This is a genomic window from Janibacter anophelis NBRC 107843 (genome assembly GCF_001570945.1).
Lineage (GTDB): Bacteria > Actinomycetota > Actinomycetes > Actinomycetales > Dermatophilaceae > Janibacter > Janibacter anophelis.
On sequence record NZ_BCSQ01000023.1, the window covers coordinates 1 to 50,014 of the forward strand.

Annotated in this window: 48 protein-coding genes; 28 read left to right on the plus strand and 20 right to left on the minus strand. The window is 70.7% G+C overall.

Features of this window, described 5'->3' with window-relative positions; translation table 11 throughout:
- Positions 1 to 2,026, plus strand: a 2,026-nt coding sequence (uvrA, locus tag JAN01S_RS07810; protein WP_068316210.1) for an excinuclease ABC subunit UvrA, incomplete at its 5' end; no start/stop codon positions are given.
- Positions 2,027 to 2,080: 54 nt separating this feature from the next.
- Here the strand turns inward: uvrA and JAN01S_RS07815 are convergent.
- The 5 genes from JAN01S_RS07815 to JAN01S_RS07835 all read right to left on the minus strand — a co-directional run bounded on the left by JAN01S_RS07815 (position 2,081) and on the right by JAN01S_RS07835 (position 7,693).
- Positions 2,081 to 2,785 carry an ABC transporter ATP-binding protein gene (locus JAN01S_RS07815; protein WP_244884786.1) on the minus strand — a complete coding sequence of 235 codons (705 nt, stop codon included), beginning with the start codon at positions 2,783 to 2,785 and terminating at the stop codon, positions 2,081 to 2,083.
- 5 nt (positions 2,786 to 2,790) lie between these two features.
- Positions 2,791 to 3,675: an ABC transporter ATP-binding protein gene (locus JAN01S_RS07820; RefSeq protein ID WP_068316223.1), complete on the minus strand. Its 885-nt coding sequence runs from the start codon at positions 3,673 to 3,675 to the stop codon at positions 2,791 to 2,793.
- A complete protein-coding gene (locus JAN01S_RS07825; protein WP_068316225.1) occupies positions 3,672 to 5,339 on the minus strand; it encodes a branched-chain amino acid ABC transporter permease in 1,668 nt (555 codons plus the stop codon). Before JAN01S_RS07825 ends, JAN01S_RS07820 begins: the two co-directional genes overlap by 4 nt.
- Complete coding sequence (locus JAN01S_RS07830) at positions 5,336 to 6,295, minus strand: branched-chain amino acid ABC transporter permease (RefSeq protein WP_068316228.1); 960 nt, start codon at positions 6,293 to 6,295, stop codon at positions 5,336 to 5,338. Before JAN01S_RS07830 ends, JAN01S_RS07825 begins: the two co-directional genes overlap by 4 nt.
- 168 nt (positions 6,296 to 6,463) lie before the next feature.
- Complete coding sequence (locus JAN01S_RS07835; RefSeq protein WP_068316231.1) at positions 6,464 to 7,693, minus strand: branched-chain amino acid ABC transporter substrate-binding protein; 1,230 nt, start codon at positions 7,691 to 7,693, stop codon at positions 6,464 to 6,466.
- Positions 7,694 to 7,899: 206 nt separating this feature from the next.
- On the opposite strand from JAN01S_RS07835, the gene JAN01S_RS07840 reads away from it, so the two are divergent.
- The 10 genes from JAN01S_RS07840 (at position 7,900) to JAN01S_RS07885 (ending at position 17,038) form a co-directional block, all read left to right on the plus strand.
- Complete coding sequence (locus JAN01S_RS07840) at positions 7,900 to 8,274, plus strand: Rieske (2Fe-2S) protein (protein ID WP_068316234.1); 375 nt, start codon at positions 7,900 to 7,902, stop codon at positions 8,272 to 8,274.
- 9 nt (positions 8,275 to 8,283) lie between these two features.
- On the plus strand, positions 8,284 to 10,227 hold the full coding sequence (gene uvrC / locus JAN01S_RS07845) for an excinuclease ABC subunit UvrC (protein ID WP_068316239.1): 1,944 nt from the start codon (positions 8,284 to 8,286) through the stop codon (positions 10,225 to 10,227).
- 65 nt (positions 10,228 to 10,292) lie between these two features.
- Entirely contained in the window at positions 10,293 to 11,138 is an 846-nt protein-coding gene (rapZ, locus tag JAN01S_RS07850; protein WP_114201919.1) for an RNase adapter RapZ, read from the plus strand.
- A 2-nt stretch (positions 11,139 to 11,140) separates the two neighbouring features.
- Entirely contained in the window at positions 11,141 to 12,091 is a 951-nt protein-coding gene (locus tag JAN01S_RS07855) for a gluconeogenesis factor YvcK family protein (RefSeq protein ID WP_068316246.1), read from the plus strand.
- Positions 12,092 to 12,148: 57 nt separating this feature from the next.
- Positions 12,149 to 13,132, plus strand: a complete 984-nt coding sequence (whiA, locus tag JAN01S_RS07860; RefSeq protein WP_068316248.1) for a DNA-binding protein WhiA — start codon at positions 12,149 to 12,151, stop codon at positions 13,130 to 13,132.
- 100 nt (positions 13,133 to 13,232) lie between these two features.
- A complete protein-coding gene (gene gap / locus JAN01S_RS07865; RefSeq protein ID WP_068316251.1) occupies positions 13,233 to 14,240 on the plus strand; it encodes a type I glyceraldehyde-3-phosphate dehydrogenase in 1,008 nt (335 codons plus the stop codon).
- 40 nt (positions 14,241 to 14,280) lie between these two features.
- Positions 14,281 to 15,489 (plus strand): phosphoglycerate kinase, encoded by a 1,209-nt coding sequence (locus JAN01S_RS07870; protein WP_068316253.1) that lies wholly within the window; start codon positions 14,281 to 14,283, stop codon positions 15,487 to 15,489.
- A gap of 1 nt (position 15,490) precedes the next feature.
- A complete protein-coding gene (gene tpiA, locus JAN01S_RS07875) occupies positions 15,491 to 16,285 on the plus strand; it encodes a triose-phosphate isomerase (RefSeq protein WP_068316259.1) in 795 nt (264 codons plus the stop codon).
- A 128-nt stretch (positions 16,286 to 16,413) separates the two neighbouring features.
- Positions 16,414 to 16,659: a preprotein translocase subunit SecG gene (gene secG / locus JAN01S_RS07880; RefSeq protein WP_068316268.1), complete on the plus strand. Its 246-nt coding sequence runs from the start codon at positions 16,414 to 16,416 to the stop codon at positions 16,657 to 16,659.
- Positions 16,660 to 16,687: 28 nt separating this feature from the next.
- Complete coding sequence (locus JAN01S_RS07885; protein WP_068316271.1) at positions 16,688 to 17,038, plus strand: RNA polymerase-binding protein RbpA; 351 nt, start codon at positions 16,688 to 16,690, stop codon at positions 17,036 to 17,038.
- Between the two features lie 84 nt (positions 17,039 to 17,122).
- Here JAN01S_RS07885 and pgl read toward each other — a convergent pair whose 3' ends face one another.
- From pgl to tkt, 6 genes are read right to left on the minus strand one after another with little or no spacing between them, the layout of a single operon-like run.
- Positions 17,123 to 17,866, minus strand: a complete 744-nt coding sequence (gene pgl, locus JAN01S_RS07890) for a 6-phosphogluconolactonase (protein ID WP_068316273.1) — start codon at positions 17,864 to 17,866, stop codon at positions 17,123 to 17,125.
- Positions 17,863 to 18,990, minus strand: coding sequence for a glucose-6-phosphate dehydrogenase assembly protein OpcA (locus JAN01S_RS07895; RefSeq protein WP_068316276.1), 1,128 nt, complete (start codon positions 18,988 to 18,990; stop codon positions 17,863 to 17,865). The genes pgl and JAN01S_RS07895 overlap by 4 nt, the downstream gene beginning before the upstream one ends.
- Positions 18,987 to 20,531, minus strand: a complete 1,545-nt coding sequence (gene zwf / locus JAN01S_RS07900) for a glucose-6-phosphate dehydrogenase (RefSeq protein WP_068316279.1) — start codon at positions 20,529 to 20,531, stop codon at positions 18,987 to 18,989. The genes JAN01S_RS07895 and zwf overlap by 4 nt, the downstream gene beginning before the upstream one ends.
- A complete protein-coding gene (locus JAN01S_RS07905; protein WP_068316286.1) occupies positions 20,528 to 22,144 on the minus strand; it encodes a glucose-6-phosphate isomerase in 1,617 nt (538 codons plus the stop codon). The genes zwf and JAN01S_RS07905 overlap by 4 nt, the downstream gene beginning before the upstream one ends.
- Positions 22,144 to 23,277, minus strand: coding sequence for a transaldolase (gene tal / locus JAN01S_RS07910; protein ID WP_068316289.1), 1,134 nt, complete (start codon positions 23,275 to 23,277; stop codon positions 22,144 to 22,146). The genes JAN01S_RS07905 and tal overlap by 1 nt, the downstream gene beginning before the upstream one ends.
- Positions 23,274 to 25,370: a transketolase gene (gene tkt, locus JAN01S_RS07915; RefSeq protein WP_068316364.1), complete on the minus strand. Its 2,097-nt coding sequence runs from the start codon at positions 25,368 to 25,370 to the stop codon at positions 23,274 to 23,276. Before tkt ends, tal begins: the two co-directional genes overlap by 4 nt.
- A 316-nt stretch (positions 25,371 to 25,686) precedes the next feature.
- On the opposite strand from tkt, the gene JAN01S_RS07920 reads away from it, so the two are divergent.
- Positions 25,687 to 26,640 (plus strand): heme o synthase, encoded by a 954-nt coding sequence (locus JAN01S_RS07920; RefSeq protein ID WP_068316291.1) that lies wholly within the window; start codon positions 25,687 to 25,689, stop codon positions 26,638 to 26,640.
- A 559-nt stretch (positions 26,641 to 27,199) separates the two neighbouring features.
- Here the strand turns inward: JAN01S_RS07920 and JAN01S_RS07925 are convergent.
- Genes JAN01S_RS07925 through JAN01S_RS07935 form a run of 3 tightly spaced genes read right to left on the minus strand, consistent with a single transcriptional unit; the run spans position 27,200 to position 29,623 of the window.
- Positions 27,200 to 28,111 carry a COX15/CtaA family protein gene (locus JAN01S_RS07925; RefSeq protein ID WP_068316293.1) on the minus strand — a complete coding sequence of 304 codons (912 nt, stop codon included), beginning with the start codon at positions 28,109 to 28,111 and terminating at the stop codon, positions 27,200 to 27,202.
- Positions 28,112 to 28,164: 53 nt separating this feature from the next.
- A complete protein-coding gene (locus JAN01S_RS07930) occupies positions 28,165 to 28,923 on the minus strand; it encodes an ABC transporter permease (RefSeq protein WP_068316300.1) in 759 nt (252 codons plus the stop codon).
- On the minus strand, positions 28,913 to 29,623 hold the full coding sequence (locus JAN01S_RS07935; RefSeq protein ID WP_068316301.1) for an ABC transporter ATP-binding protein: 711 nt from the start codon (positions 29,621 to 29,623) through the stop codon (positions 28,913 to 28,915). The genes JAN01S_RS07930 and JAN01S_RS07935 overlap by 11 nt, the downstream gene beginning before the upstream one ends.
- Positions 29,624 to 29,813: 190 nt before the next feature.
- On the opposite strand from JAN01S_RS07935, the gene JAN01S_RS07940 reads away from it, so the two are divergent.
- The 9 genes from JAN01S_RS07940 to JAN01S_RS07980 are packed head-to-tail and all read left to right on the plus strand — an operon-like array spanning position 29,814 to position 36,936.
- Positions 29,814 to 30,542 carry a helix-turn-helix transcriptional regulator gene (locus tag JAN01S_RS07940; RefSeq protein WP_244884785.1) on the plus strand — a complete coding sequence of 243 codons (729 nt, stop codon included), beginning with the start codon at positions 29,814 to 29,816 and terminating at the stop codon, positions 30,540 to 30,542.
- Complete coding sequence (gene sufB / locus JAN01S_RS07945; protein ID WP_068316312.1) at positions 30,539 to 31,960, plus strand: Fe-S cluster assembly protein SufB; 1,422 nt, start codon at positions 30,539 to 30,541, stop codon at positions 31,958 to 31,960. Before JAN01S_RS07940 ends, sufB begins: the two co-directional genes overlap by 4 nt.
- Positions 31,960 to 33,129: a Fe-S cluster assembly protein SufD gene (gene sufD / locus JAN01S_RS07950; RefSeq protein WP_068316317.1), complete on the plus strand. Its 1,170-nt coding sequence runs from the start codon at positions 31,960 to 31,962 to the stop codon at positions 33,127 to 33,129. Before sufB ends, sufD begins: the two co-directional genes overlap by 1 nt.
- Positions 33,126 to 33,461 carry a non-heme iron oxygenase ferredoxin subunit gene (locus tag JAN01S_RS07955; protein WP_068316320.1) on the plus strand — a complete coding sequence of 112 codons (336 nt, stop codon included), beginning with the start codon at positions 33,126 to 33,128 and terminating at the stop codon, positions 33,459 to 33,461. The genes sufD and JAN01S_RS07955 overlap by 4 nt, the downstream gene beginning before the upstream one ends.
- A 29-nt stretch (positions 33,462 to 33,490) precedes the next feature.
- Positions 33,491 to 34,270, plus strand: a complete 780-nt coding sequence (gene sufC / locus JAN01S_RS07960; protein WP_068316322.1) for a Fe-S cluster assembly ATPase SufC — start codon at positions 33,491 to 33,493, stop codon at positions 34,268 to 34,270.
- A 2-nt stretch (positions 34,271 to 34,272) separates the two neighbouring features.
- On the plus strand, positions 34,273 to 35,553 hold the full coding sequence (locus JAN01S_RS07965) for a cysteine desulfurase (RefSeq protein WP_068316325.1): 1,281 nt from the start codon (positions 34,273 to 34,275) through the stop codon (positions 35,551 to 35,553).
- Positions 35,553 to 36,023: a Fe-S cluster assembly sulfur transfer protein SufU gene (gene sufU / locus JAN01S_RS07970; RefSeq protein WP_007927569.1), complete on the plus strand. Its 471-nt coding sequence runs from the start codon at positions 35,553 to 35,555 to the stop codon at positions 36,021 to 36,023. The genes JAN01S_RS07965 and sufU overlap by 1 nt, the downstream gene beginning before the upstream one ends.
- A complete protein-coding gene (locus tag JAN01S_RS07975) occupies positions 36,020 to 36,349 on the plus strand; it encodes a metal-sulfur cluster assembly factor (RefSeq protein WP_007927567.1) in 330 nt (109 codons plus the stop codon). Before sufU ends, JAN01S_RS07975 begins: the two co-directional genes overlap by 4 nt.
- Positions 36,350 to 36,360: 11 nt before the next feature.
- Positions 36,361 to 36,936: an acVLRF1 family peptidyl-tRNA hydrolase gene (locus tag JAN01S_RS07980; RefSeq protein ID WP_068316329.1), complete on the plus strand. Its 576-nt coding sequence runs from the start codon at positions 36,361 to 36,363 to the stop codon at positions 36,934 to 36,936.
- Positions 36,937 to 37,139: 203 nt separating this feature from the next.
- Here the strand turns inward: JAN01S_RS07980 and ypfJ are convergent, their stop codons facing one another.
- Positions 37,140 to 38,063 (minus strand): KPN_02809 family neutral zinc metallopeptidase, encoded by a 924-nt coding sequence (gene ypfJ / locus JAN01S_RS07985; protein WP_068316342.1) that lies wholly within the window; start codon positions 38,061 to 38,063, stop codon positions 37,140 to 37,142.
- Between the two features lie 115 nt (positions 38,064 to 38,178).
- Between ypfJ and JAN01S_RS07990 the strand changes: the two genes are divergently transcribed.
- The 5 genes from JAN01S_RS07990 (at position 38,179) to JAN01S_RS08010 (ending at position 44,879) form a co-directional block, all read left to right on the plus strand.
- Positions 38,179 to 39,777, plus strand: coding sequence for an ABC-F family ATP-binding cassette domain-containing protein (locus tag JAN01S_RS07990; protein WP_068316346.1), 1,599 nt, complete (start codon positions 38,179 to 38,181; stop codon positions 39,775 to 39,777).
- Between the two features lie 97 nt (positions 39,778 to 39,874).
- The gene (locus JAN01S_RS07995) at positions 39,875 to 41,524 is read left to right on the plus strand and encodes a nitrite/sulfite reductase (protein ID WP_174522282.1); all 1,650 of its coding nucleotides are present in this window, start codon (positions 39,875 to 39,877) and stop codon (positions 41,522 to 41,524) included.
- Positions 41,521 to 42,261, plus strand: a complete 741-nt coding sequence (locus tag JAN01S_RS08000) for a phosphoadenylyl-sulfate reductase (protein WP_157075659.1) — start codon at positions 41,521 to 41,523, stop codon at positions 42,259 to 42,261. Before JAN01S_RS07995 ends, JAN01S_RS08000 begins: the two co-directional genes overlap by 4 nt.
- A complete protein-coding gene (locus JAN01S_RS08005) occupies positions 42,258 to 42,905 on the plus strand; it encodes a sirohydrochlorin chelatase (protein WP_068316351.1) in 648 nt (215 codons plus the stop codon). The genes JAN01S_RS08000 and JAN01S_RS08005 overlap by 4 nt, the downstream gene beginning before the upstream one ends.
- A gap of 81 nt (positions 42,906 to 42,986) precedes the next feature.
- Complete coding sequence (locus tag JAN01S_RS08010) at positions 42,987 to 44,879, plus strand: ABC transporter ATP-binding protein (RefSeq protein WP_068316370.1); 1,893 nt, start codon at positions 42,987 to 42,989, stop codon at positions 44,877 to 44,879.
- A gap of 15 nt (positions 44,880 to 44,894) precedes the next feature.
- Here JAN01S_RS08010 and JAN01S_RS08015 read toward each other — a convergent pair whose 3' ends face one another.
- The 3 genes from JAN01S_RS08015 to JAN01S_RS08025 are packed head-to-tail and all read right to left on the minus strand — an operon-like array spanning position 44,895 to position 46,170.
- Complete coding sequence (locus JAN01S_RS08015; RefSeq protein ID WP_068316354.1) at positions 44,895 to 45,665, minus strand: SURF1 family cytochrome oxidase biogenesis protein; 771 nt, start codon at positions 45,663 to 45,665, stop codon at positions 44,895 to 44,897.
- Positions 45,665 to 45,895 carry a hypothetical protein gene (locus tag JAN01S_RS08020; protein WP_068316355.1) on the minus strand — a complete coding sequence of 77 codons (231 nt, stop codon included), beginning with the start codon at positions 45,893 to 45,895 and terminating at the stop codon, positions 45,665 to 45,667. Before JAN01S_RS08020 ends, JAN01S_RS08015 begins: the two co-directional genes overlap by 1 nt.
- A complete protein-coding gene (locus JAN01S_RS08025; RefSeq protein ID WP_068316356.1) occupies positions 45,892 to 46,170 on the minus strand; it encodes a DUF3099 domain-containing protein in 279 nt (92 codons plus the stop codon). The genes JAN01S_RS08020 and JAN01S_RS08025 overlap by 4 nt, the downstream gene beginning before the upstream one ends.
- A gap of 145 nt (positions 46,171 to 46,315) precedes the next feature.
- On the opposite strand from JAN01S_RS08025, the gene fabG reads away from it, so the two are divergent.
- Together fabG and fabI are read left to right on the plus strand one after the other, a co-directional pair.
- A complete protein-coding gene (gene fabG / locus JAN01S_RS08030; RefSeq protein ID WP_068316357.1) occupies positions 46,316 to 47,026 on the plus strand; it encodes a 3-oxoacyl-ACP reductase FabG in 711 nt (236 codons plus the stop codon).
- A 38-nt stretch (positions 47,027 to 47,064) separates the two neighbouring features.
- On the plus strand, positions 47,065 to 47,820 hold the full coding sequence (gene fabI, locus JAN01S_RS08035) for an enoyl-ACP reductase FabI (RefSeq protein WP_068316358.1): 756 nt from the start codon (positions 47,065 to 47,067) through the stop codon (positions 47,818 to 47,820).
- A gap of 292 nt (positions 47,821 to 48,112) precedes the next feature.
- On the opposite strand, the gene serB is transcribed toward fabI, so the two are convergent.
- Together serB and JAN01S_RS08045 are read right to left on the minus strand one after the other, a co-directional pair.
- Positions 48,113 to 48,844, minus strand: a complete 732-nt coding sequence (serB, locus tag JAN01S_RS08040) for a phosphoserine phosphatase SerB (protein ID WP_068316361.1) — start codon at positions 48,842 to 48,844, stop codon at positions 48,113 to 48,115.
- 10 nt (positions 48,845 to 48,854) lie between these two features.
- On the minus strand, positions 48,855 to 50,014 hold a 1,160-nt coding region (locus JAN01S_RS08045; protein WP_068316374.1), incomplete at its 5' end, for a glucose-1-phosphate adenylyltransferase.

The window sequence follows — 50,014 nt, forward strand, 5'->3', positions numbered from 1 at the left end:
CTTCAACATGGACACGCCGTGGCGGGCGCTGCCGAGCCGTGCCCGGCAGGCACTCCTCGAGGGCCGCAACCACAAGGTCCACGTCAAGTACCGCAACCGTTTCGGCCGCGAGCGCTCGTACAGCACGGGCTTCGAGGGGGTCATCCCCTTCATCAAGCGTCGCCACACCGAGACCGAGTCGGACTGGAGCCGCGAGAAGTACGAGGGGTACATGCGGGAGATCCCGTGCCCGACGTGCGCGGGGACGCGACTGAAGCCCGAGTCCCTCGCGGTGCTCGTCGGGGGCCACAGCATCGCCGACGTCTCCGCGCTCTCCATCAGGGAGGCGGCCGGGTTCCTCGACACGGTCGACTTCAGCGAGCGGGAGCGGCAGATCGCCGAGCAGGTCATCAAGGAGATCAACGCGCGGCTGGGCTTCCTGCTCGACGTCGGTCTGGAGTATCTGTCCCTCTCCCGGGCGGCGGGGACGCTCTCCGGTGGTGAGGCGCAGCGCATCCGGCTCGCGACGCAGATCGGCTCCGGTCTGGTGGGCGTGCTCTACGTCCTCGACGAGCCGAGCATCGGCCTGCACCAGCGTGACAACCACCGGCTGATCGAGACCCTGACCCGGCTGCGCGACCTGGGCAACACCCTCATCGTCGTCGAGCACGACGAGGACACGATCGCGGCCTCCGACTGGGTCGTCGACATCGGTCCCGGGGCGGGGGAGCACGGCGGCCACGTCGTGCACTCCGGTCCGCTCGCCGAACTGCTCGAGAGCGAGCGGTCGGTCACCGGGCGCTACCTGTCCGGGGAGCTGGAGATCCCGGTGCCGCAGGTGCGCCGCCCGCAGGAGCCGGGGCGCGAGCTGACCGTCAAGGGGGCTCGCGAGCACAACCTCTCCGGTGTCGATGTCACCTTCCCGTTGGGCAACTTCGTCGCGGTGACCGGGGTGTCGGGTTCGGGCAAGTCCACGCTCGTCAACGACATCCTCTACAACGTCCTCGCCAACAAGCTCAACGGCGCCCGGCGGGTCCCCGGTCGGCACAAGACGGTCACCGGCCTCGAGCACCTCGACAAGGTCGTGCACGTCGACCAGAGCCCGATCGGGCGCACGCCACGGTCCAACCCCGCGACGTACACCGGTGTCTTCGACCACGTGCGCAAGCTCTTCGCCCAGACGAGCGAGGCCAAGGTGCGCGGCTACCAGCCGGGCCGGTTCTCCTTCAACGTCAAGGGCGGGCGGTGCGATGCCTGCTCGGGTGACGGCACGCTGAAGATCGAGATGAACTTCCTGCCGGACGTCTACGTCCCGTGCGAGGTCTGCCACGGAGCCCGGTACAACCGCGAGACGCTCGAGGTCCACTTCAAGGGCAAGAACATCGCCGAGGTCCTCGACATGCCGATCGAGGAGGCGGAGGACTTCTTCGCCGCGGTGCCGGCCATCGCGCGCCACATGAAGACCCTCAACGCCGTGGGTCTGGGCTACGTCCGTCTGGGCCAGCCGGCGACGACGCTCTCCGGCGGAGAGGCGCAGCGGGTCAAGCTCGCGGCCGAGCTGCAGAAGCGCTCCAACGGCCGCACGATCTACGTCCTCGACGAGCCGACGACCGGTCTGCACTTCGAGGACATCCGCAAGCTCCTCCTCGTGCTGCAGGGCCTGGTCGACAAGGGCAACACCGTGCTCGTCATCGAGCACAACCTCGACGTCATCAAGTGCGCCGACTGGATCGTCGACATGGGGCCCGAAGGGGGGGCCGGCGGCGGCCAGGTCGTGGCCAGCGGCACCCCCGAGCAGGTCGCTGCCGTGCCGCGCTCGTTCACCGGCCAGTTCCTCGCGCCGGTCCTGCAGGCCTCGGGCGTCCGCCCGACCATCGGAGCCCGAGCCACCCTGGACGCGCCGGCCCAGCCGAAGCAACCTGCGGCCAAGAAGACCGCGGCGAAGAAGTCTGCGGCCAAGAAGACGGCCGCCCGGAAGGCGCCGGCGAAGAAGGCCGTCTCCAGCCGCGCCACCGCCGCCGCACGCCGCGCGAAGAAGGCCGGCTGACGCCGAGGACCGCGCATCTCCCCGGGGAAATGCGCGGTCCTCGACCTCGAGAGCTCAGTCCTCGCCCAGGTACGCCTTGCGGACCTCGTCGCTGTGCAGGAGCTCGTGCCCGGTGCCCTCGGTGACGATCTTGCCGACCTCGAGCACGTAGCCCTTGGTCGCCAGACGAAGGGCGGCGCGCGCGTTCTGCTCGACGAGCAGGATCGTCGTGCCCTGGGACTGCAGGGTCTTCACCGTGGCCATGATCCGCTTCATCATGATCGGCGACAGTCCCATCGAGGGCTCGTCGAGCATGAGCAGCCTGGGCCGGGAGAGCATCGCCCTGCCCATGGCGAGCATCTGCTGCTCGCCACCGGAAAAGGTGCCGGCCGGTTGGTTGCTGCGCTCCCCGAGGATCGGGAAGAGCTCGTAGGCGGCCTGGATGTCCTTGGAGATCTCCTTGTCCCGGCGGCCGAAGGCGCCCAGACGCAGGTTCTCCTCCACGGTCATCTGCGGGAAGATCCGGCGACCCTCGGGGGAGTGGGCCAACCCCAGACCGACGATCTCGTGCGCGGCCGTGCTGTCGATCCGCTTGCTTTGGAAGAGGATCTCGCCACCGCTGGGTCGCAGCAGTCCGGAGATCGTGCGCAGGGTCGTCGTCTTGCCCGCACCGTTGGTGCCGATGAGGGTGACGACCTCCCCTTCGTCGACCGTGAAGGAGATGCCCTTGACCGCGACGATCTTGCCGTACGAGACCTCCAGGTCCTTGACCTCGAGCATCGCGCTCATCGGTTGTCCTCCCCGTCCTCTACAGCGCTGAAGGCCGTGTCGACCTCGAGCGGCGCCACCTCTTCGTCCTCGTCGTCCGCGCCGCCGATGTAGGCCTCGATGACCCGCGGGTCGGACTGGACCTCGCCCGGGGTGCCCTGGACGAGCACCTCACCCCGCACGAGGCACAGGACGCGGTCACACAGGTTGAAGATGAACCGCATGTCGTGCTCGATGACGACGACAGCGAGGCCGGAGTCGCGGATCTTGAAGATCAGCTCCATGGCCTGCTCGGTCTCCTTCGGGTTCATGCCTGCCGTTGGCTCGTCGAGCAGGAGCACCTTGGGGTCGGTCGCGAGCGCCCGGGCGACCTCCAGACGGCGCTGGTCGCCGTAGGGCATGTTGCGCGCGAGCAGGTGGGCGCTGGCGCCCAGACCGACGTACTTGAGCAGCTCCTGCGCCCGTTCGGTGGTCTCCCGCTCCTCCCGGCGGAACTTCGGGCCCCGGATGATCGAGGTGAAGGCACCGGAGGAGGTGCGGCAGAAGCGGCCCACCATGACGTTCTCCAGCGCCGTCATGTTGCCGAACAGACGGATGTTCTGGAAGGTGCGTGCCATGCCCGCCTTGACGACGGCGCGCGGCTTCGGGGGGATCTGGGTCCCGAAGAGCGACACCTCGCCTTCCGTCGGCTTGTACATGCCGGTCAGGCAGTTGAAGAAGGTCGTCTTGCCGGCACCGTTGGGGCCGATGAGTCCGACGATCTCGCCTTCACGGACCTCCATGGACACGTCGTTCACGGCGACGAGACCACCGAAGCGCATGGTGACGTTGCGGGCGTCGAGGATGACTCCGGATCCCCCCTTCGCCTCGGCATCGGACGGCGTGACGGTTGCGGTGCTCACTTGGCTGCCTCCAGCTCGTCGATGACCACTGTCTCGGCCAGGTCCTCGTCGTCGTCGTGGAACTCCAGCTGGCGTCGCTTGCTGGCGATGAGTCCCTCAGGACGGAACCGCATCATGATGACCAGGACGAGGCCGAACATCAGCAGGCGGTAGTCATCGAGGAAGCGCAGCTTCTCCGGGAGGAACTTCAGGATCGCGGCGCCTACCAGGACACCACCGACCGTACCCATGCCGCCGAGGACGACGGCCGCGAGCAGGAAGGCCGACTCGAGGAAGATGTAGCTGTCCGGCGAGACCGCCTGGTCCATGTGGGCCTTGACCGTGCCGGCCATACCGGCCAGCGAGGCGCCGCCGGCGAAGGCCAGCAGCTTGAGGCCGAAGACGTTGACGCCCATGGCCTCGGCGGCCCGCTCGTCCTCGCGGATGGCCACCCAGCCGCGACCGATGCGCGAGTTGTTCAGGTGGGTGAAGACGACGATGACGAAGACGATGAGCGCGATGAGGACGAAGTAGTAGTTGCCCGCGCGCGGGATCTCGACGCCGAGGATCGTGTGCGTCTGCCCGAAGTCGAACCCGAAGAAGTTCAGGTCCGGGATGGCATTGATGCCGTTGGACCCGCGCGTGATCATCGGCCCCGACTCGCCGTCGAGGTTGAACATCGCCAGTCGGAAGATCTCGCCGAAGGCGAGCGTCACGATGGCCAGGTAGTCACCGGAGACCCGCAGCGTGGGGGAGCCGATGATCAGGCCGAGGATGCTCGAGACGAGTCCACCGATGAGCATGACGACGAGGAAGGGGGGCTTCCACCCGATCGTCGCGAAGGCCGAGTAGGACATCGAGGCGCCGACGTAGGCTCCCGCGCCGAGGAAGGCGATGTAGCCGAGGTCGAGCAGGCCGGCGAGGCCGACGACGATGTTCAGGCCGAGGGCGGTGGCCGCGAAGATCAGCACGTTGCCCGCGATCGTCAGGTTGGCCTCGGAGCCACCCTGGGTGAAGGGGAAGGCCAGCACCACGACGAAGGTCGCCAGGGTGAAGACCCGTCGGTGGCGCATCGTCACCCCACCGAGCCAGGCGGCCATGTTGGAGCGCGTCAGCGTCAGGGTGATGCCGACGAGCGTGCCGACGAGCAGGACGAGCACCCACGGCTCGGGCCGCTTGAGCGCGTACTGCGCGACGTAGAGGCCCACGCCGAGCACCAACGCGATGATGATGATCTCCAGCCACGCGGGCAGGACCACGGTGACCGGGTCGAGGACCTTGGTCTCGGGGCGCATGTAGCCGGCGACGGTGACCAGGACGGACCCGACGAGGGCGATCCAGACCCCTTCGTTGGCATTGATCAGGCCACCGGTCTGGGTCGCGATCGCGATGAGCGAGGCGATGCAGAAGACGACGGCGGTGATGCCGATCGTCCGCAGTCCGCGGGCGGCGTCGATGTACTCCTCCCACCGGCGCAGCGGGCCGACGAGGATGAGCGCGAGCACGAGTGCGAGCACGCCCATGACCATGGCGTAGACCTGCAGCGTGACCGGCCAGAAGCGGATCGAGATGTCACCGAAGATCGGCTCGAAGCACCAGGACAGCAGGCCGGAGACGATGAGCAGGACGGAGCCGGCGGCCGCCAGCGGCCCTGCGAGACGGGGGTTCTGGGACAGCTTGTTCACGCGCGGTCCACCACCTTTGCGCCGAGGATGCCCTGGGGTCGGAAGACGAGCACCAGGATGAGGATCGAGAAGGCCCAGATGTCCTTCCACGGTGAACCGCCGGGGAAGTACTGGATGGCGATCGCTTCGAGGATGCCGAGCACGACGCCGCCGACGACGGCGCCCTGGATGTTGCCGATGCCTCCGAGGACTGCGGCCGTGAAGGCCTTGAGGCCGTAGATGAAGCCCATCTTGAAGTTGATGTTCGTCGTCTGCAGGCCGTACGCGACGCCGGCGACGGCGGCGAGCGCGGCGCCGATCACGAAGGCCGTGACGATGATCCGGTCGACGTTGATGCCCATGAGGCGTGCGGTGTCGGGGTCCTGCGAGACGGCCTGCATCGCCCGACCGCTGCGGGTGCGGTTGATGTAGTACCAGAGTCCGACAGCGCTGATGACCAGGCAGACGATCGTGAAGATCGCGGGGCGCTGGAGGATCACGCCGCCGAGGTCGAAGGACTCACCGGAGATGCCGTCGACCCGCGGGAAGACGACCTTCTGCTTCGCCGACGGGAAGCCGAAGGGGTTGACGTCGGAGAGCCCGAGTGTCGGGTCGTTGTAGCCGACCCGGACGAGCTCCTGGAGGAAGACCGAGATGCCGATGGCGGTGATGAGCGGGGCCAGTCGGGGTGCGGTGCGCAGCGGGCGGTACGCGACGCGCTCCATGACCACCGCGACGACGACCGCCGCGGCGATGGCGCCGATGAGGATGATCGGCAGCGTCCACAGGGCCGTCTGACCGGGGAAGAGGATCAGCGACGTGGAGAGCGCACCGAAGGCGCCGATCATGTAGATCTCGCCGTGCGCGAAGTTGATGAGTTGGATGATGCCGTAGACGACGGTGTAGCCCACGGCGATGAGGGCGTACAGCGACCCGATGGTCACGCCGTTCACGATCTGTTGGAGAAAGAGTTCCACGTGTCCTCCTGGGTGTGTCCGCAGATCGTGCGGACACCACGTGCGTTCGAGGAGTCGAAGGGGGAGAGAGCGGGCGGGCGCGCCGCTCACGGGTGGGGCGAGGCGCCGTGGCACCCCGCCCCACCTGACCGTTCACGGTCGGGACCTACCAGCTGTGGTCCCGACCGGTCACTTGAACTCCTCGGTGTTGACGTCCGCCCACTCGTCACCCTTGACCTCGTAGACGGTGAGGACGCGCGTGGTGTTGTCGCCGTACTCGTCGAAGGAGACCTTGCCGGTGACGCCGTCGAAGGAGACGTCCTTCATGGCGTCGATCGTCGCCTGGCGGGCGTCCTCGACGGTGTCGGCGTCCTTGAGCGAGACCTTCATCGCCTCGATGAGGGCCTGGCCGGCGTCGTAGGCGTACGCACCGTAGGCCTCGGCCGGGTCGCTGTAGCCGGCGGCCTCGTACTCCTCGAGGAACGTCTTGCCGGCGTCCAGGCTCTCCGTCGGCGCGCCGACGGAGGTGGCCAGGTCACCCGCGGAGCCCTTGCCGGCGAGCTTGATGAACTCGGGGGAGAAGATGCCGTCGCCACCCATGAGGGGGACATCCAGCCCACCGGCCTTCATCTGCTGGCTGAGCGGAGCAGCCTGCGGGTACTCGCCGCCGTAGTAGACCGCCTCGGGGCTCTTGGCCTTGAGCGAGGAGACGACCGCGGAGAACTTGTCCTCGTCCGGGTTGATGGTCTCGGCGGCGACGATCTTGCCGCCGAGCTTCTTGTACTCCTTGGAGAAGGCATCGACGAGGCCCTGCCCGTAGGTCTTCTTGTCGTGGACCGTGGCGAGCTCCTTGATGCCGGCCTTCTCGTAGAGGTAGCGCGCGGCGAAGGGGCCCTGGATGCTGTCCGTGGTGCAGACCCGGAAGTAGCTGGCGTAGGTACGCTCCGGGGCCTCCTCGGGCTTGGCACCACGCGTCAGCGTGGGGTTGGTGTTGGCGGGCGAGACCATGGTGATCTTCGCCTTGTCGAGGATCGGCTGCACCGGTCCCGCGACGGAGCTGTTGAGGGTGCCGACGACGCCGATGACGTCCTTGTCGGAGGCCAGCTTCGAGGCGGCGTTCTTGCCGACCTCGGGCTTGCCCTCGTCGTCCTCGGGGACGACCTCGATGGTCCAGTCACCGAGGTCACCGGACTCGTTGGCCTGCTTCGCCGCGAGCTCGACGGAGTGCTGGATGCCGAGGCCGAGCGCCGACAGGTCACCGGAGAGCGGCGAGATGACGCCGATCTTCACGACCTTCTTGTCGCCGTCGCCCCCGCCACCGGAGCCTCCGTCGTCGCCGCCGCGGGTTCCGCATGCGGTCAGGGCCATCGATGCGACGAGGAGCGTCGCACCGGTCGAGATGACGGAACGCCTGTTCACGTGTCCTCCTGTGTGGGGAAGTGGCCGTGGGGCCGCGGCCGCGACGTCGGTGTCGCTGACTGGGAGGAATCTAGATCGGTGGAGCCGGAATGCGCTCTCACATGCCGAGACTGAGACCGCCTCGTTACCAATTGGAGAGAAACGGCAGAGTCTCGCCGAGTGGGACGATGTCCTCGACGGCTCAACCACCGACGGCGGAGGCTCACATGACGACGACACGACGGAACGCGATCTGCCTGGTGGCCTGCGCGGGCGGAGCGGCCACGATCGCCGGGTGCTCGTCCGAGGAGGAGCCGGCCGCGGAGTTCCGGATCCCCACGAGCGAGGTGCCCGAGGGCGGCGGACTCGTCCGGGACGGCGTCGTCATCACCCAGCCGACGAAGGGGGACTTCCACGCCTTCGACGCGCGCTGCCCCCACCAGGGGTGCACCGTGGACGAGGTGACGGCCGAGGCGATCAGCTGCCCGTGCCACGGCAGCCGGTTCGCTCCCGGTGACGGCTCGGTCGTGCAGGGGCCGGCGACCACCGGGCTGACCGCTCGCACCGCGACCGTCGACGGGGCTGACGTGGTCGTCTCGTAGGCTCGAGGGGTGGCAGACCCGGCGACCTACCGACCCGCCCCGGGGTCGATCCCGACCGACCCGGGGGTCTACCGGTTCCGGGACGAGCACGGGCGGGTCATCTACGTCGGCAAGGCCAAGTCGCTGCGCTCGCGCCTGTCCTCGTACTTCCAGGACATCGCGGCGTTGCACCCGCGCACGGCCCGGATGGTGCGCACCGGCGCGAGCGTCGAGTGGACCGTCGTCGCCACCGAGGTCGAGGCGCTGCAGCTCGAGTACGCGTGGATCAAGGAGTTCGACCCGCGCTTCAACGTCAAGTACCGCGATGACAAGTCCTACCCCTATCTCGCGGTGACGATGGGCGAGGAGATCCCCCGGGCCCAGGTGCTGCGGGGCGCCAAGCGCAAGGGCACCCGCTACTTCGGTCCCTACACGCACGCGTGGGCCATCCGCGAGACGCTCGACCTCCTCCTGCGCGTCTTCCCCGTGCGCACCTGCAGCAAGGGCGTCTACCGCCGCGCCGAGCAGTCCGGCCGGCCCTGTCTCCTCGGCTACATCGACAAGTGCTCCGCCCCATGCGTCGGCCGGGTCAGCCCGCAGGAACACCGGGCGATCGCCCAGGAGCTGTGCGACTTCCTCGCCGGCGACACGGCGCGCTTCGTGCGGCGGCTCGAGCGACGGATGAAGGAGGCGGCCGCCGACCTCGACTTCGAGCAGGCGGCGCGTTTGCGCGACGACGTCGCCGCCCTGACCAAGGCCCTCGAGAAGTCCGCCGTCGTCCTGCCGGACGGGACCGACGCCGACGTCTTCGCCCTGGCCGACGACGAGCTCGAGGTCGCGATCCAGGTCTTCCACGTCCGTGGCGGTCGCATCCGCGGCCAGCGGGGCTGGGTCGCGGAAAAGGACGCGGAGGACCTGCCCGAGCTCGTCCAGCACCTGCTCCAGCAGGTCTACGGCGGCGAAGGGGGCGAGGCCGTCCCCCGGGAGGTCCTCGTGCCGGTCCTGCCCCCGGACCCGACCGGGGTGGCCGCCTGGCTCACCGAGCGAAGGGGGAGTGGTGTCTCCCTTCGTGTCCCGCAGCGGGGAGACAAGCGCGCCCTGATGGAGACCGTCGCCCGCAATGCCGAGCAGTCCCTGGCGCGTCACAAGGTGGCGCGGGCCGGTGACCTCACCGCCCGCAGCCAGGCCCTGCAGGAACTGCAGGAGGCGCTCGCCCTCGACGATGCGCCCCTGCGCATCGAGGGCTACGACATCAGCCACGTGCAGGGCAGCGACGTCGTCGGGTCCATGGTCGTCCTCGAGGACGGGCTCGTGCGCAAGTCGGAGTACCGCCGCTTCATCGTGCGCGGCGACGTCGACGGGCGGACCGACGACACGGCCGCGATGCACGAGGTGCTCACCCGGCGCTTCCAGCGGCACCTCAAGGACCGCGACCGCGAGGCCACCGACCCGGAGACGGGCGAGGCGCGCCGGTTCGCCTATCCGCCCAACCTCGTCGTCGTCGACGGGGGAGCCCCGCAGGTCGCCGCCGCGCAGCAGGTGCTCGACGAGCTCGGGGTCGACGACGTGGCCGTCGTCGGTCTCGCCAAGCGTCTCGAGGAGGTCTGGGTCCCCGGCGACGACCACCCGGTGATCCTGCCCCGCACGAGTGAGGCGCTCTACCTCCTGCAGCGCCTGCGCGACGAGGCGCACCGGTTCGCCAACACCTTCCACCGCGAGCGGCGCAGTCGGTCGATGACCCGCAGCGCCCTCGACGGGATCCCGGGGCTGGGGGAGGCGCGCAGGTCCGCCCTGCTCGCCCGCTTCGGCTCGGTCAAACGCATCCGGGCCGCCTCCGCAGAGGAGCTGGCGACGACGACGGGCATCGGACCTGCCCTCGCGGAGCGGATTGCGGCAGAGTTGGCCGCAGAGACCACCGTGCCGGCCGTGAACCTCACCACCGGTGAGGTCCTCGACGAAGGAGACCCGACGTGAGTGAAGTCGACCCCGTCCGAGCACCGGACGGCGATGCCGCGCCCGAGATCGTCGTCGTGACCGGCATGAGTGGCGCCGGGCGTTCGACGGTCGGCAAGGTCATGGAGGACCAGGGCTGGTACGTCATCGACAACCTCCCGGTCAGCCTGCTGCCCGACCTGCTGCAGATCTCCGCCGAGCGCGAGGGCCGTCTCGTGGGCGACACAGCGGGCGAGCGGATCGGCCTGGTCCTCAACGTGCGCGCGCAGGGCTTCGACACGCTCACCGAGTCGATCCGGCTGCTCAAGGACCAGGGGTGGCGCACCCATCTGGTCTTCCTCGACGCCACCAACGAGTCGCTCGTGCGTCGCTTCGAGAGCGTGCGTCGGCCCCACCCGCTGCAGGGGGACGGCCGACTCCTCGACGCCATCGTCCGCGAGCGGGAGGCCCTGGCCGAGGTGCGCGCGACGGCGGAGAGCATCGTCGACACCTCAGGCCTCAACGTCCACCAGCTCAGCCGCAAGGTCAGCCCCCTCTTCCGAGGTGAGGCCTCCGAGCGACTGCGGCTGGCCGTCCTGTCCTTCGGCTTCAAGTACGGCGTGCCGCTCGACGCTGACTTCGTCTTCGACATGCGCTTCCTGCCCAATCCGTACTGGGTGCCGGAGCTGCGTCCGTACACCGGCCGGGAGACGCAGGTGGCCGAGTACGTCCTCTCGCAACCGGGTGCGCTCGAGTTCATCGACGGCGTCGACTCCCTGCTCGACCCGGTGATCGCCGGCTACCTGCGCGAGCACCGCAGCTACGTCACCCTCGCGGTGGGCTGCACCGGCGGTAAGCACCGCTCGGTCGCCATCGCCGAGGCGTTGGCCTCTCGTCTGGCCAGCGATGAGGTCGCGACCTTCGTCGTCCACCGCGACCTCGGGCAGGAGTAGGCGTGCTCGACCATCTCCGGTCGGCCCGGGTCGTGGCCCTGGGTGGCGGCCACGGACTCGCGGCGAGCCTGTCCGCCCTTCGTCTCGTGTGCGACCAGGTGACCGCCATCGTCACGGTCGCGGACAACGGCGGCTCGTCCGGGCGCCTGCGCGGTGACTACGACGTCCTGCCACCCGGCGACCTGCGGATGGCCCTCACGGCGCTGTGCGACGACAGCGAGTGGGGGCAGACGTGGAGCGACGTCCTGCAGCACCGGTTCACCGGCGACGGCGACCTGTCCGGCCACGCCCTGGGCAACCTGCTCATCGTCGCCCTGTGGCAGCTGCACGAGGACCCGGTGACCGGGCTCGACCTCGTGGGGAGCCTGCTGAGCGCCCGCGGTCGGGTGCTGCCCATGGCGGCCGTCCCGCTCGACCTCGTCGCCGAGGTGAGCGGCCTGGACTCGCAGGACCCCACCGCCACGTCGCTCGTGCGCGGGCAGGTCGCGGTCGCCCGCACCCAGGGGCTCGTCGAGTCGATCTCGCTCGTGCCGGACAACCCGCCCGCCCGGCCCGAGTCGATCGCTGCCGTCGAGGCGGCCGACCACATCGTCCTCGGCCCCGGGTCCTGGTACACCTCCGTGCTCACCCACCTGCTGGTCCCGGAGCTGCGCGACGCGCTCACCCGCGCGACCGCGCGCAAGGTGCTCACCCTCAACCTCGAGATGCACACCGCCGAGACGCGTGGGTTCTCCGCGGCCCGTCACATCGAGACGCTGCACGCGCTGGCGCCCGACCTGCGCTTCGACTTCGTCCTGGCCGACCCGTCGACGATCGAGGACCGCGAGCGGCTCGAGAGGGCGTGCGGCAGACTGGGCGCCGAGCTCGCGGTGGCGCCGCTCGCGCGGCTGGACCGCGCGGGCGAGCACGACGCACTGCGACTGGCCGCGGCCTATCGTGACATCCTCTCGTGATCCGAACAGCGCACCAGCGATGACCGGTACAGCAGACGACGTGGAAGGAACCCACAGATGGCGATGACCGACAAGGTCAAGGACGAGCTCAGCCGGGTCGAGGTGACCAAGACCTGCTGCCGCAAGGCGGAGGTCGCGAGCCTGCTGCGCTTCGCCAACGGTCTGCACCTGGTCAACCGCCGGATCGTCATCGAGGTCGAGCTCGACACCGCCCAGATCGCGCGTCGTCTGCGCAAGAACATCAAGGAGCTCTACGGGTACGACTGCGACCCGATCGAGCAGCTCGCGGCGGGCGGCCTGCGCAAGGGCAGCCGCTACATGGTCCGGGTGAGCAAGGACGGTCAGGCGCTGGCGCGGCAGACGGGCATCATCGACGCCGACGGCCGGCCCGTGCGCGGGCTGCCGCCACGGGTCGTCGGTGGCTCTCCGTGCGACGCCGAGGCCGCCTGGCGCGGTGCCTTCCTCGCCCACGGGTCGCTCACCGAGCCGGGGCGCAGCTCCTCCCTCGAGATCACCTGCCCAGGGCAGGAGGCCGCGCTCGCCCTCGTGGGCGCCGCGCGCCGTCTGCAGATCCCGTCCAAGGCGCGCGAGGTCCGGGGCATCGACCGGGTCGTCATCCGCGACGGTGACGCGATCAGCGCCATGCTCACCCGACTGGGTGCCCACGAGGCCGTGCTCGCGTGGGAGGAGCGCCGGATGCGCCGGGAGGTGCGGGCGACCGCCAACCGCTTGGCCAACTTCGACGACGCCAACCTCCGCCGCTCGGCGAGGGCGGCCGTCGCCGCGGGCGCGCGCGTGCAGCGCGCCATGGAGATCCTCGGGGACGACATCCCCGACCACCTGCGCGAGGCGGGGCAACTGCGGCTGGAGCACAAGGAGGCCTCGCTCGAGGAGCTCGGCCAGCGCGCCGACCCGCCGATGACCAAGGACGCGGTCGCCGGTCGGATCCGCCGCCTGCTCGCGATGGCCGACAAGCGCGCGGAGGACGAGGGCATCCCCGGGACGGAGTCCAGCCTGACCTCGGACATGCTCGACGGCTGAGTCCACCGGGCTCCCACGGGCGTGACGCAGGCCATAGGGTGAGAGCGACCAGGAGCCGCGCTCCGCGGCGTCCGTGAACTCTCCCGAGGAGGCAGCCACTATGACTGTTCGTGTGGGCATCAACGGGTTCGGCCGGATCGGCCGCAACTTCTTCCGTGCCGTCCAGGCATCCGGCGCCGATGTCGAGGTGGTGGCCTTCAACGACCTGGGGGACGACGCCACCCAGGCGCATCTCCTGAGGTACGACTCCATCCTCGGACGCTACGGCGGCGAGGTCGAGGTGGCCGAGGGCGGCATCCGGGTCGACGGTCGGCTCATCACGTCGCTCGCCGAGCGTGACCCGGCCCAGCTGCCGTGGGGCGACCTGGGGGTGGACGTCGTCGTGGAGTCGACCGGGCTGTTCACCGACGCGCACAAGGCGCGCGCCCACGTCGAGGCCGGCGCCCGCAAGGTCGTCATCTCGGCGCCGGCCAAGCACGAGGACATCACGATCGTCATGGGGGTCAACGACCACCTGTACGACGGCGAGCAGCACACGATCATCTCCAATGCCTCGTGCACGACCAACTGCCTGGCGCCGATGGCCAAGGTGCTCAACGACTCGCTGGGCATCACCCGCGGCCTGATGACGACGATCCACGCCTACACCGCGGACCAGAACCTGCAGGACGGGCCGCACAAGGACCTGCGCCGGGCCCGGGCCGCCGCGCTCAACATCGTGCCGACGTCGACCGGTGCCGCCAGGGCGGTCGCGCTCGTGCTGCCCGAGCTCGAGGGCAAGCTGGACGGGTACGCCCTGCGTGTCCCGGTGCCGACCGGGTCGGCCACGGACCTGACCTTCGAGGCGGGGCGTGAGACGAGCGTCGAGGAGGTCAACGAGATCATGCGGGCGGCGGCGACCGAGGGCCCGCTGGCCGGTCGGCTCACCTACACGGAGGACCCGATCGTCTCGTCCGACATCGTCACCGATCCCTCGAGCTGTATCTTCGACTCCGGCCTGACCAAGGTCATCGGCGACCAGGTCAAGGTCGTCGGCTGGTACGACAACGAGTGGGGCTACTCCAACCGCCTCATCGACCTCGTGGTCCACGTCGGCGCCTCGCTGTGAACCACCGCCCGCTCCACCCTCCGAAAGGTGACCCCACCCCGTGAAGACCCTCGCTGAGCTCGGCGACCTGCGCGGCAAGCGCGTCCTCGTCCGATCCGACCTCAACGTCCCGCTCGACGGGCAGACCATCACCGACGACGGCCGCATCCGCGCGTCGCTGCCGACCATCCAGCAGCTGAGCGAGGCCGGCGCCCGGGTCGTCGTGTGCGCCCACCTGGGACGGCCGAAGGGGGCGCCGGACCCGCAGTACTCGCTCGCCCCGGTCGCGGCGCGGCTGGGTGAGCTGCTCGGCGCCGAGGTCGCCTTCGCGAGCGACACGGTGGGGGAGTCGGCCCGGTTGACGGTCGAGGGCCTGCAGGACGGTGGCGTCGCGCTGCTGGAGAACCTGCGCTTCAACCCGGGTGAGACGAGCAAGGACGAGGGCGAGCGCGGTGCCTTCGCCGACGAGCTCGCCGGCCTGGCGGACGCCTACGTCTCCGACGGCTTCGGTGTCGTGCACCGCGCCCAGGCCTCCGTCTACGACATCGCGACGCGCCTGCCGGCCGCCATGGGCGGGCTGGTCCAGGCCGAGGTCGACGTCCTGCAGCGCCTGACGAGCGACCCCGAGCGTCCCTACGCGGTCGTCCTCGGCGGCGCCAAGGTCAGCGACAAGCTCGGTGTCATCGACAACCTCCTCGGCACCGCGGACCGGCTGCTCATCGGCGGCGGCATGGTCTTCACCTTCCTCAAGGCCCAGGGCCACGAGGTGGGCAAGAGCCTGCTCGAGGAGGACCAGCTCGACACCGTGACCGAGTACCTCGAGCGGGCGCAGCGCGACGGCGTGGAGATCGTCCTGCCGACCGACGTCGTGGCCGCCACCGCGTTCTCCGCCGACGCCGACCACGAGGTCGTCGCGGCCGACGCCATCCCGGCCGACCGGATGGGCCTGGACATCGGCCCCGAGTCCTCCCGCCTCTTCGCCGACAAGCTCGCCGACTGCCGCACCGTCTTCTGGAACGGCCCCATGGGCGCCTTCGAGATGGCGCCGTACGCGGCCGGCACCGAGGCCGTCGGCCGGGCGCTCGTCGAGGCGACGAAGGGGGGAGCCCTCACCGTCGTCGGCGGCGGCGACTCCGCGGCCGCCGTGCGCCAGCTCGGCTTCGCCGACAGCGACTTCGGCCACATCAGCACCGGCGGTGGCGCCAGCCTCGAGTACCTCGAGGGCAAGGAGCTGCCCGGTCTGTCCGTCTTCGACGAGCAGGAGGGCTGACATGGCCACCGCCCGGACCCCGCTCATGGCGGGCAACTGGAAGATGAACCTCGACCACCTCCAGGGCACCCACCTGGTGCAGAAGCTCGACTGGACCCTGCGTGATGCCAAGCACGACGTGGCGAGCGTCGAGGTCGCGGTGCTGCCCCCCTTCACCGATCTGCGCTCCGTGCAGACCCTCGTCGAGGGCGACCGGCTCGCGCTGCGCTACGGGGCCCAGGACCTCAGTCCGCACGACTCCGGCGCGTACACCGGTGACATCTCGGGGGCCTTTCTGGCCCGCCTCGGATGCACCTACGTCGTCGTCGGCCACAGCGAGCGGCGCGAGGGCCACGGCGAGGGTGACGAGCTCGTCGCCGCCAAGGCTGTCGCGGCCTACCGCCACGGGCTCGTCCCGATCGTGTGCGTCGGTGAGGGCCTGGAGGTGCGGCAGGCCGGCGAGCACGTCGCGCACGTGGTGGCGCAGGTCGAGGGCAGCCTGGCGGGCATCAGCCCCGAGCAGGCGCAGACCCTCGTCGTCGCCTACGAGCCCGTCTGGGCCATCGGCACCGGCGAGGTGGCCACCCCGGAGGACGCCCAGGAGGTGTGCGCCGCCGTGCGGGCCAAGCTCGCGGAGCTGTACTCGCCGGAGACGGCCGACCGGGTGCGCATCCTCTACGGCGGCTCGGTCAAGTCCGGCAACGTCGCCTCGATCATGGCCGGGGCGGACGTCGACGGCGCCCTCGTCGGGGGAGCCTCGCTCGACCCCGAGGAGTTCGCCTCGATCTGCCGCTACCAGCAGCACCTCACGGCCTGACCGACGACGGCGCCCGGGTCGGGCGTGGCCGAGGGCCACGTGCACGGATGTGCGAGGTATCCTGACCCGGGTGCCGCCTCGGTGGTGGTGCCGCACCTCGATGCCCCGACCGACAAGGACCTGATCGCGTGAATGCCGTCCGCATCGGACTCCAGGTGATCCTCGTGGTCACCGGCCTGATCCTCACCCTCCTCATCCTCATGCACAAGGGCAAGGGTGGTGGCATGTCCGACATGTTCGGTGGTGGCATGTCGGCGTCGCTGGGCAGTTCCTCCGTCGCCGAGCGCAACCTCTCGAGGTTCACGGTCGTCGTGGGGCTGATCTGGTTCACGGCCATCGTCGGCATCGGCCTCATCGACCGCTTCGACGCCTGAGGCGTCACAGAGACACCAGGAGCTCGGCATGGCAGGTGGCAACGCGATCCGCGGCAGCCGGATCGGCGCCGGTCCCATGGGTGAGGCGGAGCGCGGCGACGCGGCTCCCCGCACCTTCGTCACCTACTGGTGCGCCAACGGCCACGAGGTGACGCCCTCCTTCTCCGTCGACGACGGCGTGGAGATCCCGGCCGAGTGGGAGTGCAAACGCTGCGGCCTGCCCGCCGGTCAGGACAAGGACAACCCGCCGGCCCCGCCGACCGCGGAGGTCTACAAGACCCACCTCGCCTACGTCAAGGAGCGTCGCTCCGACACCGAGGGCGAGGCGATCCTCGAGGAGCGTCTGGGCGAGCTGCGCGACCGCGGCCTCATCCAGTGACCTGACCTCCTCCCCGTTGCATTTCCCCGGGGAAATGCGACCTCTTGACGTCGAGAAGGCGCATTGCCGTCGGGCAATGCGGGCTCAGGAGGACGTAGGGAGGGCCGCGGCGGCCGCCCCGTCGACGAGCCAGCCGACCCGACCGTCCCCGCGCAGCTGCGCGGCGGTGCTCTCCGCCGCCGGGGCGCCGGCGACCCCCTTCGCCACGGCCTGCGCCTTGTCCGCGCCCGCCACGACGAACCAGACCTCGCGGGCATTGCCCAGACAGGTGAGGGTCAGCGACACGCGCGTCGGCGGAGGCTTGGGGGAGTCGTGCACGGCCACGGCGAGGACGTCGTCGACGAGCTGCGCCGGATGGCCGGGGAAGAGCGAGGCGACGTGTCCGTCGGGCCCCACACCGAGGACCACGACGTCCCATCGCCCCGATCCGTGCTCGCGCAGGGCCGTCTCGTAGAGCGAGGCCGACTCCTCGGGGGATGCCGATGCGTCCGGTCCGGCCACGCGGTGGACGTGCTCGCGGGCCAGTCCGAGCGTGCTGAGCCCGGCCTCGTCGTTCTGGGTGTCATTGCGGTCGGGGTCACCGGTGGGCAGGTACCGCTCGTCGCCCCACCAGACGTGCACCCGCGACCAGTCGACGACGCCGCGCTGCGGGTGCTCGGCCAGGGCCGCGACGAGCGCAGAGCCCATGGATCCACCGGTCAACGCGACGTGGGCGGTACCCCGCAGGGCGAGCGCCTCCTGGACGGAGGCCAGCACCCGCCCGGCGGCCATCGCCGCCACGCTCGCGGCGTCCGGGTGCACGAGGACGAAGGGGGTGGCCCCCGTCATGACTCGGAGTCCTCGGTGTCGAGCCGGTCCCGCACGGCCGTCTTGACGTCCGTCTCGCGGGAGCTGGCCTCCTCGGGTGCCGCCTCGACCATGGCGCTGCGCAGGGCCTTCTTCGACTGCTCGGCGAGGCGCTCGCCCTCACGGCGCGCCTCGCTCGGCGAGGGCACCAGCCCGTCCTCGACCGCGTCGCTCATCGTCATCCGTCGCCGGGTGACCTCGGGCAGGCCGCGGGTCAGCGCGTCCTCGTACACCTCGTCGGGGTCGAGGCGGCGCAGCTCGTCGGCGAGGCACTCGGCATCCGAGCGTGGTGCGAGCGCGATGGCGCGGCGCGGTTGCCCGGCCTGGTCGAGGGTCGCGGTGTCGTCCTCGAGCGGACGCACGAGGTCGATCGGTCCGGACCTGCGCTCCAGCCGGACGCTGACCAGGCCCGAGCCGGTGCGCGAGCGCACGAGCGAGACCGGGCAGCGCAGCCGGTGACGCAGCCAGCCGGCCAGCAGGTCGGCGGACGGTGAGTCCTCGGCGCCGACGACGGTCGCCGACGTGACGGGCTCGAAGGGGGCCCGGTCCAATGTGGTCGCGAGCAGCCCTCGCCACAGCGTGATCCGGCTCCACGCGAGGTCGGTGTCCCCGGGGGCGTAGGTGCGAGCGAGGCGACGCAGGGTCGCCGAGATGTTCTCCGCGGCGGCGCAGTCGGTGATCCGCCGCTGGGCCATCAGGCCGACGGGGTCCTGCGAGGGGTCCTTGGGGGCCTCCGTGGGCCACCAGGCGACGACGGGGGAGTCGGGCAGCACGAGCGGGGTGACGACGCTGCGCGCGTGCCGGGTCAGCTCGCCGTAGAGGCGCAGCACGACGACCTCCGAGGCGCCGGCGTCGCCGCCCACCCGGATCTGGGCGTCGAGGCGCGCCTTGCCGCGGGCATTGGCGAGGATGACGCAGATGATCCGCGCCGGGTGCTGGTGGCTCGCCGAGTTGGCCACGGCCAGCGCGTCCTCGGCATCGTCCTCGGGGACGACCACGACGAGGGTGAGGACCCGGCTGAGGGCCATGGCCCCGACGTCCTCGCGGATCTCGATGAGTCGCTGGCTGACGAGCGAGGTGCTGGCGCTGGGCAGGTCGACGATCACGGCATCCTCCAGGTGCGTCCATCACGCTGCATCATCGCGTCGGCTGCCGCCGGGCCCCAGGTGCCGGCGGGGTACTGCTCGACCGCCCCCTTCTGCTTGCTCCAGAAGCGCTCGATGGGGTCGAGGATCCGCCAGGACAGCTCGACCTCCTCGTGGCGCGGGAACAACGGCGGGTCGCCGAGCAGGACGTCGAGGATGAGCCGCTCGTACGCCTCCGGGCTGGACTCGGTGAAGGCGCGCCCGTAGCCGAAGTCCATCGTCACGTCGCGCACCTCCATCTGGTTGCCCGGGACCTTCGCGCCGAAGCGCATGGTCACCCCTTCGTCCGGCTGGACGCGGATGACGACCGCGTTCTGCCCGAGCTCCTCGGTCTCTGTGTCGGTGAAGGGCAGGTGCGGGGCGCGCTTGAAGACGACCGCGATCTCGGTCACCCGTCGCCCGAGCCGCTTGCCCGTACGCAGGTAGAAGGGGACGCCGGCCCAACGACGCGTGTCGATGTCCAGGCGCATCGCGGCGTACGTCTCCGTCGTCGAGCCGTCGGCGACCCCGTCCTCGTCGAGGTACCCGATGACCTTGTCGCCGCCCTGCCATCCGGCCGCGTACTGCCCGCGCACCGTGCTGCGACCCAGGTCCGCGGGCAGGCGCACCGATTCGAGGACCTTCTCCTTCTCCGTGCGCAGCGCCGCGGCGGCGAAGCTCGTCGGCTCCTCCATGGCGGTGAGGGCGAGCAGCTGTAGCAGGTGGTTCTGGATGACGTCGCGGGCAGCCCCGATGCCGTCGTAGTACCCGGCCCGGCCTCCGATGCCGATGTCCTCGGCCATGGTGATCTGCACGTGGTCGACGTAGTGGCTGTTCCACACCGGCTCGAACATCTGGTTGGCGAAGCGCAGTGCGAGCAGGTTCTGCACCGTCTCCTTGCCGAGGTAGTGGTCGATGCGGAAGATCGCGTCCGGCGGGAAGACCTCCTCGACGATCGCGTTGAGCTCCTGGGCGCTCTCGAGGTCGTGGCCGAAGGGCTTCTCGATGACGACCCGGCGCCACGAGTCGTCATCGCTCGTGGCCAGGCCCGAGCGCTGCAGCTGCTGGCAGACCGTGGAGAAGAAGCCGGGCGGGATCGACAGGTAGAACGCGTGGTTGCCGCCGGTGCCCCGCTGCTCGTCCAGCTCGCGCACCGTCTGCGCGAGCAGGTCGAAGGCGGCGTCGTCGTCGAAGGTGCCGGGGACGAACCGGAAGCCCTCGGACAGGCTGCGCCACACCTCCTCGCGGAAGGGGGTGCGCGCGTGCTCGCGGACCGCGTCGTAGACGACCTTGCCGAAGTCCTGGTCGGCCCAGTCCCGTCGGGCGAAGCCCACGAGCGAGAAGCCCGGTGGCAGCAGCCCCCGGTTGGCCAGGTCGTAGACCGCCGGCATGAGCTTCTTGCGGGCGAGGTCACCCGTCACGCCGAAGAGCACGAGGCTGCACGGGCCGGCAATACGCGGCAGCCGTTTGTCCCGCGGGTCGCGCAGCGGGTTGGAGTCGGCGGTGACGCGCGCCGGGCTCATGCGTGGCCACCTCGCAGCGCCTCGGTGACCCGGGCCAGACCGGCCTCGTGGTCGGTGAGGTGCAGCACGAGCACCGGTCGACCGTGGTCGGCGAGCACCTGCGCGTCGCCGCCGGCCTGGGCCGCGATGAACTCGCCGAGGGTGAAGTCCCGCCCCGGGACCGCGAGGTCCTGCTGCGGCTCCTCGGTCACCTGAACGTAGACACCGGTGGCCGGTCCACCCTTGTGGTACTGGCCGGTCGAGTGCAGGAAGCGCGGACCCCAGCCGAAGGTCACCGGCCGGTGCACGCGCTCCGCGAGGGCGTCGGCGACCTCGGCGAAGGGGGCATCGCCCTCCCGGTCGAGGTAGGCCATGACCGCGACGTAGCCGTGCTCGGGGTCGAGCTGCCCGAGGAGAGCGGCCACGGCGTCGGCGACGGTGGTCGCCCCACCGATCCAGTCACCACCGAGGTGGCTGATCGTCACCGGGCCGTCGGTGACACCGGCGTCCGACTGCGTGCCCGCGTCACCGGACATCAGGTCACGGGCGGCCTGCTTGGCACTCTCGACGTCGGGCTGGTCGAAGGGGTTGATCCCGAGGAGCCGACCGGCCACGGCCGTCGCGGTCTCCCAGAGCAGGAACTGCGCCCCGAGGGAGCCGCCGACATCGACCGTGGACGGTGCCGCCGGCTCGGACTCGTCCCCGTCGGTGGGGACGAGACGGGCGATCGTCGCGTCCCGGGGCACGTCGCTGCCACCGGGGGAGTCGAGGACGACGGGCAGCAGGCCGGTGCCCCCCTTGCCGGTGGACTCGGCGATGAGCTGCTCGGCCCAGTCGCCGAGGCCCTTGGCCTCGGTGCCGTGGTCGACGAGGTAGAGCTTGTCGCGCAGGGGCTCGGTGCCCGCCATGGCCGCCCCCAGGCGCAGGGCGGGGTTGGCGTCGTCGTCCTCGGCGAGCAGGTCGGCGACCGACTCGGCGTCGTCGAGCAGGGCCTCGATGTCCGCGCCGGCCAGGCCCGAGGGGACCAGGCCGAAGGCGGTCAGGGCCGAGTAGCGTCCACCCACCTGCGGGTCGGCTGTGACGACCCGCTGGCCCTTGGCCCGGGCATCCTCCTCGAGCGGGCTGCCCGGGTCGGTGACGACGACGATGCGCGTCGCCGGGTCGATGCCCGCGTCCGTGAACGCCTGCTCGAAGACGCGTCGCTGGCTGTCGGTCTCGACCGTGGAGCCGGACTTGCTGGAGACGACCACGACGGTGCGCTCGAGGTCGGCGGTGGCACCGCGCACGACGTCGGGGTGGCTCGAGTCGAGGACGACGAGCGGCACACCCTCGGTCGCGCAGATGACCTCGGGGGCGAGTGACGATCCGCCCATGCCGCAGAGCACGACGCGGTCGACGCCCTGCTCGCGCAGCTGGTCACGCAGCGCCGAGACCTCGCCGACGAGGTGGCGGGAGGTGCGTGCGAGACCCACCCACGACAGCCTCTTCGCGGCCTCCTCCTCGGCAGCCGTCCCCCAGAGGGTGGGGTCCTGGGCGAAGATCCGACTGGCCACCCGGTCGGTGACCAGGGCAGGGACGTGGGCGGCGACGGCATCGGCGGCCGCGCCCGCGGCAGCGACGGACAGGCTCATCATCAGGAGACCTTGGACAGCTCGGCGCTGACGCCCTCGAGCAGCTCGCCCCACGCCTTCTCGAACTTGTCGACGCCCTCGCGCTCGAGCTTGGCGGTCACGTCGGTGTAGCTGATCCCGAGGCGGTCGAGGTCGTCGAGCACCTGCTGCGCCTCGTCGTAGCCGCCGGTGATCGTGTCGCCGGTGATCTCGCCGTGGTCGATCGTCGCGTCGAGCGTCTTCTCCGGCATGGTGTTGACGGTGTTGTCCGCGACGAGCTCGGTGACGTACAGCGTGTCGGGGTAGGCCGGGTCCTTGACGCCCGTGGAGGCCCACAGCGGACGCTGGCGGCGCCCCCCTTCGCCCTCGAGACGCTGCCACCTCGGCGTGGCGAAGACCTCCTCGTAGGCCTGGTAGGCGAGTCGGGCATTGGCCAGGCCGGCCTTGCCGCGCAGGGCGGCGGCCTCGTCGGTGCCGATCTCGTCGAGCCGGCCGTCGATCTCGGTGTCGACGCGGGAGACGAAGAAGGAGGCCACCGAGTGGATCTTCGAGATGTCCTTGCCGGCCGCCAGCGCCTGCTCGATGCCCTCGACGAAGGCATTCATCACCGCGCGGTAGCGCTCGAGGCTGAAGATCAGCGTGACGTTGACGCTGATGCCCTCGGCGAGGGTGCGGGTGATCGCGGGCAGGCCGGCCTCGGTCGCGGGGATCTTGATGTAGACCTGCGGCCGGTCGACCGCCTCGGCCAGCTCCTTGGCCACGACCGCGGTGCGCTCGGCGTCGTGGGCCAGGCGCGGGTCGACCTCGATCGAGACCCGGCCGTCGACCCCGTCGGTCGCCTCGTACACGGGCGCGAAGAGGTCGCACGCCTCCCGCACGTCGTCGGTCGTCAGGGTGAAGACGACCTCGTCGACGTCCTTGCCCTCACCGGCGAGCTGGGTCAGCTGCTCGGTGTAGGCGTCGCCGTCGGCCAGGGCGGCCTGGAAGATCGAGGGGTTGGTCGTCACGCCGACGATGCCGGTCGTGTCGATGAGCTCCTGCAGGTTGCCCGAGCGCAGGCGCTCACGGCTGAGGTCGTCGAGCCAGACCGAGACGCCGGCCTCGCGCAGCGCGGCGATCGGGGGAGGGGCGGTGGGCAGTTGGGCCATGTCGATCATCCCTTCGCGTTCTTGATGGACGCCTTGGCCGCCTTGACGACGGCAGCGGGCGTGATGCCGAACTTGTCGTACAGGGTCCCCGCGTCCGCGGAGGCGCCGAAGTGGTCGATCCCGACGCTCTCGCCGGCGTCGCCGACGATCTCCCGCCAGCCGAAGGGGGTCGCGGCCTCGACGGACACGCGCGCCTTGACGGCAGCCGGCAGGACTTTTTCCTTGTAGGCCTTGCTCTGCTCGTCGAACCACTCGCGGCACGGCATGGAGACGACGCGGGTGCCGATCTTCGCCTTCTCCAGCGTGGTGCGCGCCTCGAGGGCGACGGCCACCTCGGTGCCCGTCGCGACGAGGATGACGTCGGGGACCTCCGTGCTCGACTCGGCGAGGACGTAGGCGCCCTTGGCCGCCCCCTTCGCCGCCGCGTGCTCGCTCCGGTCGATGACCGGGGTGCCCTGGCGGGAGAGGGCGAGCGCCGCGGTCGACGCGTTCTTGAGGACCTGGCCCCAGCACACGCTGACCTCGTTGGCGTCGGCCGGGCGGACGACGTCCAGACCCGGCATCGCGCGCAGCGCGGCGAGGTGCTCGATCGGCTGGTGGGTCGGTCCGTCCTCGCCGAGCCCGATCGAGTCGTGCGTCCACACGTACGTGACCGGCAGCTGCTGCAGCGCGGCGAGGCGCACGGCCGGGCGCATGTAGTCGGAGAACACGAGGAAGGTGCCGCCGTAGACCCGGGTGAGGCCCTCGAGGGCGATGCCGTTCATCGCCATGCCCATGCCGTTCTCACGGATGCCGAAGTGGAGCGTGCGGCCGTACTGGTCGCCCTTCCACGTGTCCGTCTGCTTGCTCTTGGGCACGAAGGAGGGCTGGCCGTCCATCGTCGTGTTGTTGGAGCCGGCGAGGTCGGCCGAGCCGCCCCACAGCTCTGGCATGACGTCCGCGAGGGCGGACAGGACCTTGCCCGAGGCGGCACGCGTCGCCATCCCCTTGGCGTCGGCGGGGAAGGTCGGCAGGGCCTTGTCGAGGCCGGCCGGCACGTTGCCCGCGACGATCCGGTCGAGCAGCTCGGCACGCTCGGGGTTGGCCTTGCGCCAGGCGGCGAAGCTCGTGTCCCACTCCTTGCGGGCGGTTTTGCCGCGCTTCTTGACCGCGCGGGTGTGCTCGAGCACGGCCTTCTCGACGGCGAAGGACTTCTTCGGGTCGAAGCCGAGCAGCTCCTTGGTCGCGGCGACCTCGTCCTCGCCGAGCGCGGAGCCGTGGGAGGCCCCGGTGTCCTGCTTGGTGGGGGCGGGCCACGCGATGATCGTGTGCAGCACGATGAGGGTCGGTGCCGAGGTGTTCTTCTTCGCCTGCTGGGTCGCGGCGTACAGGGCGTCGATGTCCTCGACGTAGGCGTTGCCGTCACCGGTCTTGCGCCAGTCGACGTCGATGACCTCCCAGCCGTATGCCCGGTACCGCGCACCCACGTCCTCGCTGAAGGCGATGTCGGTGTCGTCCTCGATGGAGATCTGGTTGGCGTCGTAGATGACGTTGAGGTGGCCGAGCTCCTGGTGGCCGGCCAACGAGCCCGCCTCCGCGGAAACGCCCTCCTGCATGTCGCCGTCGGAGGCGAGGCACCAGATCGTGTGGTCGAAGGGGGAGGTGCCCGCCTTGGCCTCGGGGTCGAAGAGGCCGCGCTGGCGGCGCTGGGCCATCGCCATGCCCGTGGCGGAGGCCAGTCCCGACCCGAGGGGGCCGGTGGTGATCTCGACGCCGGGGGTGTGGTGGACCTCGGGGTGCCCGGGGGTGAGGGAGCCCCACGTGCGCAGCGCCTTGAGGTCGCTCAGCTCCATGCCGTAGCCGGAGAGGAAGAGCTGCACGTACTGGGTGAGCGAGGAGTGACCGACGGACAGGACGAAGCGGTCCCGACCCAGCCACGTGGGGTCGGACGGGTCGTGCGTCATGACCTGCTGGTAGAGCAGGTAGGCGACGGGGGAGAGGCTCATCGCGGTGCCCGGGTGGCCGCTGCCGCACTCCTGTACGGCGTCGGCGGCCAGCAGCCGGCCGGTGTCGACGGCGCGGACGTCGAGGTCCTTCCACCCGGCCTTCTTCGCGACCGGCATCGGCAGGTCCTTCGAGCGGGACGACGTCCCGGCGCTGCCCCCGGGGTTCGCGGAGGCCACGGTGCGGGTGGTGCCCTTCGGGGCAGCGGAACCGGCTGCCTTCTTCGCGGGAGCCTTGGGGGAGGTGTCGGTGTCCGTGCTCACGGAGGACCTTTCTGCTGCGGAGGCGTACGTGCTCACGACCACACTAGTGCGCGAGCCGATGTGTGCGACGCCGCGTGGGGCGGGGCCCGAGCGGCGGTGCGACACGGGTAGAGTGGGGCCACGGTCCGCGTCCTGCGCGGACCCGACCCCACCCCTTCGGCAAAGGCAGTCCGTGACCACTCTCGAGTCGACGCGCGAGCTGTCGCCGGCGACCCGCCCGTGGCGTCGCACCGTGCGTGCGTACGTCGCGCTGACGAAGCCTCGGATCATCGAGCTGCTCCTCGTGACGACGGTCCCGGTGATGTTCCTCGCCCAGCGCGGCGTCCCCTCCCTCACGCTCATCGTGCTCACCCTCGTCGGTGGCAGCCTGAGCGCCGGGGCAGCCAACACGTTCAACATGGTCTACGACCGTGACATCGACGCCCAGATGGGCCGCACGCAGAACCGGCCGCTCGTCACCGGCGAGGCCACCCCGCGCGGTGCCCTGATCTTCGCGTTCGTCCTCACGGCGCTGTCGACGGCCTGGCTGTGGCTCCTGGTCAACCCGCTGTCGGCCATGCTCTCGCTCGCCGCGGTCCTGCTGTACGCCGTCGGCTACACGATGATCCTCAAGCGTCGTACGCCGCAGAACATCGTCTGGGGCGGCATCGCCGGCTGCATGCCCACGCTCATCGGCTGGTCCGCCGTGACCAACTCCGTCGGCTGGCCCGCGATCATCCTCTTCCTCGTGATCTTCTTCTGGACGCCGCCGCACTACTGGCCGCTGTCGATGAGCTTCACCGACGACTACGCCCGCGCCGGCGTCCCGATGCTCCCCGTCGTCGAGCAGATGACAACCGTCGCGCGCCAGATCGTCGCCTACTCCTGGGTCATGGTCGCCTGCTCGCTCGCCCTCGTCCCCGTCGCCGACATGGGCTGGGTCTACGTCGTGGCCGCCCTCGTCTCCGGGGGGCTCTTCGTCGCCGAGGCGCACCGGCTGCTCACGATGGCAAAGCGCGGCGAGACCAAGCAGTCCGTGCTCAAGCCGATGCGCCTGTTCCACTTCTCGATCACCTACGTGACCCTGCTCTTCCTCGGCGTCGCGATCGACCCGCTCCTGCACTTCCCGCTGCCCGGGCTCGCGTAGGTCTTCGGTCCTGCACGACCCGCGTCGTCGGGTTGGTCGCGGGCCCCGCGTTGTCGGGTCGGTCTCGTACCCATCGCTGCCGAAGGGGGCAGGCCGGCGCTGGGGAACATGCGCCGCCATTGATCGTCCAGCGTGACCTTGGTCGCGCAGCGGCGCATGTTCCTTGAGTCGCGCCGACCCACCCCCTTCGTCCGCCGGTGGTCCGTGGTCGGCCCCACGAGCGAGCCGGGAAATCCCCGGCGGGCCGGCTTGGCCGGTGTCGGCCGGGACACGACCCGGCCCAGACGTGCCAACCCGGCCCAGACAAGGTTTCCCGGCCCGGGGGACGAGGCTCGGGTGGTTGCGCTCCACGTGCTCGGCGGACGGACCCGACCCACGACCGAGGTGACCGACAGGAGGGCGCGCGGGAAGGCGGCTGAGCGAATCAAGCCGAAGTCCGATGGAACCGACGTGAGGGGTCCACGAGACGAAGGGACTTCGGCCCAGCGAAGCCGTCTTGCCACGCGCCGCCCGGACCGGCCCAGCGAAGTTGAGTGCGGACGTCTCAGCCAGCCGAGACTCAGTCAGCGGGAGCGGCCCCGGGCGCCCGAGAGAGCACCATGGCCCGCACGATCACCACGACGAGCAGGCTGGCACCGAGCATGTGCGCGAGGACGAGGACCTCGGGGAGCTTGGTGAGGTACTGCACGTAGCCGATGAGGCCCTGCGCGAGGGTCACCATGAGCACGAGCCACCAGGCGCGGGCGGGGCCGGAGGCGCGTTCGGTGAGGCGGGCGCCGAGCCAGACGGCGACGACGATCCCGACGAAGAGCATCACGGCGTCGGCGTGCAGCCAGGAGATGGTGCGGGGGTCGAAGCCGGTGCGTGCTGGGGTCTCGGCATCGCCAGAGTGCGGGCCGGAGCCGGTGACGACGGTGCCGAGCGCGAGGACGACGACTGCGACCGCGGCGAGCAGCCACTGCAGGCGCGCGACCAGCGGGTGCAGGAGCGAGTGTGTCCGCCCGGGTGGCTGGTACCAGCGCCAGTACAGCCACGCGGAGACGGCGATGAGGGCCATCGAGCACATGAAGTGGAAGGCGACGATCCACGGGTTGAGCCCGGTGAGGACGGTGATGCCCCCGACGATGGCCTGGGCCGCGATGCCGACCATGACGACCCACGTGCCGAGGATCAGCTCCCGACGTTCCCTGGCCTTGCGGTACAGGGCGATGAGCAGCGCCAGGGCCACGAACCCGAGCAGGCCGGTGAGCGTGCGGTTGCCGAACTCGATGAGCTTGTGGATGCCCTCCTCCTGCTCGTGCGTCGGCACGTACGAGCCGGGGACGCACTCGGGCCACGTCGGGCAGCCCAGGCCCGAGCCGGTGAGGCGGACGAGCCCGCCGGTGACGACGATGCCGACCTCGACGACGAGGTTGAGCAGGAGCAGGCGGGGCAGCCAGGTGCGGACTGTCGAGGAGGGGGGCGTTGGCACCCCACTACGGTATGTCGTAGCCGCGCTCGTCCTGACCACGGGGGCGAAGGGGGTCAGTCCCGCCAGCGGAACGTGCGCACCACCGCGAGGCTGAGCAGCGCGCCCCACACGATGAGGACCGCCCACTGCAGCAGCGGCACGGCCGCCCCGGTCATCCCGTCACGGAAGGCGTCGCCGAGCGCGCCGGAGGGCAGCCACCGCACGACCGGGCCCAGCCCGGCGACGGTGTCGCCCGGCAGGAGCAGCCCACCGAGGCCGGCGAGGAGCACCCACACGAGGTTGGCCACGGCGAGGACCGCCTCGGCCCGCATCAGGCCGGCCAGGAGCAGGGCGAGCGCGACGAAGACCCAGACGCCCAGCACGGCGGTCACGGGAGCCGTGAGCAGACCCAGCGGATCGGGTCGCCAGCCGAGGGCGAGCCCCAGCGCGCCGAGCACGAGGAGCTGGACGGCGGCGACCCCGGCGACGGCCACGGCCTTGCCGGCGAGCAGGCCGTCGGTGCCGACGGGCGTCGTTGCGAGGAAGCGCAGGACGCCGTACCGGCGGTCGAAGCCGGTCTGGATGGCCTGCCCGGTGAAGGCGGTGGAGACGACGGCGAGGGCGAGGACGCCCGGGACGACGAGGGCCACCCGCGGCTCGGGGAGCGCAGGGTAGGACGAGGCGATGAGGGCGACCATCGCGAGCGCGGGGAGGACGAGGGAGACGAGCAGCTGCTCGCCGTTGCGCGCGAGGATCGCCGCCTCGAAGCGGGCCTGGGCGAGCACCCGCCGGCCCTGCGGCTGGGTGGGGGAGAGGGCGGTGTCAGCGGCCACGGGGTCCTCCGGTCAGCGCGAAGTAGGCGTCCTCGAGCCGCCCCTCCCCGGCGATCGCCCCCGGGGTGCCGTCGGCGACCACCCGCCCCCGGTCGAGGATGACGACCCGGTCGGCGAGGCGCTCGGCCTCGTCGAAGCCGTGGGTGGTGACGACCAGCGCCACCCCCGCGTCGCGCCGCTCACGGATCAGCTCCCACACGGCCAGACGCGCGTGCGGGTCCAGACCGGCGGTCGGCTCGTCGAGGAAGGCGACCTCCGGGTCGCCGAGGAGGGCGGCCGCGAGCGCCACGCGCTGGCGTTGGCCGCCACTCAGGCGGCGCACCGGCGTCCGGGCGAAGGGGGCGATGTCCAGTCGGTCGATGAGCTCACGTGAGCGTTCGGTGCGGTAGAGCCGTTGCAGGTGGGTGAGCAGTCGTGCCGCCGAGACGCTCTGGGGCAGGCCGCCGTCCTGGAGCATGACGCCGACGCGGGCCCGGTGGTCGGCGCCGGCCTGCCAGGGGTCGGTCCCGAGGACGCGGCAGGTTCCGGAGTCGGGTCGTTGCAGCCCCTCGAGGCACTCGATGGTCGTCGTCTTGCCGGCGCCGTTGGGCCCGAGGACGCAGGTGATCTCACCGCTGGAGGCAGCCCACGAGGCCCCGTCGACGGCGCGGGTCTCGCCGAAGACGCGGCACAGGTCCTCCACGACGACGGCACGGGTCACGAGAGGCGAGTCTAGGCGGGAGTCTCCGGCCCCGCTGACGCGGTCCCGGAGCCTCCTCATGCTCGATCAGATGCGCTGGCGGGGTCCGCTGACGCGGTCCCGGGCCGCGCCCCTCCCGTGCGCCAGCGCCCGGAGATCGGGTTAGGACGACCTTTGTTGTGCAATTGGCTCAATTACGTAACATGGATGTGTGGTTATTTCCCCGCGAGCCGCCAAGGCGCCGTCGGTCCCCGACGACGCCATGCGTGACGCGCGCACGCGGGACCGCGTCCTGGCCCTCATCAGCGAGCAGGGGCCGATCACCGCGGCCGATCTCGCCGCGGAGCTCGGGCTGACCGCCACCGGCGTGCGCCGCCACCTCGACCAACTCGCCGAGACCGGCGCGGTGACCAGCCGCGCCCCGCACGCCGGCAAGCGTGGCCGCGGACGTCCGGCCCGGGAGTGGGTCGTCGGTGATTCCGGTCACGAGCGCCTGACCGCCGACTACGACGAGCTCGCGGCCGAGGCCATGCGATTCGTGCGCCAGACCGGCGGCGAGGACGCCGTGCGCGCCTTCGCCGACCAGCGCATCCGCGCGCTCGAGGAGCGCTGCGCCCCCCAGATCGAGGCAGCGGGCGACGACCCCCGGGCGCGGACCGAGGCCCTCGTCGACGCCCTTCGCACCGAGGGCTACGCTGCCAGCGCCCGCACGGTCGGCGACGACGTCGTCGTCGGCCTCCAGCTGTGCCAGGGCCACTGCCCGGTGCAGCACGTCGCCGCGGAGTTCCCCGAGCTGTGCGAGGCCGAGACCGATGCCTTCAGCCGGCTCCTCGGCGTCCATGTCCAACGCCTGGCCACCCTGGCCCAGGGCGATCACGTCTGCACCACCTTCGTCCCCACCCCGGGGGCGCGACCCGACACAGAGAGGTCCACCCGATGAGCACCAACATCGAAGAGCTCAACCCAGGGCTCAAGGACATCGGCCGCTACGAGTACGGCTGGTCGGACGCCGACTCGGCCGGTGCCAGCGCCAAGCGCGGCCTCAACGAGGACGTCGTCACCGACATCTCCGACCGCAAGGGTGAGCCCCAGTGGATGCGTGACCTGCGCCTGAAGTCGCTGCGGCTGTTCGACAAGAAGCCCATGCCGAGCTGGGGCAGCGACCTCACCGGCATCGACTTCCAGAACATCAAGTACTTCGTGAAGTCCACGGAGAAGCAGGCGACCTCCTGGGAGGACCTGCCCGAGGACATCAAGAACACCTACGACAAGCTCGGCATCCCCGAGGCGGAGAAGCAGCGCCTCGTCGCCGGCGTCGCCGCCCAGTACGAGTCCGAGGTCGTCTACCACCAGATCCGCGAGGACCTGGAGGAGAAGGGCGTCATCTTCGTCGACACCGACACCGGCCTGCGCGAGCACGAGGACCTCTTCCGCGAGTACTTCGGCACCGTCATCCCGGCCGGTGACAACAAGTTCGCCGCGCTCAACACCGCCGTGTGGTCGGGTGGCTCCTTCATCTACGTCCCGCCGGGTGTGCACGTCGACATCCCGCTGCAGGCCTACTTCCGGATCAACACCGAGAACATGGGCCAGTTCGAGCGGACGCTGATCATCGCCGACGAGGGCTCGTACGTGCACTACGTCGAGGGCTGCACCGCGCCGATCTACAAGACCGACTCGCTGCACAGCGCCGTCGTCGAGATCGTCGTGAAGAAGAACGCCCGCGTGCGCTACACGACGATCCAGAACTGGTCGAACAACGTCTACAACCTCGTCACCAAGCGCACCACGGTCGCCGAGGGCGGCACGATGGAGTGGGTCGACGGCAACATCGGCTCCAAGGTGACGATGAAGTACCCCGCGTGCTTCCTCCTCGGTGAGCACGCGAAGGGCGAGACCCTCTCGATCGCCTTCGCCGGCGAGGGCCAGCACCAGGACGCCGGGGCCAAGATGGTCCACGCGGCCCCCAACACCTCGAGCTCGATCGTCTCGAAGTCGGTCGCGCGCGGTGGCGGTCGCACCTCCTACCGGGGCCTCGTCCAGGTCCTCGAGGGCGCGACCAACAGCAAGTCCTCCGTCGTCTGCGACGCGCTGCTCGTCGACACGATCAGCCGCTCCGACACCTACCCTTACGTCGACGTCCGCGAGGACGACGTGCAGATGGGCCACGAGGCGACCGTCTCCAAGGTGTCGGCGGACCAGCTCTTCTACCTCATGTCCCGCGGCATGAGCGAGGAGGAGGCCATGGCGATGATCGTGCGTGGCTTCGTCGAGCCCATCGCGCGCGAGCTGCCGATGGAGTACGCCCTCGAGCTCAACCGCCTCATCGAACTCCAGATGGAAGGAGCCGTCGGCTGATGAGCCTTCTGGCTGACTCGGGCCCCAAGGCCCACACCCACTCCGCGGAGACGCTGGTCCCGGACCAGTCCCGTGCCGAGCGCACCCGCTCCTGGCAGGTCGCCGACTTCCCCGTCCCCACCGGGCGCGAGGAGGACTGGCGCTTCACGCCCGTCGGTGAGCTGGGCGACCTCTTCTCCGACGCAGCGGGCAGCGCGCAGCTCGACGTCACGCACGACCTGCCGACCGGGGTGACCCGCTCGGTCGTGTCCGCCGACGAGGCCCGCGCCGCCGGTGCGCCGCTGCCGGCCGACCGGTCCGCGGCCGTCGCCGCGAGCGGCGAAGAGGTCGTCGTCCTCGACGTCCCCGCCGAGGCCGAGATCGCCGAGCCGGTGCGCATCCGCCTGCACGGGGCGACCCGCGAGACGGTGCGCGCCCACCACCTCGTCCGCGTCGGCGCCTTCGCCAAGGCGACGCTCGTCGTCGAGCACACCGGCACGACGGACTACACCGAGCTGCTGTCGGTCGTCGCCGGCGACAGCTCGCAGCTGACGATCGTCTCCCTGCAGGACTGGGAGGACGACGCGCACCACCTGGGCCAGCACGACGTCGTCGTCGGCCGCGACGCCAGCGTGCGCCACATCGCCATCACCATCGGCGGCGGCATCGTGCGGATCAACACCAATGCCTCCTACGCGGGCCCGGGCGGGTCCTTCGAGGCCTTCGGTGTCTACTTCGCCGACGCGGGGCAGCACCTGGAGCACCGGCTCTTCGTCGACCACGAGGCGCCGCACTGCACGAGCAATGTCGAGTACAAGGGCGCCCTGCAGGGCGAGACCGCGCACACCGTCTGGGTGGGCGACGTCCTCATCCGCGCCGCGGCCGAGGGCACCGAGACCTACGAGCTCAACCGCAACCTCGTGCTGACCGACGGTGCGCGCGCCGACTCGGTCCCCAACCTCGAGATCGAGACCGGCGAGATCGTCGGTGCCGGCCACGCGTCGACGACCGGCCGCTTCGACGACCTGCAGCTGTTCTACCTGCAGTCGCGCGGCGTCCCCGAGGACGAGGCCCGTCGCCTCGTCGTGCGCGGCTTCTTCAACAGCATCGTCCAGCGCATCGGTGACCCTGAGATCAGCGAGCGCATCATGGCCGCGATCGACGTCGAGCTCGAAGGGGGCGCGGCATGAGCGCCGTCGCCCAGCCCGACTTCGTCCGGGTGTGCAGCCTCGACGAGCTGACCGTGGGGGAGGCTGCCAAGGCCGACCTGTCCGGTCGGATCATCGCGATCGTGCGCACCGAGGACGGTGGCGTCCACGCGATCGACGACGAGTGCACCCACGGCAAGGTCTCCCTCTCGGAGGGCGAGGTCGACGGCTGCACCATCGAGTGCTGGCTGCACGGCTCGCGCTTCGACCTCGTCTCCGGCCGCCCCACCGGCCTGCCGGCGACCGTCCCGGTCGCGGTCCACACGGTCCAGGTGACCGACGACGGCGACGTGCTCGTCGCCCTGGCCGACTGACCCCCCACACGTCAAGGAAGAAGACAGACATGGCAACGCTCGCAATCAAGGACCTGCACGTCAGCGTCGAGACCGAGGACGGCCCCAAGGAGATCCTCAAGGGCGTCACCCTCACCATCAACTCCGGTGAGACGCACGCGATCATGGGCCCCAACGGGTCCGGCAAGTCCACCCTGGCCTACTCCATCGCCGGGCACCCGAAGTACACCGTCACCTCCGGCGAGGTCACCCTCGACGGGGAGGACGTGCTGTCGATGTCCGTCGACGAGCGCGCCCGCGCGGGCCTGTTCCTCGCGATGCAGTACCCCGTCGAGGTCCCCGGCGTCACGGTGAGCAACTTCCTGCGCACCGCCAAGACCGCCATCGACGGCGAGGCCCCCAAGCTGCGCACCTGGGTCAAGGAGGTCCGCGGCACCATGGAGGAGCTGCGCATGGACGCCTCCTTCGCCGAGCGCAACGTCAACGAGGGCTTCTCCGGCGGTGAGAAGAAGCGCCACGAGATCCTCCAGATGGAGCTGCTCAAGCCGAAGTTCGCCGTCCTCGACGAGACCGACTCCGGTCTCGACGTCGACGCCCTTCGCGTCGTCTCCGAGGGCGTCAACCGCGCCAAGGAGTCCACCGGCGCCGGCGTCCTGCTCATCACGCACTACACGCGGATCCTGCGCTACATCAAGCCGCAGTTCGTCCACGTCTTCGTCGACGGCCGGATCGCCGAGGAGGGTGGCCCCGAGCTGGCCGACCGCCTCGAGTCCGAGGGCTACGACCGGTTCATCGCGACGGGGGAGCCCGCCACGACCGCAGGGGCCTGACCATGACGCCGCAGCTGATCCCCGAGGGTGAGCTGACCGCGATCCGCGATCAGTTCCCGATCCTCGAGCGCACCGTGCGCGGGGGCAAGCCGCTCGTCTACCTCGACTCCGGCGCCACCTCGCACAAGCCGCTGGCCGTGCTCGACGCCGAGCGGGACTTCCTCGTCACGGCCAACTCGGCACCCCACCGCGGCGCGCACGCGCTGTCCGAGGAGGCCACTGAGGCCTATGAGGGTGCGCGGGCCGACATCGCGGCGCTGATCGGTGCCGAGGAGCGCGAGGTCGTCTTCACCAAGAACGCCACCGAGGCGCTCAACCTCGCGGCCTACGCCTTCTCCAACGCCGAGCCGGGGTCCCCCCTTCGTCTCGGCGAGGGCGACGAGGTGCTGATCACCGAGGCCGAGCACCACGCCAACCTCGTGCCGTGGCAGGAGCTGTGCCGTCGCACCGGCGCCACGCTCCGCTGGATCGGCGTGACCGAGGGGGGCCGCCTCGACCTCGACCAGCTCGACGAGCTCGTCACCGACCGGACCAAGGTCATGGCCTTCACTCACGCCTCCAACGTGCTCGGTGCCGTGAGCGACGTGCCGCGTCTCGTCGCGGCGGCGCAGTCCGTCGGCGCGATCACCGTGCTCGACGCCTGCCAGTCGGTGCCGCACCTGCCGGTCGACGTACGCGAGCTCGGTGTCGACCTGCTCGCCTTCTCCGGCCACAAGATGTACGGCCCGAGCGGCATCGGTGTCCTGTGGGGCCGCTACGACCTGCTCGAGCAGATGCCCGCCTTCCTCACCGGCGGGTCGATGATCGAGGTCGTGCGGATGGAGGGCAGCACCTACGCGCCCCCACCCACCCGCTTCGAGGCCGGCGTGCCGATGACCAGCCAGGCGATCGGTCTCGGTGCCGCCGTGCGCTGGATCCGTGACATCGGTCTGGAGCGCATCGCCGCGCACGAGCAGGCCCTCACCGCGCAGCTGCTCGACGCGATCGCGCAGCGGCCGTGGGTGCGGCTCGTCGGCCCGGCCGACACCGTCCACCGCGGCGCGGCCGTCTCCTTCGTCGTCGACGGGGTCCATGCCCACGACGTGGGTCAGGTCCTCGACGACCAGGGCGTCGCCGTGCGCGTCGGCCACCACTGCGCGTGGCCGCTGCACCGCGCCTTCGGCGTCGCTGCCACCACGCGCGCCTCGCTCGCCGTCTACAACACGCCGGCCGAGATCGAGTCGCTCGTCACCGCGCTCGACCGCGTGCCGGAGATCTTCGGCGTGGATCGGGGTGCTGCCTGATGGACCTCTACCAGGAGCTGATCCTCGACCACTCCAAGCGCAAGGTCGGCCACGGCCTGCGTGAGGGCGAGGCCGCCGAGGTGCACCACGTCAACCCGACCTGTGGCGACGAGGTGACGCTGCGCGTGCACCTCGACGGCACCGGCCCCGAGGCGCACATCACCGACATCTCCTACGAGGCGATGGGCTGCTCGATCTCCATGGCGAGCGTGTCCATCCTCGCCGAGGAGGTCACCGGCGAGACCATCCACGAGGCGATGGACGTCCACGAGGCGATGCGCCAGATGCTCACCAGCCGGGGCCAGGACCCCGGCGACGAGGAGGTCATCGGCGACGGTGTCGCCCTCGCCGGTGTCGCGCAGTACCCGGCGCGCGTCAAGTGCGCCCTGCTGGGCTGGATGGCCCTCACCGACGCGCTGGCCCGGGCCGGCGTCGACGTCTCGACCACTTCCCAAGGAGAGAGCGCATGACCGCACAGGCCCCCACCCCGAGCAACGTCGCGGACGTCGAGGAGGCGCTGCGTGACGTCGTCGACCCCGAGCTGGGGATCAACGTCGTCGACCTCGGCCTCGTCTACGGCATCACCGTCGACCCGCAGAACCACGCCGTCATCGACATGACCCTCACCTCGGCCGCGTGCCCGCTGACCGACGTCATCGAGGACCAGGTCGACCAGGCCCTCAGCGACCTCGTCACCGACTCGCGGATCAACTGGGTCTGGATGCCGCCGTGGGGTCCGGACAAGATCACCGACGACGGGCGCGAGCAGCTGCGCGCCCTCGGCTTCAACATCTGAGCCACTCTCGGATGACCCGCACCGTCGAGGTCGACCCGGCTCGCCTCGACCGGTGGGTCGCCGGCTTCGCAGCCCGGCACGACGGCGTCACGCGCGCCGACGTGCCGGGCTCGTTCGTGCTCACCGGTGGCGACGGTACGACCGCGACGGGGGAGCCCTTCGACCACGCGCGCGTCGGTCTCGTCCTCGTGCGCCGCGGCGGTCATGCCGTGGGCCGTGACGAAGGGGGCGACCTCGTCGCCCACACCTGTGGCACGGCGTACGTGCAGGGCAAGACGAAGAAGGGCGGGTGGAGCCAGCAGCGCTACGCCCGGCGCCGTGGCAACCAGGCCGACGGGGTCGTCGGCAAGGTGGTCGAGCTCGCCGTGCGCCATCTGCCCGTCGGCAGCGTGGACGCGCTCGTCCTCGGCGGCGACCGCAGGATGGCCGAGCAGGTCCTCGACGACGACCGCCTCGCGCACCTGCGCGCCCTGCCTCGCCGGGCGCTGTGGGACCTGCCGGACCCGAGGCTGACGGTTCTGCAGGACGCCGCGCGGCGTGCCCGCGCGGTGCGGATCGCGCTGGAGGGTCCGCCCGCCGGCTGGTGAGGCCTGTTGGGGCGAGCGACCGACGATGAGGGGCGGCGCGCTGCCGAAGTCCTTCGTTGGTGGGGTGGTGGCGTTGTCGTTCTCGACTTCGGCTTGATGCTGCGCCGACCTCATCGTCCGCCGCTCGCCGCCACCCGCGCCCCCTCGTCGTCGGGAGCGGCCCTTCGAGAGGGTTGCTGCGCGACCTCCTCAGGCGGCGGCGGTCAGATGTTGTTGGGGTCGCTGACCTCGAAGGTGTCGCACTGGTTGACCGACGTCGCCTGCATGCCGCGCAGCAGCCAGGCCTGACGGGCCTTGGCCGAGCCGTGGGTCCAGGCCTCGGGCTGGACGCCGCCGCCGGACTTCTTCTGGATCTCGTCGTCACCGACCGACTTGGCGGCGCCCATGGCGTTCTTGACGTCGGCCTCGCTGATGCCGGTGATGAGGGCCTCTCCGTTGGCGTCCTTGGTCTCGGTCGCGTGCTGGATCCACATGCCGGCGAAGCAATCGGCCATGAGCTCCACGCGCACCGCGCCGGAGTCGGCTCCCTGCGGATCCTTCTGCGCCTCGTCGAGGACGCCGTAGACGTTCTGGATGTGGTGGCCGTACTCGTGGGCGAGGACGTAGAGCTCGGCGAGGACGCCGTCCTCGGCGCCGAGCTGGCTCTCCATGATGTCGAAGAAGTCGGTGTCGATGAAGATCCGCTCGTCGACGGGGCAGTAGAAGGGGCCGACCTGGTTGCTCGCCGTGCCGCACTGGGACTGGGTCTGGCCCTGGTACACGACGACCCGGTTGGGTCCCCGGAAGTCCTGACCGGCGTCCTGCAGGGCCTTGGCCAGGTCCGGCTGGTCGTTCCAGAAGTCGTACAGGCTGTTCTCGCCCAGGACCATCAGGCACTCACGGTCCTGCTTCGCGTCGGCGCCCGTCGTGCACTTCTCCGCCAGACGCGAGTCGCTCTGGCCCTGACCGGTCTCCTGGGGCTGTCCTCCGGTCAGGTCGCCCGGGTCGCCACCGAAGAACATGTAGATCAGCAGGACGATCACGCCGACGATGCCACCGCCACCGGCGATGACCGGGCCACGGCCACCACCTCCGCCGCCACCACCCATGCGCGAGGTGTCGAGTGACGCGTTGTCGTTGATGCTCATCGGCGCTCCTCCACGAGGATGGTCCGGCTGCGGACCGGGACGGATGCGGTCACCCGCGGTACTGCGACTTACACTAACCGGCGACAGACCCTCAGTACGTGCAGGAGAAGCCCCCGTGATCACAGCCAGCGGCATCGAGCTGCGCGCGGGATCGCGGATCCTGCTCGAGGACGCCTCCTTCCGCGTGGCCGCGGGGGACCGGGTCGGCCTCGTCGGGCGCAATGGCGCCGGCAAGACGACCCTGACCAAGGTGCTCGCGGGGGAGGGGCAGGCCGCGGCCGGCTCGGTCACCTCGAGCGGCGGCATCGGCTACCTCCCGCAGGACCCGCGCACGGGTGACCTCACCGTCACGGCACGCCAACGGATCCTCTCCGCACGTGGTCTCGACCGCATCGTCACCGACCGCCGCACCGCCGAGCAGCGGATGGCCAGCGCCGACGCCGACACGCAGGAGCGGGCGATGGCCCGATTCGCCCGGCTCCAGGAGGAGTTCGAGGCGGCCGGCGGGTACGCCGCCGAGTCCGAGGCCGCGAGCATCGCCTCCGCCCTGGGCATCGACGAGGCGCGTCTGGACCAGAGCCTCGAGACGCTCTCCGGTGGACAACGACGAAGGGTGGAGCTCGCCCGGATCCTCTTCTCCGGCAACGAGACCCTCCTGCTCGACGAGCCGACCAACCACCTCGACGCGGACTCGATCGGTTGGCTGCGCGACCACCTGAAGAGCTACAAGGGCGGGCTGATCATCATCAGTCACGACGTCGAGCTGCTCGAGGTCGTGGTCAACCGCGTCTTCCACCTCGACGCCAACCGCCAGGAGATCGACCAGTACAACATGGGCTGGAAGAACTACCTCCAGCAGCGGGAGACCGATGAGCGGCGCCGCAAGCGCGAGCTGCAGAACGCGACGAAGAAGGCCGGCGCGCTGCTCGACCAGGCCGAGAAGATGCGCGCCAAGGCGACGAAGGCCACGGCGGCACAGCAGATGATCAAGCGCGCCGAGCGGATGCTCGCCGGCGTCGAGGGGGAGCGGACCCAGGACCGCGTGGCCAAGCTGCGCTTCCCGGACCCGGCTCCCTGCGGGCGGACCCCCCTTCGTGCCTCTGGTCTGTCCCGCTCCTACGGGAGCCTGGAGATCTTCACCGACGTCGACCTGGCGATCGACCGGGGGAGCAAGGTGGTCGTTCTCGGTCTCAACGGCGCCGGCAAGACGACGCTGCTGCGGATGCTTGCCGGGGTCGATGCGCCCGACACCGGGCAGGTCGAGCCCGGGCACGGCCTCAAACTGGGCTACTACGCCCAGGAGCACGAGAACCTCGACGTCGACCGCTCTGTCCTGGCGAACATGAAGTCGGCTGCGCCCGACCTCGGTGAGACCGACGTGCGCAAGGTCCTGGGTTCCTTCCTCTTCACCGGTGACGACGTCGACAAGCCGGCCGGGGTCCTCTCCGGCGGGGAGAAGACGCGGCTGTCGCTCGCCCTGCTCGTCGTCTCCAGCGCCAACGTCCTGCTGCTCGACGAGCCGACCAACAACCTCGACCCGGCCAGCCGCGAGGAGATCCTCGGGGCGCTGTCGACCTTCAAGGGAGCTGTCGTCCTCGTCACCCACGACGAGGGCGCCGTCGACGCGCTGCAGCCCGAACGGATCCTGCTGCTGCCCGACGGTGTCGAGGACTTCTACAGCGCGGACTACCGCGACCTGGTCACGCTCGCCTGAGTCCGGCTCCACTAAGGGCTGCCTCGCTCCAGCAGGTGAGATGCATAACGTGCGGTTATGCATTCCATAAGTGCAGCCGTACCATGGTCGGGTGACTGTGACGACCCGCCCCACCCGCAGCAAGTCCAACGGCGCCTGGGCCGACGGCGACCGCACCCCGCTGAACCACAACGAGGAGTTCAAGCAGGAGGACGACGCCCTCAACGTGCGTGCGCGGATCGAGGAGGTCTACGCGCGGGACGGGTTCGGGTCGATCGCCAAGGACGACCTGACCGGTCGATTCCGCTGGTGGGGCCTGTACACCCAGCGCAAGCAGGGGCTGGACGGCACCCACACGGGTGAGGACGACCTCGACGACGAGTACTTCATGATGCGCGTGCGCAGCGACGGCGGACGCCTGAGCACCGAGCAGCTGCGGGTCATCGCCGGCATCAGCACGGAGTTCGCCCGCGACACCGCAGACATCTCCGACCGGCAGAACATCCAGCTGCACTGGGTGCGCATCGAGGACGTCCCGGAGATATGGCGTCGTCTGGAGTCGGTCGGTCTCTCGACGACCGAGGCCTGCGGTGACTGCCCGCGCACCATGCTGGGTTCGCCGGTCGCCGGTATCGACAAGGCGGAGATCGTCGACGGGTCCTCGGCCCTCGACATCATCAAGCGCGAGTACATCGGCAGCCCGGAGTTCTCCAACCTCCCGCGCAAGTACAAGACGGCGATCTCCGGCTCGCCCGTGCTCGACATCGCCCACGAGATCAACGACATCTCCTTCGTCGGTGTCGTGCACCCCGAGCTCGGCCCCGGCTTCGACCTGTGGGTCGGCGGTGGTCTCTCCGTCAAGCCGATCTTCGCCCAGCGCCTGGGCGTGTGGGTCTCGCTCGAGGACGTCCCGGCCGTGTGGCACGGGGTCACCTCGATCTTCCGCGACCACGGCTACCGACGGCTGCGCAACAAGGCGCGGCTGAAGTTCCTCATGGCCGACTGGGGCCCGGAGAAGTTCCGCGAGGTCCTCGAGCGGGACTACCTGGGCCGCGCCCTGCCCGACGGCCCCGAGGCGGTGGCTCCTGCCGGCAGCCGACGGGACCACGTCGGCATCCACGAGCAGGTCGACGGGCGCGTCTGGGTCGGCGCGGCGCCGATCGCCGGCCGCATGACGGGGACCAAGCTCACCCGCCTGGCCGAGCTGGCCGAGTCCGTCGGCAGCGAGCGGGTGCGGTTCACCCCGCACCAGAAGGTGCTCGTCCTCGACGTGGAGCCGACGCGTGCCGAGGCCCTCGCCGAGGACCTCAAGGAGCTCGACCTCGAGGTCTTCCCGAGCGAGTGGCGGCGCAATGTCCTGGCCTGCACCGGCCTGGAGTTCTGCAAGCTCGCCCTGACCGACACCAAGAACCGCGCCCGCTGGACCGTCGAGGAGCTCGAGAAGCGGCTCGAGATCGACGTCCCCTTCAGCATCCACTTCAACGGCTGCCCCAACAGCTGCGCCCGCAGCCAGGTCGCCGACGTGGGCCTGAAGGGCATGCTGGAGAAGAAGGAGGACGGCAGTCACGAGGAGGTCTTCCAGGTGCACCTGGGTGGCGCCCTCGGTGAGGACACGGCCCTCGCCCGCAAGACGCGCGCTCTCAAGGTTCGCGGCGACGACCTGCCCGACTACATCGAGCGACTGGCGCGCACCTACCTCGCCCAGCGCGAGGGCGACGAGTCCTTCCGCCTCTGGGTGCGGCGTGCCGAGGAGGACGACATCCGATGACGAGCACCACCGCCACCGACCGGCTGCAGGAGCTCGCCCGCCAGGGGGAGGAGCGCTTCGCCGCCCTCGAGACCGAGCTCGGCGCGACCCATGAGGGGCGCGTGGAGCTCGCCCGTGCCGCGCTGCGCTGGGCGCACGAGACCTTCGGTGAGGGCCTGACCGTCGCCAGCTCGATGGGTGACGAGGTCCTCGTGCACCTCGTCGGCACGACGCTGCAGGACGCGGACGTGTTCTTCCTCGACACGGGCTACCACTTCGCCGAGACGCTCGGCACCCGGGACGCCTACGACGCGATGCTGCCCATCAGCATCCGCACCATCTACCCCAAGCTGACCGTCGCCGAGCAGGACGCCGAGCACGGACCGCAGCTGCACGACCGCGACCCCAATCTGTGCTGCGCCATGCGCAAGGTCGAGCCGCTCAACCGGGCGCTCGAGGAGCACGAGGCCTGGGTGACCGGCATGCGCCGCGAGGACGCGCCCACCCGCACCGACATCACGATCGTCGGCTGGGACGACAAGCGCGGCATGGTCAAGCTCAACCCGATCGCCGGGTGGACCCAGGACGACGTCGACCGCTACGCCGCGGACGAGTCGGTCTTCCTGAACCCCCTTCGCCAGAGCGGGTACGCGTCCATCGGGTGCGCCCCGTGCACCCGGCCCGTCGCCGAGGGCGAGGACGCCCGTGCCGGACGCTGGTCGGGCACGGACAAGGTGGAGTGCGGACTGCACACGTGACGACCGTCCTGCTGGCCCACGGGTCCCCGGACCCGCGGCACGCACGGACCCTCGAGCGGCTGCGTGAGCGCGTGTCCGGACCCCTCCGGGAGGCCGGACGGGGCGAGACCCGGCTCGTCTACATCGAGCACGACGCACCCCAGCCGCACGAGATCGGGCCGACCCTGACCGACGAGGTCACGGTCGTGCCGATGCTCATCACCCCTGCCTTCCACGCCCGGGTCGACGTGCCGGCAGCCGCCCGCGCGCTCGGGTCCGCGGGCGCGCCCGTCGGCGTCACCGCGGCCCTCGGAGGCGACCCCCTGCTCCTCGAGGCGGTCGACGAACGCGCGCGCGCCGCCGGGCACGGCCCCGAGGAACCCGTCCTGCTCGTCGCGGGTGGCTCGAGCTCTGGCCAGGCCGGGCAGAGCATCCGCACGCTGCTCGACGCCCACCCGCGACCGGGCTGGCTGACGATGACGCTCGCGGCCCCCCGAGCCGGTGCCACGAGTGGGCGCGTCGTCGTGCCGGCGACGCTGGCGGAAGGAGTCCTGCACGACAAGGTGCAGGCGCTCGCGCAGGCCGCGGGATCCCCCTTCGTCCCCGGGGGGCTGGCGGACACCGACGCGCTGGCCCGTCTCGTCGTGCGCCGCGCCCTCGGCTGACGCCACATATTCGGGTGCGGGGGAATCCCGCGTGGTGCACGGTGGTTGTCGTCCCGGGACGATGAGGAGAGCGCCACGATGATGACCAACAGCACCTGGGGACTCATGCAGTCGATGAGTCGCGGCGACCAGGCGAAGCGGGCCGCACTGCCGCCCGGTACGGCTCGACGCGTCCTCGGGTACGCCGCGCCCTTCAAGCGCCTCATCGCCGGGTTCCTCGCCCTCGTCTCCCTCGGGTCGCTCACCGTGGTCGCCGTGCCGTTGCTGCTGCAGCGACTCATCGACGACGGGGTCATCCCGCAGGACCGCCGGGTGGTCATCACCTTGGCGCTCTTGGTCGCCGGCATCGCCATCGTCGAGGCGGTCACCGCGCTCGTGCAGCGGTGGTTCTCGGCACGCATCGGCGAGGGGCTCATCCACCACCTGCGCACCGAGGTCTTCGGTCACGTCCTGCGCCAACCGATCGCCTTCTTCACCCGCGCCCAGACCGGTGCGCTCGTCAGCCGGCTCAACAACGACGTCATCGGGGCGCAGCAGGCCTTCACCACCGTGTTGTCGTCGGTCGTCAGCAATGTCATCTCGCTCGTGCTGATCCTCGGCGCGATGTTCGCCCTGTCCTGGCAGCTGACGCTCGCCGCGCTCGTCCTCGTCCCCTTCTTCATCCTCCCGGCGAAGTGGATGGGTCGGCGCCTGGCCGGCCTGTCCGCCGAGCAGATGAACCTCAACGCCGACCTCGGCAACCAGATGACCGAGCGCTTCAACGTCGCCGGCGCCCTCCTGGTGAAGATCTACGGCCAGCCCGCCCGCGAGGTCGAGCAGTACGACGCGCGTGCCGCGCGGGTGCGCGACATCGGGGTGCGCATCGCCGTCAACCGCGCCGTCTTCTTCGTCATGCTCACCCTGCTCGCCTCGATCGCCACGGCGATGGTCTACGGCGTCGGTGGCCTCATGGCCGTCGAGGGCGGACTGACGGTCGGCACGCTGCTCGCCCTCGCGGCACTCCTCGCGCGCCTGTACGGCCCGCTCACCGCGATTTCCAACGTCCACGTCGACGTGCTCACCGCGCTCGTCTCCTTCGCCCGGCTCTTCGAGCTGCTCGACATGCCCTCGACGATCGTCGAGGCCGCCGACGCCCGGCCGCTGCCGAGCGGCGAGGCGCTGTCGGTGGAGCTCGACGACGTGCACTTCACCTATCCGGCCGCCGACACCATCTCGCTGCGCTCGCTCGAGGGGGCGACCACGGGTGACCGCGAGGCCGGAGGGCCTGTGCTGCAAGGGGTCAGCCTGCGTGCCGAGCCCGGTCAGCTCATCGCGCTCGTCGGCCCCAGCGGCGCGGGCAAGAGCACGATCACCTCGCTCGTCACCCGCTTCTACGACCCGACGAGCGGGGCGGTGCGCATTGGCGGGCGCGACCTGCGTGACGCGACGCTCGAGTCCGTGTCGGACACCGTGGGCATGGTGACCCAGGAGGCCCACCTCTTCCACGACACGCTGCGGGCCAACCTCGCCTACGCCAAGCCGGATGCCACCGAGGGCGAGATGTGGGCCGCCCTCGAGTCTGCCCGCATCGGCCACCTCGTCCACGCTCTGCCGGCCGGCCTCGACACGGTCGTCGGCGATCGCGGCCACCGCCTCTCCGGAGGTGAGAAGCAGCGCTTCGCCATCGCGCGCCTGCTGCTGAAGTCACCGGCGGTGCTCATCCTCGACGAGGCGACCGCCCACCTCGACAGCGAGTCGGAGGTCGCCGTGCAGCGCGCGCTCGACGCCGCCCTCGAGGGGCGCACGGCGATCGTCATCGCGCACCGGCTGTCGACCATCCGGGCCGCCGACCAGATCCTCGTCGTCGACGACGGTCGGGTGGTCGAGCGAGGCACCCACACCGAGCTGCTCGCGACGGGTGGGCTCTACGCCACCCTCTACGCGACGCAGTACGACGGCGAGGTCACGAGCGAGGCGGTCGAGGTCACCGGCTGAGCGACGCCGGGTGACTCAGCCGTCCTCCTCGTCCCAGATGCGCACCTTCTTCGGCCGGGGACCGACCTGCGTGCCGTCCCTGGCCTCGCGCCGCAGCGACATGACGAGGAAGACCCAGAAGGCCGGGATCACCAGCCACCACTGGATCGCATAGGCCAGGTGCGGACCGGTCCCGGTGTCGGGGACCTCCAGGGGCTCGGGTCGCTCGGTCCGCGGTTGCTCGGACTGCAGCGAGAGATAGCCCCCGAGCACGTCCTCGCCGATCCGCTCCGACGCCTCCGGCAGGTGGATGCTCGCGAGCTGGCCGGCCGGCATGTCGCGGCCCAGGCTCTGCTCGCCCAGCCGGACCCACCCGGTCACCGTCACCTCACCCGTGGGTGGCGCGGGGACGTCGGGGGCGACGTCGGCCCCCTTCGGGCTGTTGGGGACCCACCCTCGGTCGACGACGAGGACCTGCCCGTCGGCGAGGCGAAGCGGGACGAGCACCTCGTAGCCGTAGCTCCCGGCGAGGGGCCGGTTGCGCACGAGCAGGCGCTCGTCGGGGACGTACTCGCCCGTGGCACGGACCCGGGTCCACTCGTCCGCGAGCGGCGCCGGCGCCTCACCCAGGACGTCCGTCACCGGGACGGGCTCGGCCTCGTAGTGCGCCTCGATCCGGTCGGCCCGGGCGGAGCGGTCCTCGTACTTGCCCCACTGCCACTGGCCGAGCAGCACGCAGGCGACCGACGCCGCGATCGCGAGGGCGAACCACCCGAGCCACCTCGGGGTCAGGGCCAATCGCAGCATCAGCCGGCGTCGGCGGGGATCTCGTCGACCGCGCAGGTCGACACGGGGAATCCGCGGACCGCGAGGTGGTCGTGAAGGACCGACTCGTGCTCGTCGCAGGCCAGCCACACCTTGCGGCGGGACTCGTCGTGGATGCGCGGGTTGCGCCACAGCACGGCCCGGGTCGCGGGCTGGCGGCAGGCCTTACGACTGCAGACGAAGTCGGCCGCGGGCTCGACGTCGGGGATCATTCGTGGCCCAGCTGTCGACGGTGGTCGGTCACCGGGCCCATCGAGGTGTCCGCGGGGCGCGGACGAACCGCGTTGACGAGGACGACGGCGATGTACGGCAGGACGACGGCGAGCGCGACGCAGGTCCAGCGCAGCCAGCCCTCGAAGAAGTACGCACCGACGAAGCAGACGGTCCGCAGAGCCATCGTCGCGAGGTACTGCCGCATGCGTCCTGACTGCTCCTCGCGGAGCGAGATCGGGGCGGTCGTCACCGACGGCACGGACGTGTGCGGCATTGCTTCAGGGTACGCCGCGCGGCTGGGTGCCGATCCCATGGGGCGGGCTCGGTGCCACGTACCCGGCGGTAGTGATCTAGCGTCGTCCCGAGATGTGACCTGACGCACACGACCACTGACACGACGACTGACAAAGGGGAGCAGGATGACACCGCGCCGAGTGCTCGTCACCGGAGGCAACCGAGGCATCGGCGAGGCCATCGCCCGACGCCTGCAGCAGGACGGGCACACCGTCGTCGTCACCTCGCGGTCGGGCGAGCCGGTCGACGGCCTCGACGTCGTCGCCTGCGAGATCACCGACAGCGAGTCCGTGGACGCCGCGTTCGCTGCCGCGAAGGAGCGGCTGGGCGGTGACGTCGAGGTGCTCGTCGCCAACGCCGGCGTCACCAAGGACACGCTGCTCATGCGGATGACCGACGACGAGTTCGCCTCGGTCGTCGACACCAACCTGCACGGCACCTTCCGCTGCGTGCGGCGCGCGGCCACGCCGATGGTCAAGGCCCGTTTCGGCCGGGTCGTGCTCATCTCCAGCGTCGTCGGTCTCTACGGCTCCCCGGGCCAGACCAACTACGCCGCGTCCAAGGCGGGCCTCGTCGGCATCGCCCGCTCGATGACCCGTGAGCTCGGCGCGCGCGGCATCACCGCCAACGTCGTCGCACCCGGGTTCATCGAGACGGACATGACCGCAGAGCTGCCCGACAAGACCAAGGCGGAGTACCAGGCCGCGATCCCGGCCCGCCGCTACGGCGGCGCCGACGAGGTGGCCGCGGCCGTGGCCTTCCTCGCCTCCGACGACGCCGCGTACGTCTCCGGGGCGGTCATCCCCGTCGACGGCGGCCTCGGCATGGGCCACTGATCCTCCCTTCGTCCTCGCTCTTCCCAGAAAGGCAGCAGATGCTCACCGGCAAGACCTTCCTCATCACGGGCGTCCTCATGGAGTCCTCGATCGCCTTCCACGTCGCCAAGCTCGCCCAGGAGCAGGGCGCCCGGGTGATCCTCACCAGCTTCGGTCGGACGATGAAGATCACCCGCACCATCGCCAAGCGCCTCCCGCAGGAGGCGCCGGTCATCGAGCTCGACGTCACGAGCGAGGAGGACCTCGCGGCTCTCGCCGACCGCATCGGTGAGCACACCGAGCGCCTCGACGGGGTCCTGCACTCCATCGGCTTCGCGCCCGAAGGGGCCTTCACCTTCCTCGACGCCAGCTGGGAGGACGTCTCGACCGCGGTCCACGTGTCCGCCTACTCGCTCAAGGCCCTCGCCGTCGCTGCCCTCCCGTGCATGACCGAGGGCGGGTCGATCGTCGGCCTGACCTTCGACGCCAGCTTCGCCTGGCCGGTCTACGACTGGATGGGCGTCGCCAAGGCGGCCTTCGAGTCGACCAACCGGTACCTCGCGCGCGACCTCGGGCCGAAGGGGGTCCGCTGCAACCTCGTCGCCGCAGGCCCGATCCGCACGACCGCCGCGAAGTCGATCCCCGGCTTCGAGCAGTTCGAGGAGTCGTGGGACAACCGCTCGCCGATCGGCTGGGACGTCAACGACCCGGTGCCCACGGCCAAGGCCTGCACGATGCTGCTGTCCGACTGGTTCCCCGCGACGACCGGCGAGATCCTGCACGTCGATGGTGGCGTGCACGCCATGGGGGTCTGACACCTCCTGGCGGGCCGGGCTCTGCCGCTCCCGGTGAGGAGGGGTGGCGCGCTGCCGAAGCGGTGTCCTGAGGAGCTTGCGCAGCAAGCGTCTCGAAGGGCCCTTCGTTGTCGCTGGGTGGCGTTGTCGTACTCGGCTTCGGCTTGAGGCTGCGCCACCCCTCCTCCCCGCCCGCTCCTTGGCCCGGGGGCTCCCTCGCGGCACGGGCTGTCGTACTGCAGTTCACCTGCCGTCGGGGCTCAGGCCCTTGATCTGTCGTTGCTGCTGCACCGAACTGCAGTACGACACGCGGTCAGGCGAGGGGGTTGCCGCCCTCGTCGTCGGGCTGGGGGATGGGGGTGATGCCCAGCAGGTCGAGGACGCGGCGCAGGTCCGGCTCGTCGATGGCGACGTCGGCCTGCTCGCGCACGGCCGGCTTGGCGCAGAAGGCGACGCCCAGCCGGGCGCGGGCCATCATGTCCAGGTCGTTGGCCCCGTCGCCGACGGCGACCGTGCGGTCCGGATCCACCCCGGCGGACGCCGCGAGGCGCGTGACGAACTCGGCCTTGGCCGCACGATCGACGACGTCACCCAGGACTCGGCCGGTGAGGTGCCCGTCGACGATCTCGAGCCGGTTGGCCCGGGCGTGGGGGATGCCGAGCTCACGGGCGAGGTCGTCGACGACCTCGGTGAAGCCCCCGCTCACCAACCCCACCGTGTGGCCGGCCTCGACGAGGGTCGTCACGAGCGTGCGCGCACCGGGGGTCAGGCGGACCGCCGACCGGACGCGGTCGAGCACGTCGACGGACAGGCCCTCGAGTGTGGCGACCCGGGCGTGCAGGCTCGCAGCGAAGTCGAGCTCCCCCCGCATCGCCGCCTCGGTGACGGCCGCGACCTCCTCGCGGGTGCCGGCGTGCTCGGCGATGAGCTCGATGACCTCGTCGCGGATGAGCGTGCTGTCGACGTCCATGACGAGGACCAGGGGGCCCTCACCGGGGAGCTCGGGGGAGGAGGTGGACTCGGTCGTGGCGGGGGTCGATGCCATGCGCCGCAGTCTAGGTCGCGTCGAAGACGTGTCCCTTGCCCACCACGGTGATCCCGGACTCGGTGACGTGCAGGCCCCGCGCGCGGTCCTCCTCAGCGTCGACACCGAGCCGGATGCCCTCGGGCAACCGCACCCCCTTGTCGACGATGACCCGGTGCAGGTGCGCGTGCCGACCCACGTCGACCCCGTCGAGCAGCACGCAGTCGGACACCCGCGCGTAGCTGTGGACGAAGACCCCGGGGGAGAGCACCGAGTTGTCGACGTGCCCGCCCGAGACGACCACGCCGGGCGAGACGACCGAGTTGGTCGCACCGCCGGCGCGCTCACCGTCCGCGTGGACGAACTTCGCCGGCGGGTACGGCCCGTGTCTGGTGTTGATCGGCCAGCTGTAGTTGTAGAGGTTGAAGACCGGGACGATCGAGGTCAGGTCGAGGTGCGCCTCGAAGTAGCTGTCGATCGTGCCGACGTCACGCCAGTAGCCGCGGTCCCGGTCGGTCGCCCCGGGCACGGTGTTGTCGGCGAAGTCGTAGGCGTGGGCGGTGCCGCGCTCGACGAAGTCGGGGACGATGTCGCCGCCCATGTCGTGCTTGCTCTCCCGGCCGGCGTCGTGCTGGACCGCGTCCATGAGCGCCTCTGCGCTGAAGACGTAGTTGCCCATCGACGCGTACACCTCGTGGGGAGCATCGGGCAGGCCGACCGGGTCGGCCGGCTTCTCGCGGAAGGCGGTGATCCGCCGCCCGTCCTCACCGACCTCCATCACGCCGAACTGGTCGGCCATGCCGATCGGCTGGCGGATCGCGGCGACGGTGCAGTCCGCCCCGGTCTCGAGGTGCTGCTCGACCATGTCGGCGAAGTCCATGCGGTAGACGTGGTCGGCGCCCACGACGACGACGATGTCGGGCCGCTCGTCGGTGATCGCGTTGAGCGACTGGTAGATCGCGTCGGCGCTGCCGAGGTACCAGCTCTTGCCGCGCCGCTGCTGTGCAGGGACGGGCGCCACGTAGTGCCCGAGCGGTGAGGCCAGGCGCCAGGCCCGGCTGACGTGCCGGTCGAGGCTGTGCGACTTGTACTGCGTCAGGACGATGACCTTGGCGTAGCCGGAGTTCACGACATTGCTCAGGGCGAAGTCGACGAGCCGGTAGATCCCGCCGAAGGGCACGGCGGGCTTGG

Excerpts from the sequence above, each read along its gene's own strand:
- JAN01S_RS07815 (WP_244884786.1), bottom strand. The coding sequence starts at position 2,785 with ATGCTCGAGGTCAAGGACCTGGAGGTCTCGTACGGCAAGATCGTCGCG.
- JAN01S_RS07840 (WP_068316234.1), top strand. The coding sequence starts at position 7,900 with ATGACGACGACACGACGGAACGCGATCTGCCTGGTGGCCTGCGCGGGC.
- rapZ (WP_114201919.1), top strand. The coding sequence starts at position 10,293 with ATGAGTGGCGCCGGGCGTTCGACGGTCGGCAAGGTCATGGAGGACCAG.
- whiA (WP_068316248.1), top strand. The coding sequence starts at position 12,149 with ATGGCGATGACCGACAAGGTCAAGGACGAGCTCAGCCGGGTCGAGGTG.
- gap (WP_068316251.1), top strand. The coding sequence starts at position 13,233 with ATGACTGTTCGTGTGGGCATCAACGGGTTCGGCCGGATCGGCCGCAAC.
- tpiA (WP_068316259.1), top strand. The coding sequence starts at position 15,491 with ATGGCCACCGCCCGGACCCCGCTCATGGCGGGCAACTGGAAGATGAAC.
- JAN01S_RS07885 (WP_068316271.1), top strand. The coding sequence starts at position 16,688 with ATGGCAGGTGGCAACGCGATCCGCGGCAGCCGGATCGGCGCCGGTCCC.
- pgl (WP_068316273.1), bottom strand. The coding sequence starts at position 17,866 with ATGACGGGGGCCACCCCCTTCGTCCTCGTGCACCCGGACGCCGCGAGC.
- zwf (WP_068316279.1), bottom strand. The coding sequence starts at position 20,531 with ATGAGCCCGGCGCGCGTCACCGCCGACTCCAACCCGCTGCGCGACCCG.
- JAN01S_RS07905 (WP_068316286.1), bottom strand. The coding sequence starts at position 22,144 with ATGATGAGCCTGTCCGTCGCTGCCGCGGGCGCGGCCGCCGATGCCGTC.
- tal (WP_068316289.1), bottom strand. The coding sequence starts at position 23,277 with ATGATCGACATGGCCCAACTGCCCACCGCCCCTCCCCCGATCGCCGCG.
- tkt (WP_068316364.1), bottom strand. The coding sequence starts at position 25,370 with ATGCCGGTCGCGAAGAAGGCCGGGTGGAAGGACCTCGACGTCCGCGCC.
- sufB (WP_068316312.1), top strand. The coding sequence starts at position 30,539 with ATGAGCACCAACATCGAAGAGCTCAACCCAGGGCTCAAGGACATCGGC.
- sufD (WP_068316317.1), top strand. The coding sequence starts at position 31,960 with ATGAGCCTTCTGGCTGACTCGGGCCCCAAGGCCCACACCCACTCCGCG.
- JAN01S_RS07955 (WP_068316320.1), top strand. The coding sequence starts at position 33,126 with ATGAGCGCCGTCGCCCAGCCCGACTTCGTCCGGGTGTGCAGCCTCGAC.
- sufC (WP_068316322.1), top strand. The coding sequence starts at position 33,491 with ATGGCAACGCTCGCAATCAAGGACCTGCACGTCAGCGTCGAGACCGAG.
- JAN01S_RS07965 (WP_068316325.1), top strand. The coding sequence starts at position 34,273 with ATGACGCCGCAGCTGATCCCCGAGGGTGAGCTGACCGCGATCCGCGAT.
- sufU (WP_007927569.1), top strand. The coding sequence starts at position 35,553 with ATGGACCTCTACCAGGAGCTGATCCTCGACCACTCCAAGCGCAAGGTC.
- JAN01S_RS07975 (WP_007927567.1), top strand. The coding sequence starts at position 36,020 with ATGACCGCACAGGCCCCCACCCCGAGCAACGTCGCGGACGTCGAGGAG.
- JAN01S_RS07980 (WP_068316329.1), top strand. The coding sequence starts at position 36,361 with ATGACCCGCACCGTCGAGGTCGACCCGGCTCGCCTCGACCGGTGGGTC.
- ypfJ (WP_068316342.1), bottom strand. The coding sequence starts at position 38,063 with ATGAGCATCAACGACAACGCGTCACTCGACACCTCGCGCATGGGTGGT.
- JAN01S_RS08000 (WP_157075659.1), top strand. The coding sequence starts at position 41,521 with ATGACGAGCACCACCGCCACCGACCGGCTGCAGGAGCTCGCCCGCCAG.
- JAN01S_RS08010 (WP_068316370.1), top strand. The coding sequence starts at position 42,987 with ATGACCAACAGCACCTGGGGACTCATGCAGTCGATGAGTCGCGGCGAC.
- JAN01S_RS08015 (WP_068316354.1), bottom strand. The coding sequence starts at position 45,665 with ATGCTGCGATTGGCCCTGACCCCGAGGTGGCTCGGGTGGTTCGCCCTC.
- JAN01S_RS08020 (WP_068316355.1), bottom strand. The coding sequence starts at position 45,895 with ATGATCCCCGACGTCGAGCCCGCGGCCGACTTCGTCTGCAGTCGTAAG.
- JAN01S_RS08025 (WP_068316356.1), bottom strand. The coding sequence starts at position 46,170 with ATGCCGCACACGTCCGTGCCGTCGGTGACGACCGCCCCGATCTCGCTC.
- fabG (WP_068316357.1), top strand. The coding sequence starts at position 46,316 with ATGACACCGCGCCGAGTGCTCGTCACCGGAGGCAACCGAGGCATCGGC.
- fabI (WP_068316358.1), top strand. The coding sequence starts at position 47,065 with ATGCTCACCGGCAAGACCTTCCTCATCACGGGCGTCCTCATGGAGTCC.
- serB (WP_068316361.1), bottom strand. The coding sequence starts at position 48,844 with ATGGCATCGACCCCCGCCACGACCGAGTCCACCTCCTCCCCCGAGCTC.